Origin of the sequence: Billgrantia zhangzhouensis, assembly GCF_021404465.1 — a bacterium.
Taxonomy (GTDB): domain Bacteria; phylum Pseudomonadota; class Gammaproteobacteria; order Pseudomonadales; family Halomonadaceae; genus Halomonas; species Halomonas zhangzhouensis.
Map to the genome: position 1 here is coordinate 1 of NZ_JABFTT010000001.1, position 57,330 is coordinate 57,330.

Sequence of the window (57,330 nt, forward strand, 5' to 3'; positions counted from 1 at the left end):
GGCTGACCCGGGTGGGTTGCTGCCGGCGCCGTCCGCCCCACTGGGTCAGGGCGTCCTCGCGCTCGGTGGCGGCCTGGCGGTGGAAGCGGATGACCTGGGGGGCCACCGGGGTGCAGGTGTCGACGTCGTCGGTGATCACCAGGCGGTGGCCGGCGTGGCCGTCATCGCCGTGGGTATGCTCGAAGTAGTAGAACAGCCCTTCCTGTTCCATCAGCCGGTGGACGAAGTGGTAGTCGCTTTCGCGGTACTGCACGCAGTAGCTGCGCGCGGGGTAGTCCCGGCGCAGGTCGAAGCGCCAGCGGGCCGCGGCGATGGCGTGTGGCTCGAAGACGGCCTCGATCACCTCGACCACGCTCTTGTCCTGGAAGATACGGCTGTCGCGGCCGAGCCGGAGCAGGGCCAGCCAGGGCACCAGGGTGAGCTGGTAGTAGAACACGCCCCCGTCCTCGCCGAGCAGGGCCGCCGACTCGACCAGTCCCGACAGGGGCCGGTAGGTGCCGTCGGCCTGACGCACCGCGAGGTCGGCGGGCTGGGCGATCAGCCGCTTGAGTTCGAGGTCGCCGCGCTGGGAGACGCAGTCCAGGGTGTAGGCGAAGGGGCGCGAGAGGCGCTCTTCACCGACCAGGCGGTGGGGCACGAAGTCGGTGCCCGCCAGGCGCAGGGTCAACAGCCGCTCGTGCTGGGTCAGGGGGGTGTCGAAGGAGGCCAGGATGTCCTCCAGCCAACGGGGGTCCGCCATGTTCAACTCCTTCTGCGGTCGATCGCCGCCGGGGCCGGCGGGGCTTCATTGGGGGTCGGGGCCGGGGCACGGGGGAAATCGGAGAGATACGACATGCGTTAGCCCTCGTCCCGACGCTGGGTGCCCAGGGTCTCGCGGATGCCGTCGATGACGTGGTCTTCGCGGATCACATCGCGCAGCCACTCTTCCAGCGGCATGCGGCCCCAGCGCACGGCGCGTTCCACCAGGTAGGGCACGGGGCTGTGCGGTTCGCTGCCCTTGAAGAACTGGGCCACGCCATTGAGCATTTCGAAGGCTTCCTCGCGGCTCTGCGGCACGGTGCGCAATGCTGCCTGTGCGGAGCCGGAGGCAGCGGGCGCAGGCGACACGGTGGCGCCGGCTGGCAGGGCTTCGTCGGCGGGGTCGGACGTCTCCCGTTCGCTCTCTTCCCGATCCGGGCCGAGACTGACGCCGCGCTCGCCCAGCAACCGCTCGATCAGGCGCAGGCACTCCCCCAGCACGCTCTTGAGCTGGGTAAAGGGGGGAGCCTGGTCACCGAGGCGTTCGGTCAGGGCGCGGCCGAGGCCGTCCAGGACCTCCAGGCAGGCGGTGATCTCGCCGTGCCGGCGCAGGAAGCTCTCGCTGTCGGTCAGCACCACCGCGCGCTGGAAGATCTCGGCGTTGATCTTGCCTTCGGCCAGGGCGGCGTCCATGGCTTCCACGTCATTGCGCGCCAGGTTTTCGACCTGGCGCGATTCTTCATAACGGGCCAGGCCGTAGCCCGGGCCGTCGCCCTGGCCTTCCAACAGGGGAATGCCCCCGACCATGGCGGCCAGGGTGTCGTCCAGCCAGATCAGCCGTGCCAGACGCTCCTCCTCGCCCTCTTCCAGGGTCGGATGGAGCCCTTCCCAGTAGCGCTGGCACAGGGCCGTGATGAGTTCCAGGCCGTAGGTCATGCCGGCGAAGTCATGCCGGTGGGCCAGCCCTTCGCACAGCCACCCGGCCAGCATCAGATCCTTGCTCTGTTCGGCCAGCCCTTGCGCCGATAGGGCGATGACTTCGTTCCAGTCGGATTTCTTGAGGTCCGCCTGCCACTCGCCCTGGCTGAGATAGGCGGGGTCGGCGCGGCGCGCTTCCTTGATCTGGTCGATGAGCAGAGAAAAGCTCAGATCCTCTCCGGTACCATGCTCGCCGATCGGTGCGAGAAGCGTGTCGCGATCCCAGTCCTCGACCATCGTGTTTCCCCTTTCCTATGCCATTGCGTGTTCGATTGCCATGCAGCAAACGCCTGGAAGAACCCGGCCAGGGCCAGGCTCTCCCGGACATTCGCCGGGAAAGGCCATGGGGAGGGTCCCCATGGCCATGCACACTAAGAAAGCTCTGCCATTATTCAGCGCTTCCTTAACCGGCGTTTAGGAATAAACGCGGTTGCGCGTGCGGTCCCAGCCACCGGCGATGTTGCCGCCGCCCTGGCCGTCCTGGCGCTTCTGCTGGGTGTAGGTCACCTTGATACGCGCGAAGTTGAACTTGATCTCCTCGGAGGGCAGATCGTGCGCGTCCTGCTCGGTACCGGACTGGGAGAGGCTCGACATGCCTTCCATCTCGGTGGAGGAGACGATGACTTCTTCCATCTTCACTTCGAGGTAGCGCACCTGTTCGCCACCGGCGCGGTGAACCTGCAGGGTGACCTCCTTGATGTGCTGGCCACGGCAGCAGGCCTCGAACAGCTTCGGAGAAGCCTTGTCGATGAACTTCCTGACGGAAAACTCGCTGAGGTTGACGCGCTCGGCAGAGGCGCCACCGGCGGAGCTGGCCGTCGCGGAAGTGGCTTGGCTGGCACCGAAATCGAAGCTCAGCAGCTCGATCCAGTCCGTGTGGTTGGCGTCCAGGCTTTCACCCGGAATGCCATCGATCTTGAGATACGCATCAAATGCCATGATAGAACTTCCCTTTGCTTGCTATGGTTGAACATCAACCTCGTGACAAGGGGTTGATGTGCTTGGCCCGGGAGAGAAGGCGATTCCACTCCACGACTCGCCCGGGCCCTTTTTCAGGCACGCTACCGCCAGGAGGCATCTGGTGCCCCCAACGCGGTCCTGCCTGTGGCGCCAGCCGCTTCGGCGAAGCGACCGGCCACCTCCCTGGGGGCGCCACGAGCCCTCCCGCGGCTTTCCCCCCGGCGCCAGAGGCGCCCGTCCATGCGCTAGTTCAGCGCGCGGACTTCTATCTCCACCCGCCGATTCGGCGCCAGACAGCGAATCCGTTCGTCACGGCCCAGGGCGCTGTCGCACTCCACCAGGGGACGCTCGCTGCCGGCCCCCACGGCCTCGATCAGTTCCGGAGCCATGCCACGGCCGATCAGGTAGGTCCGTACCGTTTCCGCCCGTTCCAGCGAGAGCCGCTGGTTGGCCGTGGCCGAGCCGATCGGGTCGGCATGCCCGGTGACGGTGATGCGTCCGATATCGGCGGTGTTGGCCAGACGCTCGGCGATCCGGTTGAGCTGGTGCTGGCCGGCCCCTTGCAGACCGGCCAGATCGCCACGCCCGAAGGCGAACAGGGCGTCGGCCTCCAGGGTGATGGTCTCCAGGGTCCGGAAGGAGCGGTTCTGCAGGCTCTCGATATAGTTGCGGCTCGACGAGATCAAAAAGGCGTTGTCGTCGATGCGCGGCACGTCCGCGGCGTGAATCTGGTCGGCGTAGAAGTCGATCTGGCGGCTGGCGTAGCCGAGGTCGCGGGAGTCCCGCTCGCCCCGCCGGGCCGCCACGATGGCCGGGTACCAGTAGTCCGGCAGCCGCTGGCGCAGGAATTCGCCGTCGACCCGCTCCCGGGGCGTGCGCGACAGTTCGAGATAGGTGCCAAGCGTGGCGTTGCCGAAATCGGCCAGGGCCTGGGGTGAGTTGTCCTGGGGACGAGCGTGGGATTCGACGTTGTCGATTTCGATGACGCTGAGGCGACCGCCGTCTCCCGGGCGATACACGGGAATGGTCGGCAGCACGAACAGCGCCTGGCTGAGGTTGTCCGCCACCGGGGCGAGCATGTCATGCTCCAGCCGCCCGAAGTAGGTTTCACGCAGCGCAGGCTCCAGCGCCCGGCCCCGGTAGAGGCCGAAGCGCAGCGACCAGGGCACTCCCTGGGCGTGGCGGTCGGCGTAGTTGTGCGACACGTCGCGCAGGGTGTCCAGGGTCTCCCAGTGGGTATAGCTGTCGGGCCGCTGGGCATCCGCTTCCTGCGCCTGGACCAGCCGCTCGTCGATCCCGTCGAGTTCCCGGGCGTTGTTGTGGAAGGATACGCCCCAGGCGGCGCACAGCAGCGCGGCCACCGAGAGCGCCGCCCAGCACCAGCGCAGTTGGCGGCGGCGCACGAGGTTGGGCCCGCTGTACAGGCCCACCAGATGCTGGTCGGGCAGGATGACCCGGGAGAACAGCCCGGTCACGAACAGGCTCTTGCCATCCTGGTGGGCGTCAAGCCCGCGCCCGCCGGAAAGCCCGAAGCGGCGCTGGATCGTGCCCGCATATTCCCCCTGGGCGGGCTGGCCGTCCGCCAGGGCGCTGGTGAAGTAGAAGCCACGCAGCAGCGGGGACGATTGGTAGGGATTGGCCTGCAACAGCGAGCCGACGAAGCCGGAGAGAAGCGGGGAAAGCGCCTGCAGTTCCAGCGGGAACTCCAGCGCCGCCGGCGCTTCGCGGGTGCGGACCACGTCGCCTTCGATCAGCCGCTGCTCGCCGATGGCGCGGCAGCGCGCCACCAAGCGTGACAGGGCGCCGGAGAAGCGCGCTTTCCAGTCAGTCGTGGCGAAGTCCTGGTGCGGGAACGTCATGCCCAGGACCTCGTCGCGCTGGGCCGGGTCCAGTTGGGCGTGGAACTGCCGGAAGCCGGGAATCAGGTCGCTCTTGGTGAAGACCAGGTAGATCGGCAGTGCCATGCCCAGCAGTTCATGCGTTTCCTGAAGACGCTCGCGCAGGCGGCGGGCCAGGGCGTCACGCTCCGCGGCATCGCTGCCGATCAATTCATCGGCGCTCACCACCACGATCAGGCCGTTGAGCGGGCGGCGCGGACGATGACGCTGGAGCAGTTCCAGGAAGGCGCGCCACTTGCCCACTTCTTCATGGTCGCTGACATAGCGTCCGGCGGTGTCCAGCAACACCGCTTCGCTGCTGAAGAACCAGTCGCAGTGGCGCGTGCCGCCGACCCCGGCGACCCGGGCGCTTTCACGGTCGGCGAAGGGAAAGTCGAGCCCCGAGCGATACACCAGGGTGCTCTTGCCCACCGCTGGCTGGCCGATGACCAGATACCATGGCAGGCGGTAGAGCAGGTCTTGCCGGCGCCCCTTGCCGCCACGTCCTTTTTTCATGCGCTCCAGCGCATTGAGCAGCCGCTCGCGCAGCAGGCTGACTTCCTCGCGATCTTCCGGAGCGGCACCGAGCACGGCATCGTCGGCGCTCTGGATCAGCAGCGCTTCGACATCGTGCTTCTCTCCCGCTCCCCGGTGGTGCAGCAGCAGGTAGAGCGCCGAGCTCACCAGAAAGACCAGGATGCCCACCAGCAGGCTGTCCAGGGCCGAGAAGCCCCACCATACCCCCAGCCCCCAGATCACGAAGATCAGCAGGAAGAGGACGGTCAGCATCGCGTAAGGGCGATGTTTCACGAAGGTGTATTTCAATCGGTTCATCTACGCGAGCCCATCCATTCGGTCGTACTTTCCCCTCTCGTTCCCTTCGCCGGGAAAGCGCGTGATATAGGTCCCTATGTCGAGTTCCGCGGCGGGCGGCCTGATATGAGCCCATTGAGAATCGAACTGTTCGAATGCCTCCAGCACATCGCAGCGCGCCTCCTTCGGCGCCAGCCCCGCCAAGAGCCGAAAGAGCGCCTGTTCCGCTTGCGCAAAGCGCCACAGTTGGGGGCGCATGAAGTCATCCACGAGCAGGCTCGCCTTGGCTTGCGTTCGGCCATCGCGATCCAGCCAGTGCAGCCACAGGTCCGCCGCGGGGCGCTTGAGGGCACGCTCGGCGGGCAGCGGCATTACGGCGGGCAGCGTGTCGCCGCGCTGGAGGCGCTGCCGCAGCCCTTGCATGCGCAGGGCAAAGGCGTTGGCGATGAACTCGGGAAAACCCGGCGCCAGGGCCTGCGACAGGTCCAGGTAGCGCACGTCGTCCAGAAAACGCCGCAGCAGGCGCTGGTGAAGTCTTAGGTCGACCTCCCCCAGCCCGCGCAACGCCTCGATGGCGTGATGCAGGTCGTGCACCGTGGCGTCGCCGTGCACCGTGCGTTGCAGCAGGCCGCGCAATTGGCCCGCGAAGGTCTCGCTCAGGGTGTGCACGCCGATGCTGCCTTCGATGCCCGGCGCAACGCTCAGGCGCTGGAAGACCAGCAGTGGATAGCGCCGTCCGCTGGCATCGCAGGAGCTTTGCATTCCCCCCAGCAGCCACTGGCCATTGCTGGCACGGAAGTGAAAGAAGCAGGTCGGCAAGGCATCGAAGCGCTGCTGCCAGTCGGTATCGCGCTCGGCCATCCAGGCCAGTGCGCTCTGCAGCCAGCCGTCTAGCTCACGCACGTCCTTGTAGGCGGCGTTGTGCGCCACGAAATCGGCACTTCCCGGCACCTTGCCGAAATATCCGATCATGAAGCGGCCTCCCTCTCCTCACCGTGGCAAAAGCCCATGCGCAGCTCCTTCATTGCCTCAATGGGCCTCCACCGTTGGTATGCGAAGACTTCGCACCTGCTCGAGGTCGGTCAGCTTGACGCCGCCGAAATTGCGCACGACGATGCTGACCGGCCCCACGCTGGTGTACCAGGACAGGCGCTGGCGAACGCCGTCCAGGTCGGTGACTTGGGCGGAATCCACCAGCCGCAACAGCCCCCAACGCGACGGGTAATCGAAAACCGTGACCCGCTGGCCGCCATGGGTGACGACATCGAGACGCGCCCCGGCCTGGCGCGTATCTCCCGGCCAGGTGAAGCGCTGCCACGATTGCGGCCCCATGCGGTATACCTGCTCCTGGCCGTCCAGCATCAGGCGGATGGAGGTCAGGTTGGCAGACGGCTCGATCATGATTTCGAAGCCGTTCTCGATGTCGGCCAGGCTCTCGAGTACCCGCCCGACACGGGTCCCCTGGCTAATGGTGGAGGTGATGCGGGGATCGACCAGCGGCTCGCCATCACCGTTGAAGGCTTCGCCCAGGCTGCCCACTTCGTTCCGCTCGAAGTCGGTCAGGAGGCCGGTCTGGGGATCGACGAACAACCGCAGGTCGCGAACCGAAGCCTCGTTGCTGGATTCGCTCACCGGGAAGCGCCCCCCTACCATGCTGTTCCACGGAGTAGCGACCTGATCCCCCCAGGCGGCGGCCAGCTGACCGGCGATCGGGCTGTCCAGACTGGTCACGGCGAACTCCACCGGGTCGCGGAACAGGCGTTGCAGCGACTGCACCAGTTCGTCCCGGGAAGTGTCGATATTGGCCGCCACGTAATTGTGCAGCGCGGTGATTTCGTTGGGGCGTCCCTCCACGACGTCTTCCATCAGCTGCTTGGTGCGCTTGCCCACATCGCCACGCTCCAGGCGGTCGAAGCGAACCTTGAGCTGGCGCAGCAGCAGCAGATAGCGGTCCAGCCGGGAGGTATCGCCCTCGGCCTCGATGTCCGCGGAGAACAGCTGCCCCACGGGCTCGAAGTGGTTGGCCAGGATGCCATCGTGAATGGTTGGCATCTCGACCAGCGCCAGTGCCCGTTCACCGGCCTGACCGGCTTCACCGCCCAGCCATTCCCAGGCGTTTTGCCACCAGTTGCGCCCTTCGCCCTCTTCGTCCGCTTCGCCGCCGTTCTCCTCGGCCCGCCGCTGGCTGGCGTCCGGGTGGTCCCAGCGGGTGTTGGCGTCGACCTCTTGCAGCAGCACTTTGATCGGTGAGCGCTGGTAGTCGCTGAGTTGGGTGAGATGCTGCCGTGAATCGTCCAGTCCCGCGAAGCGGCGCACACCGACATCGGCCAGGAAGCGCTCCCAGGCGAAGATGTATTCGAGCTTGTAGCGCGCCAGTACCTCCTGGGCGAACTGGGCCTTGCCCTGCACTTCGTCCACCTCGGACTCTCCCTCCAGCACCCAGTCGCGCTCCACCTGCAGATCCGAGGCCAGGGTTTTGAGCAATTCCGGGAGCACGAACTCCTGCCAGACCCGCTGGGTAAAGAAGGCGGGCACGGCCTCGCCGGCGTACATCAGCGAACGGCTGGATTCGGGCAGGATGTCCGCCAGGGTGAGCGCCGGGTAGTTCGCTTCCGCGGCCAGGCGCAGCCGCAGGTATTCACGCGCCGCCGGCGAGGTCTCGACCAGGAAGGCCTGGAGATCGGCACGCGCCTGGGCGATCAGGTGCTCGTCGCGCTCCACGGCCGGTGCCCGCCCCGCTTCGAGATAAGCGGCGTAAAGGGCGACGTGGTCGCGAATCTGGCGCTCATGGCCCTGTGACCCGGCGGCGCTCCGCCAGGCGCGGGGCAGCGCCTCCCGCACGAACTCCACTTCCGGGTGGGCCTGGGGGTCGGTGAGAATCAGGTAGAGCTTCAAGGCGTCATAGGCTTCGACCAGTTGCGCCACCTGTGCCGGCTCGAGGCGGTTGAGAGCCGCCTCGGAGAAGGCGGGCCCGTCCTCTATCGCCGACAGGCCCGCTTGCCCGCCCTCTTCGCTCCCACGCAAGCTGTCACTCCAGGCATCGCGAGCGCCTTGTCGAAGTGCGTCCCGGGCGTTGCCACGAGCTCCCCAGTAGGCATCCCTGACCCCACCGGCCAGGCGGTAATCCGCCTCGCCACGTACCCGGCTCGCCAGGTCGCCGGGGGAGCGGGGCACGCTGCCCAGGGTCGGCCTCGAGGTCAACCGCTCCTGCATGCGTTCACCGGTGTCGCTCAGCAGCCCACTTCCTCGCCCGAAGGCATCGCCGGGACCGGGCTCGTCCTCGGCGTAGGCGCCGGGAGAGGTGTCGAGCCGGGTTTCCAGCCCCAGCGATGCCGCCAGATCGCCCACGGCTACCAGTTGATCGGCCAGCCCCGCGGCCACCGGTGAGAGCACCTGACGCTCGAGCGCCGCGAACCAGGCCTCTTCGAGGCCCGGCAGCAGCCTCCTGCCTATGCCGAGCCCGGCGTTCTCCCAGAAGGGCGCCCCGTTGCGAACCTCGCCCTGAAAGCGCTCCAGTTCGCCGCGCAGGATATCGAGCCGGTCGCCGTCACGGGCCTGCTCCGCCGTGTCGAGCCGCTGCTCGAGGGCGAGCAGCGATTCATGATTGTGCCAGTAGGCATGGCCCAGCACGCCCAGTCCTCCAAGGCCGGCCAGACCGGCCATGGCGATCAGCCAGGGCTTGAGTGCCTGACGCCGGCCGTGGCGGGAGTAGTGCTGGACCAGGTTGCGATCGGGAATCAAGACATCGCGAAACAGCCCCTGGATGAAATAGCTACGTTCGCCGCGATGCGTGGCGCGATCTTCCGCCGGCGCTTCGCCGGTCAGGGCGAAGGTGTCTTTCACCTGATCGTCGAGGATCGGCTGCAACCCCTCGCCACGCTGCAGGGCGCTGGTGAAATAGAGCCCCCGGGCCAGCGGGGCGCTGTCGGGGTTGTGGCGCAGATCGAAGGGTTCGAGGAAGTCGGCCAGGCGCTGTTCCATTTCGGCCACGTAGTCGGGGAAGCGCAGCAGCGCGCTGTCCGCCCGCGATCCTTCCTGAACCAGCCGGCGCTCCACATGGGCGCGCAGGGATGCCACCAACGGAGCGAAACGCTGGCGAAACGCTTGCCCCAGCCCTTTACCACGCACCTCGGCCACCGGGAAAGTGATGCCCCAGGGGCAGTGGCGCTTGTCGCCTTCCAGCCCGCCGAAGGCCTCGACGAAGCCCGGTACCAGATCCGCCTTGCTGAAGCACAGGTAGACGGGCGGCGTCGCGCCCAGGGCGTCGTGGTAGGTATCGATGCGCTCGATCAGCTGCTGCGCCAAGGCGTGGTTCTCGTCCCGGGGGGCGCTCAGCAAGGTGGGCAGGTCGACAACCACGATCAAGCCGTTGATGGGCGTGCGCTTGCGACGCTTGGTCAACAGCCGCAGGAAGTCGGCGAACTCCCGCGCCGGCTGTTCTTCGGCGATGTAGCGGCCGGCGGTGTCGATCATCACCGCCTCGCTGCCGAAGTACCAATCGCAATACTGGGTGCCGGACTCCGCCCCGAGCCCGGCCACGCTGGCGTTGAGGCCGGAGCGGGTCAGCAAGGAGGTCTTGCCGGAAGCCGAGTGCCCCACCACCAGATACCAGGGCAGCTCCGTCAGGGTTCCATTGCCGCCGTGGCGGGCCTTGAGCATTCCCAGGGCCGACTTGAGCCGTTCGCGCAGGACTTCGTAGTCACCGCTCTGCGACGCGGCGCTGGCCGCTTCACGATCGACTTCCAGTTGCACCAGTGTTTCCAGCTCACGCTCGGCGCGAGCCTTGAAGTATCTGCGCAGGACGATGGCCAGCAGCCACAGTGCACTGAGCAGGGCCACGGCAATCACCAGCCGCTGGGGCTCTCCCCCCAGGCGCGGAATCCACCATAGGCACAGCAGTACGCCGACCAGCCACAGCGCGAACGAAAGCAGCCAGAAACTCTTCAACAACCTCAGGACACGCCTCATGTCACGCCGCCCTCACGATGCTTCGAACAGCGATGACAGGCGCTCGACCAATGCGTCGGCGCGCGCCCCCAGGAGCCCATCGAGTACCAGGTAGACCACCCCGCAGAGCAGTGCGATCAGGGCGAGATAGACCCAAACGGGAACTTCGTAGCGCAGCAGTTGCCCGACCTGATCCGGTAGCTGCCAGCCGGGCGCCAGTTCCTCCGGTACCTTGCGGTAGCGGGCGATGTCCTGCCCCAGGGTGTTGGCGATGTAGCGCAGTTGATCGCGGCTCTCCAGGCGGTACTTGCCTTCGAAGCCCAGCGCCAGGCAAAGGTGGTAGACCTCCAGAACGTCGAGATTGCCCTTGACGTCGCTGCGCAGGGCCTCGAGGCGCTCGAAGAAACCCTCCCCCGCCAGATGCACGCCGAAATACTTGTACTGCAGCGGATGCAGCTCGATATGGCGCCGGATGTTGCTTTCCCCGGCGCCCAGCACGCTTTCGTCGAGGAAGGCGCACAACGCGTACTGGGCATCGCGGAACTGTTCCATGCTGTAGCCGGCGGCCAGGGCCCGGCCTTCCATGTCGCGGAAGAATTCCTCGATCCTTTCGAGAAAGGCCTCGACGCTCTGCGCCTCGCCGCCCCGGCGGATCATCAAGACCAGGGAGAAGAAGTCCTGGGCCAGGGTGCGCAAGCGTGCCTGGGCATCCTGTGCAACGTCGTGCTGCGATGTCGCCGCGTACTGGTTCATTTGAGCACCGCCATCAGTTCGATCTCTAGGTTGGTGAAACCGCTGGGGACATAGAAGGCAATGGCCTGGGCGGCCATCATCCGCTCGTACATCCGTCCTTGCGGTTCGAGCGCGAAGTAGTGGTTATCCAGTCTCACGGGGATGGCGACCGGTAGCCGTGTGGCGTGGACCAGCGACCCGCCGGGCATGGCGCTGTTGACCACGACTTCGATGTCTTCGGGAGAGCCGACCTTGAAGGCGCGGGGCACCAGCTCGATCAGCTTGGCGCCGGGCATGTCGGCATGCACGCACACATAGAAGTCGGCATCGACCAGGCGCGGATCGTGCAAGCGGCCGACGTAGTAGGAGGGTTTGGTCTGTTCCAGCGCGATCGGGATGTACTGGTTGGGAATCACCGTGTCGAGCAGTTCGCGGGCCATGGCATCGAGCTGAAACAGCGCCTGGGCCGGGTCCGAATGACGATAGGCGGGCAGATCGTCCAGCCGGTGCCCCATCGAGAAGGTCATCAGGCTGGCGACCAGATCGCTGAGAAAGGCGTGAAGGCGCTCGGGGTGCAGCCGCGGGTGATTGAGCAGATGCGCCAGTTGCGGATAGGTCCGGTTGACGGTGTACAGAAGCCAGAACAGGGTCACGTCGCTGGAGCCGAACTCCGCCACCTGGTCGGCACGCTCCCGGCGACGCCCGGACAGCGCTTCGTTCTTGGCCTGGAGCACGCCGAGCAGGCGCCGCCCCAGGGTCAGCAGCGTTTCGTTGGCGCTCAGGTGCAGGCAGGGCGGCACGAAGTCGCCGTCCACTGAAAAGCCTCCCGCGGCGTTGCGCTTGAGGCGCACCAGCGGACAATGGCTGGTGCCATCCAGATCGTCGCCTTCCAGCCGCAGCATCACGTTCAGCTCGAGCAGTGCGAGTTCGTTCTCGGTCTCTCCCTCGAGCAGGTCCGGCAGGTTCTCGAAGCGTTGACGGAAGCGCCGGTGCTGGCCCCGCAGGTTTTCGTCGTCCACCACGTTCGGCGCGTGGGGTTCCGTCAGGCGCAGCGCCGCATAGACCTTGCACTCGGCCATGCCTTCCAGTTCGCCGAGATCCCGCGCCGACGGCAGGGGGTCCTGCTGAGGCGCGTCGATCAGGGTGCCATCGGGGAAGACTACCTTGAGGCGGGTCAACTGCAGGCGTCCCTGGGCCAGGGCATCCTCGTCCACGGCCAGGGCCTGCACCCCCCAGTTGAAGGGGCCCGAGCGCTGGCTGGCCTCACCGAGCTGATGCTGGTGATACTCGTCCTGGTACTGAAAGTGCTGCGGTTGCAGGAACATGCCTTGCGACCACATCACCCGGTTATGCTTGCTCACTGCTCGCTTCCTTCATGTTCGCCTGTGTCGCGCCCCGGCACGTGGTATTCGTCATGGGCGCGGTCAGTCGTTGTTTGTCGAGGCGAGCAATCTGGCGCTGCGCCTCGTGGGTTCGATACGGTTCTCCACCAGATTCACCGTCACACCGCCGGGGGAGGTCAGGATGCCGTCCTTGCGCATGGCCGCGGCATCGAACACCAGGCGCCAGCGCTCGTCCGGTATCTGGCGGAAGAATGCCGCCACGGCGACGTAGGCGGTGGGCTGGGCCATGGGCGCGCTGTCCATGGCCTGGCCGCCCGGCAGAACGACGACTTCACGCTCGCTGATCAGCGCGTCTCCCAGCACCGCTCCGGCGTCGTGCCACAACTCCGCCGCCGCCGCGGCCGAGAAGGCGGTCAATGAGCTGAGTTGATAGATGCGCACGACCACGGACAACGAGGCGTCCTCGGCGTCCGGGTTGAGCCGTTCATCCCCTTCGAGGGCAACGGTGACGCGCTCGTCCCGGTTGAACAGGATGTCCCCCACGGCGCCGTCGAACTGGTTGCCGATGCGTCCACCGACCCCGCAGCCGCCCAGCAGGCTGGCTATCGCCAGCAGCAGAGCCACCCCGGCCCAGAGCCACCTTGAATTCCGTTCCCCGTGTTTCATTTTTTCTTTTCCTCGGACTTACCTTCAGGTCAGGCGATAGGTGAAGTCGCCGTGCTCGTCGATGCCGACCACGATGCCGGCGATGGAAGCGTTTTCAGCCATGCGCTCCAGTACGCTCTCGGCCAGCCGAGGCATCAGGGAGCCGGTCAACAGGTGGTCGATACTGCGGGCACCGCTATCGGTCTGGGTACAGCGCTCGGCGATATGCGCGGCCAGGGGCGCCTCGAAGGTGAGGCAAGCTCCGTGGTTGGCCTGGAAGCGTTGGCGCAACCGCTCCAGCTTGAGGCCGACGATGCGTTCGAGCACTTCACCCTGCACCGGGTAGTAGGGCACGACCTTGAGGCGGCCCAGGAAGGCGGGCTTGAAGACCGCGTTGAGGGTATCGCGCATCTCCTCGACCAGGAGCTGCGGCTCCGGACACGTTTCCGCTCCCAGGCAACGCTCCATGATCCAGTCGGTGCCGACGTTGGAGGTCAGCAGGATCACGCAGTTGCGGAAGTCGATCTCGCGCCCCTCGCCATCTTCCATGACGCCCTTGTCGAAAACCTGGAAGAACAGTTCGAGCACGTCCGGATGGGCTTTCTCGACTTCATCCAGCAGCACGACGCTATAGGGTTTGCGGCGCACCGCCTCGGTCAGCACGCCGCCTTCGCCATAGCCGACGTAGCCGGGCGGCGAGCCCTTGAGCGAGGAGACGGTATGCGCCTCCTGATACTCCGACATGTTGATGGTGACGAGATTGCGCTCCCCGCCGTACAGGATGTCGGCGAGGGCCAGGGCCGTCTCGGTTTTACCCACGCCGCTCGGGCCGAGCAGCAGGAAGACGCCAACCGGTTTGTCGGGGTCTTCGAGCTTGGCCCGGGACAGACTGATACGCTTGCCGATTTCCGCCAGCGCGTGGTCCTGGCCAATGACGCGCTCTCCGAGCAGCCGGGGCAGGCGGCGTACGGTGTCGATCTCGTCACGCTGCATCTTGCCCAGCGGAATGCCGGTCCAGGCGGCCACCACGGCGCCGATGGCGTTGCCATCGACGCAAGGGTGCACCAGCGGACGTTCGCCGGTGATCTCCCGCAGTTCCCGCCGAGCCGCCAGCAGCGCTTCCCGGGCGGCATCCCGCGCTGCATCATCGGCCGCCTCGTCGAGTTCCTTTTCGGCCGCGCGAAGGGTCGCCACGGCGTCACGCTGCCGTTGCCAGTCGGCTTCCAGGGCCGCGATGTGCTCGGCCAGCCCATCCAGCTCGGCATCGAGCTCCGCCAGGCGCGCCTCGTGCCCATCGTCGCCCCGCTCCCGCTCCCGCCGCAGAACCTGGCGCTCAGCCTCCATGTCGAGCGCGCGCTGCCGCGCATCGTCCAGCTCAGCGGGCGCCACCGCCTGCCCCAAGGCAACACGGGCGCAAGCGGTATCGAGCACGCTGACCGCCTTGTCCGGCAGTTGGCGGCCGGTGATGTAGCGATGAGACAGGCGCACCGCCTGTACCACTGCCTCGTCGAGTATCTCGACGCCATGGTGATCGCGCATGCGGTCGGCCAGACCGCGCAGCATGTCGATGGCGACCGGTTCGCTGGGCTCGTCGACCTTGACCACCTGGAAACGACGCGCCAGGGCGGCATCCTTCTCGAAGTACTTCTTGTACTCGGCCCAGGTCGTCGCGGCGATGGTGCGCAGTTCACCACGGGCAAGGGCAGGCTTGAGCAGGTTGGCCGCGTCGTTCTGGCCGGCCTGGCCGCCGCTGCCGATCAGGGTATGGGCCTCGTCGATGAACAGGATGATCGGATGCAGGCTTCGCTTGACCTCGTCGATCACGTTCTTGAGGCGTTGTTCGAACTCTCCCTTCACTCCCGCTCCCGCCTGCAACAACCCCAGGTCGAGGGTGCGCAGTTCGACATTGGCCAGGGCCTCGGGCACGCTGCCGGCCACGATCTTCAGCGCCAGGGCTTCGACCACGGCGGTTTTGCCCACGCCGGCCTCGCCGGTGAGGATGGGGTTGTTCTGTCGCCTGCGGGTCAGAATGTCGATCATTTGGCGAACTTCGGCGTCACGCCCCAGCACGGGATCGATACGCCGTTCACGAGCGCTGGCGGTCAGGTCGATGGTGTACTGGTCCAGGGCCGGTGTCTTGCCGCCTCGCCGCCCGGGCGGGCTCTCGCCCACGCCCGGCGCTTCGCCCTGGCCACCTTCCTGTTCCGGACTGGCCGCCAGCAGAGCGTCGAAGTTGAGACGCAGGTCGTCCACTTCCAGCCGCTCCAGTTCCGGCGCGCTTTCCATCACCACCCGGCGCAATTCCTGCTCGCTCAGCAGTGCCAGCAGCAGGTGCCCGCTGCGGATTCGCGTGGCCTGCTGTTCGATGGAGGCGATGACCCAGGCACGCTCGATCAGCCGGGTGATATGCGGCGAGAGCATGGGGGTACGCGTACAGCCGGTCTTGAAGGTCTCCAATGCCAGGTCCAGTTGGTTGGCCAGGCGGTCCAGGGCCAGCTCGTAGTGCCGGGCGAGGCGCAACACGTCGTTGTCGTCGGAGTCGAGCAGTTTGAGCAGCAGGTGCTCGACATCGACTTCGTATTGACGTTTGGCAAGACACAGCCCGGCCGCCTCCTCCATGGCGTTTCGGCTGACGTCATTGAGCTTGGCAAACAGTGTCTTGAGGCTCACGTAGTGGCTCCATTGAAAGGAATTGGGAAAATCGCATGGCCATTGCGGGCGTGAGCGCGGGTTCCCAGCCATCCCAGGCGCCCCAACGCGACACCGTCCGCGCCTCCCAGCCGCGCCGCCGATATCTGCCCCGCTTCGAGTTCGAGTTCGAGTTCGAAATCCAGCTCGACGCCGAGATAGAAACGCGTCAGTTCCACCAGCCGGGCGTGATCCGGCTGGCCAGGCAAAAAGCGTTGGTAGTTCGCACGCGACAGTGGCCCCAGCACGATCCTGGCGCAGGATTGGTAATCCCAGACTCGGGTGCCCGCCACCGCCGTCTCGCCCAGGCACGCATTGCGCGCTCCCAGCCGGGTATGCTCCCGTTCCGGGATGGCCAGCCAGCGGCCACTGAAGGGGCGTACCCGGCAGTCCACGCCGAAGATGGAGCCGAGCAAGGCTTGCAGGTTGAGGATATTGCGTGGCCGCTGGGAGAGGATGCCGGCGAAGTAGCCGAGCAGTTCCCGGGGCAGGTCGGCGTCATGCTCCCGTTCGGCATGACGCCGGGTTAGAAGCTGGGTCGACCGCTCGCTGAGCCCGACAAGGGCATGCAATTGGCGCTCGAAATCCGCCTCGCCCTTTCGCTCATACTCGATGAAGAAGCGATACTTCTGCCAGGCTTGGTAGAAGAGCGCCGTCATGCGGTGGGAGAACAGGTCGAGAAACGCATGGGCCGCGTCATCGCGCAACTGGATGTGGCGGTCGATCAGCGTTTCGGTATACGGGCGCGGCAAGACGCCGGAAGGCCCGACCAAGCCCATGAAGGTGACCTGAATTTCGGTCAACGGCTGATCCAGCGGCGACAGACGCTTCGGATTCTCGAAGACCAGATCGCTGATTTCGCTGGCCGGAAATTCCAGCGACAGCTTGGTGCGAAAGCGCAGCGGGTCCTCGTGGGGACGTGACTCGGGGTCGAGACGGCCCAAGTGGCTATAATGCAGCCGGAACAAGCGCACGAGCTGGAAGAAGCCGAACCTGTAGGGCTCAGCCCGCGCGCGGTCTATCAGACCAGGGGCTGAGTGCCGGTTCTGGGTGGCCATGTTACCACTTCCTTCTCGCGTTGACGGCTACGCAGGGTCAACTGGGTGAAGCTGTTGACCGAGCAGTATTGGCCGAAGAAATGATCCAGCACCATGCCAAACAGGTAGATACCGCTGCCGGTAAACTGCTGTTCGTCCAGTTCCAGGGTGATGCCCATGCCCCTCACGAATGCGGGACGGGGGTGGCCAATGCGCGTCATGGTCGGGGCGCTTTCAATGGCGGTGATGCCATTGATCTGGCGCCGTGAGGCTTCGGTATTGCGGTAATTGTAGAGCGACAGCATTTCCAGCAATGCTTCGCGCCCACGCGACACCAATGAGAGGTGGTTCAACGACAGATGCGAGATCAGCCGCCATATCACGCCTTTGCCAAGCGGTGGGCGTAGCGCGACGGTAGGCTTGCGCAGACAGCGAATCGCCTTGACGACCTGCTCGCGCGGCAGAGTGAAATCCCCCTGTGGATGACCGAAACTCAACTGTTGCGGCAGATCACGGTTGCTACAGGCCAGTTTCAGGCTGAGCACGTCGCTGGAGGTTTCCACTCGCGTCAGTTCCCGATCGACCAGCCGCAACTGCATTTCGGTGCCATGGTCACGGCGCCGCTCGGAGGGCACCCGCCTGGCGATCCAGTAGCTGCTGTCGCCCTGGATATCCTGGCCGTGCGGCGAGAAGAAAGGATGGCAAACGGTGACTTCGTCCCGGGCCGCCTTCTTCCTGATGCGCGTCACTTGCTCGATCGAGAGGACCTCGACCCCGTATGGGTGGCGCACATCGGCCACCACAGGATATTCATGCTGGGTATGGGTGAGCTTGATCGGCTCCCCTTGCCGGCGAAACAGGTTGATAACGGGCGTGCAGCCCAGGCGGAAGTGATTGCGTCCCAGATTCTGCGCCAAACGTGACAGGCGCTCTCCCTGCGCATAATCGGAAAACAGGAAGTGCAGTTGGAAATGGCCGCCCGCCGCGTCCGACAAGGCCCGCTCCAGTCCCTGCACTTCGAAGAACATGAATTTTTCGGGAAAGACGAAGTATTCATGCAGTAGCCGGTACCCCAGGAAGGAGCGCTCGGAATAGTCGATCAGCCCTTCTTCGGGCGCAAAGCCGACAGGGCGGAGAGCCTCGAGGGGCAAGCCGATCTCGCGGCGTCGTCCCCCTTCCTCGAAGCTCAGGCTGAGACGCGCCAGGTTGTTGAACAGCAATTCATGCAAGGGATGCATCAGCGTGCCTTCTCCATCCAGGAAAAAGCACAACTTGTCGATGCCCAGGGGGCCAACGGCCTGATCGGCCAGGGTGCCCAGGGAGAGATCGAGACGCGCGACGCCATCGCGGTCCCGGCCATTGAAGGCGGAACGCTCCAACTGCGTGAATCGCGCCTGCTCGACACGCAGCGGCCAAACCGTCACCTCATAGCAGGTGCGAAAGCGGCAGGCGGTTCCTCCCACCATCCGGGAAAGCAGTTCGGTGTGCCGCGGAACCCGGTAGCGCGAGTCCAGTGTCGAGCGCTCGCCCAGGTCGAACTGGGCGATCGACAAGGATGGCGTGGGCCTCAGGTAGTGGGGGTACAGAACGTCCAGAAAGGACTCGACGATTTCCGGCAGGTCATCGTCCAGCTTCTTGTGCACCCGGGCCGACAGGAAAGCGAAGGCTTCGATGAGCCGTTCGGTATGCGGATCGGCGCAGTCATCCTCCTCGAGCTGCAGGCGGGCGGCGACTTTCGGGTATTCACGCGCGAACTCCTGGCCCAGAAAACGCAGGTGCGAGAGTTCCTTCTCGTAGTAGGGCAGCAGTTCGTCGAGCATCATGTCAGGTTCTGTACTTTGTAGCGTTGGGTTTCAGCCTGAAGCACCGCATCGAAAGCCACATGCTGCGAGGCATCCATCACCACCAGCAGGGCATCGACACGGAAGCGCAGCAATCGGTCCTGCCGGTCCTGATCGAACAGCCGAACCCGCACGTTGCGAAAGCGCCCATCATTGGCCTCGATGGCCCTTTCCAACTGCCGCTGAATGAGCTGGCGATCCTCGCTGTTGTGCAGGCCCCGCCCGAGAAAGTCGGGGAGGCCGTACTCCAGCAACGAGCCACTCAGCGATGGGTATGGCGCCAATCGGGTGGCCAATAGCTCCTGGCGCGTGTTCACCAGGGCTTCCAGGTCACGCACGATCGATGCCTTGTACTCTTCCAGCGTGTGCCACTGCCGGTCCTCGGCTTCCGCGCCGCGATGCGGTTCGTCATCGAGCAGACGGTGCCAGAGCGCCGGCACGATCATCCTTGCGCCTGTCGTTTGCACGGTTCACCTCGTCGCCAATAGCGGACCCATGGTCCTCAACTCCGGGTGGATTGCGGCAGTTCGGCCACCAGACGCAGGGATGCGGTCAACTCGTCGAGCTGGTAATGCGGGCGCAGGAACGTGACCGCCTTGTAGACGCCCGGCTTGCCGGGCACCTCGGCCACTTCCACGCGGGCTTCCCGCAGCGGGAACTGGGCCTTGGCTTCTTGGCTGGCGTTGTCGTCGAGGAGCACGTACTGCGAGAGCCAGTCGTTGAGGTAGCGTTCGACGCTGGTTCGCGAAGCGAAGCTGCCAACCTTGTCGCGCATGATCGCCTTCATGTAATGGGCGATGCGCGAGGTGGCGAAGATGTATTGCAACTGCGCGGACAGGCGTGCGTTGGCGTTGGCCACGTCGGTGTTGTACTGCTTCTGCTTCTGTGCCGACTGCACTCCGAAGAAGGCGGCGTAGTCGGTTCCCTTGCAGTGCACCAGGGGGATGAAACCGAGATCCGACAGTTCCTTCTCGCGCCGGTCGGTGATGGCGATCTCGGTCGGACACTTGAGCGCGACTTCGCCATCGTCGGTCTGGAAGGTATGGGTCGGCAAGTCCTCCACCAGGCCTCCCCCCTCAACCCCTCGTATCGCCACGCACCAGCCGTAATTGGCGAAGGCGCTCGTCACCCGCGCGCCGAGGGCGTAGGCGGCGTTCATCCAGAGATACTTGTTGTGCTCGCGTCCGTCGACATTCTCGACGAAGTTGAATTCCTCGACCGGGTCGGTATCCGGACCGTATGGCAGACGCCCCAGAACGTGCGGCAGCGTCAGGCCCACATAGCGCGCGTCCTCCGAATTGCGGAACGACTTCCACTTGGCATATTCGACCGTATCGAAAATCTTCGAAAGATCGCGCGGACCGCTCATTTCGGTGAAGGAGTCCCAGCCGAACAGCTCGGGGGAGGAGGCCGAGATGAAAGGGGCATGGGCCGCCGCCGCCACGTGGGATATCTCTTCGAGCAGGTAGATGTCCTGGGGGCTTCGCGAGAACTCGAAATCACCGATCAGCATGCCGAAGGGAGCGCCGCCAAACGTGCCGTACTCTTCCTCGTAGACCTTCTTGAACAGCGCGCTCTGATCGAATTCGGGAGCGGACTTCATGTCGCGGACCAGGTCCTTCTTGGTCGCGTTGAGCACCTGAATCTTCATGTTGCTGCCGGTCTCGGTCTGATCGACCAGATACTTGAGACCGCGCCAGGAGGACTCGAGCTGCTGGAACTCGCTGGCATGCATGATTTCGTTCATCTGCTCGGAGAGCATGGCGTCGATTTCAGCGATGCGCGCGTCGAGTACCGCGATCAGGTCCTTGCTGGGCAGCACCTCGCCCTCCAGCACCTGGGCCACCAGTTCCTCGATCAGGTCCCGGGCCCGGTTGCGCTCGTCTTCCGAGCGCGCCACCCGGCTCTGCGAGATGATGCTGTCCAGCAACGACGCCTGGGGCGCGAAGACGGCCTGCTCGGTCTCTTGTGCGACCGACGCTTGTGGTTCCGGTTGTTTCTCTGACATGTCGTGACTCCACCGTTACTTGTCGTCGTCTTCGCGAACCGCCTGCTCACGGCCGAACTCTTCCCCCAGGGCCTTGAGCTTCTCGCTGTTCTGCAACACGTCCATCAGCAGTTCCTCGAGCTTGTCGTTCCCCCCCATCTTGTTGCGCAGGTCCGCCAGCTTGTTGCGCACCTCCAGCAGCTTGCGCAGCGGCTCGACCTGCTTGACCACGTTCTGGGGCTCGAAGTCCTCCAGGGAGTTGAAATTCAGCTCGACGGGCAGTTGGGTTCCATCCTTGGACAAGGTGTTGTCGACCCGGTAGGCCAGGCGCGGCTTGAACCCCTTGAGGACGCCATTGAAGTTGTCCCGGTCGACGGCGACGAACTTGCGATCCTTGAGCTTGGGCGGCGGACTCAGGGGATTTCCGGAGTAGTCCCCGATCACCCCGACGACGAACGGCAGTTCTTTCTGCTCTTGGCTGTCGCCGATCTCGACGTCGTAGGTGATGTGAACCCGCGGCGCACGAATTCGTCCCAGCTTGTGTTGTGTGCTATCCCTCTCCGCCATGGCGTCGATTCCTCATACGTGGATATGATTGCTTTCGCTTCAGTGCCGACAACCTCAAATCGCGTCGATCGCCTTCAACAGACGCTCCTTGACGGCATCTTCCATGTTCCTGACATCCGCCTCGTCGACCAGCTCCTCGAAGGTGCCGTTACCGGCGATCTCGGTGCTCTTCAGCACCAGCCCCTCGTCCGGCAGACGAGAGGACACGAGCGACCCGATGACACAGAACGGCATGTCGCCGAAGTCCGCCAGCTTCTCGAAGCTGACGGGAAAACGCAGTCCCAGCAGCAGGCGTCCCAGGCCCGGCGCGCGATTGATGCAATAAAACAGCATCAGGTAGTGCACGACGAAGCGAAACAGCTCCGCCGTGCTGCGGTTGGGGTCGCGGATGACCTGCCGGAAGCGTTGGAGTTCGAACCCTTTGAAACCCAGCACCCAGCGCACGGGACTGGTAATACGCACCGGCTGCTCCCGCCCCGCCAGCGTCATGTCGTATTCATAGGGGTATAGCTGGGGCGTGGAACTGAGGATCTCCAGCGGTACGTCCAGCTCTTGAATCAACCGGAAGGGCTCGGCGCTGGCCGTCGCCTCGAACAGCGACTTGAACTCCTTGAAGGCATGCTGGGCCTCGCGCCCGCTACCGCGCGGCGCACCCTGCAGGTACTCGCCGAACACCAGTTGCGGACGAATCAGCAGCGCCAGGGTGGCGAGATAATCCGTCGCCTGCTCATGCAGCAGGTCGCCGACGATCCGCGTCTTCTTGCGCTGCTCGATGAACGATTCGATATCGAACTCTCGTTGCATATCCCGCCGCCCTCCTCGCCATCCCTGTCCAAGCCAAAAGAGACCCGCCTAGCGCAGAGGCTCGGCACGCCAGAGTTCGTAGGAATCCGCCCTGTCCGAGAGCTCCCTGACTCCCGCCCAGCCCAGGCGCTGCCCTTCCTCCTCGACACGCAGCACCATGGGACCGGACGGCCCCTCGATGTGGTAGTGGGTATCCGTTCCGCTGGACACGAGACGCCAGTCCCCCCACCAGGTGGAAGTGGAGTCGCCCCCTATCGCATCGACGTGGGTCTGCTGGAGGAAGTACTGGCCCGGCTGGCCGGTCTCGGGATCACGATGAAGGGTCAGGTCCGCGCGTATGACGCGGCAGTCGGCGCAAGGCAACGTGCCCACGAAGCGTTCAATGGAGTCGAACGATGCTTCATCCCCACCCTTGGACATCGAGGCGCACCCGCTCAGTACCATGGCGAGCCAAATAATCATCCCACCATGCCGAGCACGCAGCGCCCACTCTGCATGATGGGAAATTGACCGCTTTTTCCAATGATCGAGACATGACATAAGCGTGCCGCCGTTAAGCCAATAGTTAGTGCAAGCAACCCTTGTGAGATCGCTCGACGAGCACAAGAATCTAACCAAGGTGCCCTTAAAAGCACTCGCCGTTACGCAACATGGTTCGGCAAGATATTTGAAGCGATGGCATCATGTGGCAGCCTGCCAGCGGCCCAGCCAACACGCTGCCAAATCAACGAGGCGATTACTATGCCAGGCACTCAGGTACGCAGGCGCATTCGCACTGCCCAAATTTCCTAAACCTTCCAGTCTCTTCGCTACGTGCGCATTTCGTCAGCCAAATGCGACGAATCACCACCCAAGCATTCGAAACTTTTCTGATATGTAACACTGAGTTTCGATAAGTAATTTCGCACAGCTCATTTTACCAAGAAGGTCGCTCCCGGTGACACCGTAAACGAACACTGCGGGCGTAAGCAAAAGCTGAATTACATGTAAGCAATATCTTACAAAGCAGAGGGGAGAGCGGCATCTTCACTCACCGAGCCGGACACTAATGGGATATACCCCCGCTGGAAAAATCCTTTTCTGGAGCCTGTCATCATCACGATAGCAGCGCCGGAACGGTGCGGATTGTCCAAACCATGTCAGCATAAAGCGACATGCCCTATCGGCAATGTCTTACAAGCCGTGTAGGAAATTAGCTACAGGAATATAGGGCAAGCAAATACGCCAATTGCCTCGGTCGGCGAGTCGAGGAGGGACTTGCGGGCATGAAAACGCCAACTGCAACGGCTGACAGAATTCGGCCGGGCAATGCCCGGCCGGTAGAGGGGACTGGCGAGGTGGGTCAAGCAAGGCGGGCGCGAATCGACGCCTCGATGCCGGCCGCATCCAGGCCGCATTCGGTCAACAGCTCGGCGGGCTTGCCGTGCTCGACGAAGGCGTCGGGCAGGCCCAGGTTGAGCAGGGCGACCTGTACGCCTGCGGCGGCGAGCAGCTCGTTCACACCGCTGCCGGCGCCACCGGCCACCACGTTTTCCTCGAGGGTGACCAGCAGCTCATGCTCGGCCGCAGCCGCGATGATCGCCTCGCGGTCCAGCGGCTTCACCGAGCGCATGTTGAGGTGCGTAGCGTCGAGGGCCTCGGCCACCTTGGCGGCGGGGCCGTTGAGACTGCCGAAGGCCAGCAGAGCGACCCGCTTACCCGGCTCGGCGCCACTCTCGCGTCGCCGCTCGGCCTTGCCGACCTCCAGCGGCTCGAGGTGACGAGGCACTTCGACCCCCGGCCCACTACCGCGGGGATAGCGCACCGCGGCGGGACCCGGGTAGTGATAGGCGGCGCTGAGCATGGCACGGCATTCCGCCTCGTCGGCCGGCGCCAGGATCACCATGCCCGGTACACAGCGCAGGTAGGAAAGATCCATGCTGCCATGGTGAGTGGGGCCATCCTCGCCCACCAGGCCGGCGCGGTCGATGGCGAAGGTGACGTCGAGCTCCTGTACCGCCACGTCGTGGATCAGCTGATCGTAGCCGCGCTGCAGGAAGGTGGAGTAGATCGCCACTACCGGCTTCATCGACTCGCAGGCCATGCCGGCCGCCAGCGTCACCGCATGCTGTTCGGCGATGGCCACGTCGTAGTAGCGCTCGGGATACGCCTTGGAGAAGCGGATCAGGTCGGAGCCTTCGCGCATCGCCGGGGTGATGCCGATCAGCCGCTCGTCCACGGCAGCCATGTCGCACAGCCACTCGCCGAAGACGTTGCAATACTTGGGGGGCTTCTTCTTGGCCGGTGCGGACTGGCTCGGCGGCGCATCGCCGTTCTTTTCCGGCTCACTTTTTTCCAGCTTCGTGATGGCGTGGTAGCCGATGGGGTCGGCCTCGGCGGGGAGGAAACCACGCCCCTTGCGAGTCTTCACGTGGAGGAATTGTGGGCCCTCGAGGTCGCGAATGTTGCGCAGGGTCTGGATCAGTGTGGGCAGGTCGTGGCCGTCGAGCGGACCGATGTAGTTGAAGCCCATCTCCTCGAACAGCGTAGCCGGGCTGACCATGCCCTTCATGTGCTCTTCGGTGCGCCGCGCCAGTTCCAACGCGCCCGGCAGGCGGGAGAGCACTCGCTTGCCCTCTTCGCGGAAGGTGAGATAAGGCTTGCTCGACAGGATGCCTGCCAGATAGCTGGCGATCCCTCCGACGTTCTCGGAGATCGACATCTCATTGTCGTTGAGTACCACCAGCAGGTTGGCATCCAGATGGCCGGCATGGGCCAACGCCTCGAAGGCCATACCGGCGGTCAGCGCGCCGTCGCCGATCACCGCGCAGACTCGGCGCCTGTCGCCACGGGTCGCGCTGGCCAGGGCCATGCCCAGTGCCGCCGAGATCGAGGTGCTGGAATGTCCCACACCAAAGGTGTCGTAAGGCGACTCGGCACGCCGCGGGAAGGCGGCCAGGCCGCCGTACTGGCGAATGCTGGGCATTGCCTCGCGCCGGCCGGTGAGGATCTTGTGCGGATAGGCCTGGTGGCCGACATCCCACACCAATCGGTCGTGGGGCGTCTCCAGCGCATGGTGCAGCGCCACGGTGAGCTCCACCACGCCCAGGCCGGCGCCGAAATGGCCACCGCTACGGCCCACGCTATAGAGCAGATAAGCGCGCAGCTCGTCGGCCACCTGTAGCAGTTGGGCGTTCGTCATGGCCCGCAGTGCCGCCGGCGTGTCCAGCGAATCGAGCAGCGGAGTCAGCGGGCGCTCGACAGGAATTACATCGTAGAGCTTCATGTGCGATTCGGTCGTCCTGGCTGTCATGCCGTGTGGCTAGTGGTCGCGCTCGATCATGTATCGGGCCAGCTGTGCCAGCGGTTTGCCCGCCTCGCCCAGTACCGCCAGGGCCAGCAGGGCCTCGTCGGTAAGCTCGCTGGCCTTGCGCTGGGCCCCTTCGAGGCCCAGTAGCGCCGGATAGGTCGACTTGTCGCGCGCGGCGTCGGCGCCCGAAGTCTTGCCCAAGGTCCGGGTATCGCCGATGACGTCGAGAACATCGTCGTGAATCTGAAAGGCCAGGCCGAGCGCTGCAGCGTAGCGATCCAGCGCCTCGACGCGGGGGTCGTGTTCGGCCACGGCGGTCAAGGCCCCCATGCGCACGGCGGCACGGATCAGCGCGCCGGTCTTGTGCCCGTGCATAGTGGCCAAGGCTTCCACGTCAGGGTGGCCGCCAACGGCGGCCAAGTCCAGCGCCTGGCCGCCAACCATGCCGTCGCGCCCGGCGGCGGTGGCCAGCGTCAGCATCAGGGCCGGCAGGCGTGGATGGGCGGCACGGGCGAGCACTTCGAAGGCCAGTGTCTGCAGCGCGTCGCCGGCGAGTATCGCCGTGGCTTCATCGAAGGCGCGATGCACCGTGGGCTGGCCGCGGCGCAGATCGTCGTCGTCCATGGCCGGCAGGTCGTCGTGCACCAGCGAATAGGCATGGATCAGCTCGATGGCTGCCGCCGGGGCGTCGAGCGCCTCGTCGCTCGCGCCCAACGCGCGCCCGGCAAGATAGACCAGCAGCGGACGCAAGCGCTTGCCGCCTACCAGCAGCCCGTGGCGCATGGCCGCCTCCAGCCTCGGCGCCGGCGGCTGGCGTGTCTCGAACAATCTGGCCAGGCAAGCATCGACGCGCGCCCGGTTGGCGGCCAGTTGGGCCGCGAGCGAGTCAGCGTTCACTCTCGTCCTCTCCCGTCGGGGTGTCGAAGGGGGCGAAATCGATGTTGCCATCGGGACGTTCGATCAGGGTGCGTACTCGCAGCTCGGCTTCGTCCAGGCGACGCTGGGCATCACGGGTCAGGCGGACGCCTTGCTCGAAGGCGGCAAGTGAGCCCTCCAGCGACAGGTCACCGGATTCCAACTGCTCCACCAACCGCTCCAGTCTCTCCACGGTGGCGGCGAAGTCGGTCTCGGCATCTTCGCTCGCCGTCTCGCCTGCCACCTGCTCGTCACGTTCGGCCATGACACCTCTAGCTCGTCGCCGCTGTTTTCAGGAGGCACAGTATACACGCACTGTCCTATACGCACTGCCCCAGGGATCGTCTGCCTGCGCCGTGCAACGTGCAGCTCGCTCATCTTCGCGACGCAGCCTTTTCATCTTCGCGCGTAGCGGTTGTGTTAACATGAGCGCCCTGTTTCCCGCACGCGCCGCACCTAGAAGGGGTTGATTCGACCATGGCCAAAACGTCCCTGGACAAGAGCAAGATCAAGATCCTGCTGCTCGAGGGCGTCCACCAGAGCGCGGTGGACAATTTCCTGAATGCCGGTTACACCAACATCGAGCATCTGCCCACCTCGCTCGACGAAGCCACGCTGATCGAGAAGATCCGCGACGTGCACTTCCTCGGCATTCGCTCGCGTACGCAGCTCAACGAGCGCGTGTTCGCCGCCGCCGAGAAGCTCAACGCCGTGGGCTGTTTCTGCATCGGTACCAATCAGGTCGATCTCAACGCGGCGCTCGCGCGCGGTATTCCGGTATTCAATGCGCCCTACTCCAACACCCGCTCGGTAGCCGAACTGGTACTGGCCGAGGCGATCATGCTGCTGCGCGGCATCCCCGAGAAGAATGCCCGCGCCCACCAGGGCGGCTGGCTCAAGAGCGCCAAGGCCTCCCACGAAGCCCGCGGCAAGACCCTGGGCATCGTCGGCTACGGCAACATCGGCGCCCAGCTCTCGGTACTGGCCGAGTCGCTCGGCTTCAACGTCATCTTCTACGACGTGGTGACCAAGCTCGGCATGGGCAACGCCAACCAGGTGGCCAGCCTCGAGGAGCTGCTGGCACGCTCCGACGTGGTCAGCCTGCACGTGCCGGAACTGCCCTCCACCAAGTGGATGATCACCAAGGACCAGCTCGCGCTGATGAAGCCCAGCGGTATCCTGATCAACGCCTCCCGCGGCAGCGTAGTGGTGATCGAGGATCTGGCTGAAGCGCTTCGGGCCGGCCGTCTCTACGGCGCTGCCATCGATGTCTTCCCGGTGGAGCCCAAGGGCAACGACGAGGAGTTCGTCAGCCCGCTGCGCGGCCTGCCCAACGTGATCCTCACCCCGCACATCGGCGGCTCCACCCTCGAGGCCCAGGAGAACATCGGCATCGAGGTTTCCGAGAAGATGATCACCTACTCGGACAACGGCACCACCGTCACCTCGGTCAACTTCCCCGAAGTGGCGCTGCCCGCTCACCCAGACAAGCATCGCGTGCTGCACATCCACGACAACGTGCCGGGGGTGCTCTCCGAAATCAACCGGGTGCTGTCCGAGAACGACATCAACATTTCCGGCCAATACCTGCAGACCAATGAGAAGGTTGGCTACGTGGTCATCGACGTGGACAAGGCCTACGGCCCCCAGGCACTCGAGGCGCTGCGCCAGGTCGAGCACACGCTGCGTGTACGGGTACTCTACTCCGAGACCAACTTCGAGGAGTGACCACCGGCCGTTCCAAGCCGCCGCGCCCAGGCGCGGCGGCTCTCCTTACAGGCTCTGAATGTCGATGACGTATCCGATGATCGGGTAGCCGGCCTGCTTGGCGGCCTTCTCGGCCTCGAGCTGGGCTTCCAGTTTGGAGATGCTGGTGGAGCGATGCTCGAAAACGGTATCGGCTTCCAGCTTGCGCGTCCTTACCGCGAGCCGGACCAGGTGTCCGGTCTTGTAGGACTGGGCAGACTTCCCGGCCGCCTCCGTGCCGGCATCCTTCTTCTTGCCACGACTTTTTTGCTCGTCCTTTTTATCGCCCAGCAGATCGCGCGCCGGCGACGGCTCGTGGCCGGGCTTCATGAAGGCATCGATCTCGCGCTTGATGCTCCGCTCGAACTCGCTCAGTTCGTCGCTCATTTATCCTCCGATGACAGATGTTCGCGCCCCGTTTGGAACATATCAGAACCTCTTCTCATGATTTACTAACCCAGGTTATGCCTACAGACATCGCCACGCCTCGGTGTTGTCGATGGGATGTCAGTCGATGTGATGTCAAGAGTGCGGCAAGTTGGCCTCGGTGAGCGCCTGTAGATAGCGGGCAGGACCACCGCGACGTTCCAGCAACCGTAGGCCCGCCCACAGGCTCACCTGGTTCGCCGTCAGCACTATTCGGTCGGCCTCACACTGCATCGCCTCGACCAGCTCAAGGGTATTGATTGCCGTATCGGGTACCAGCAGGGGGTTGCGCGAGGCCCCATGCTCGTTGGCGAAGTCGCGTACCGTCGTGACGATGTCGAGCCGGTTGGAGTCGGCCGCGTAGGGACAGTTCAGCGCCCGCAGATTGTCCACCTTCACATCGCTGTCATGCAGGAACTGCACCAGCTGTTCGGTAACCTCCGGTGGGTAGGGACTCAGCAGGTCGACCCGGCGCTGATCGAGCGCGGCCAGGGCATCGCGAAACGCCATGGCGGTACTGGTGACGGGCACACCGAGCCATTGCGAAAGCTCGCGGGACTGGGCAATGGCCCACTCCAGCCCACCGATGAAGCTGCCGCTGGTGCAGGCCCAGACGACCGCCCGGGCCCCGACGTCCCTGACCAGTGACTCACCCACCGCAGCAAGGCGATCAGTGGCGCCAAGCGCCATCAGGGCGGTGTGTTCATGGTGGCCGTCGCTGAGGACCTTGCCAACGGCGATATTCGGCAACTCATCGGCGTCAGGTTTGCTCCGCTGGTCCAAACCGTACCATTCGTAATCGGGCGGCCCATCCTCGGGTAACAGGATACCCAGACACTGTGCATCTTTCATCGATACCTCTCGGTCGATCATGCCTGACATGATAGGAGCGACAGGGATACTATCCCCACTCCCGGCCGATCACTTGCGTACAGGACTTGCATTCGGGACTTGCATGCAGAAAAGGGGGGTGACACACGGCCGCGCGACACCTTACAACAAGATGCCAGATATGACGCCCCGGTTCACGCCCGTCCCGTATGATGGCTCGTTCAGGCACAGCAGAGCCTCGCTTCTCCCCTGCCGGTTCGACGCGGAAGCCATTGCTGTGCTAATGATTATGCTTCGAAGCGCGCTCGCGCATTCCATTTGCCAAGGAAGACCGCATGCCAACTGCCGCCGCCTACCTGATCGTAGTGCTGGTGTGGGCCACCACGCCACTGGCCATCAAGTGGAGCGCCGAGGCGGGAGCGCCCGTGGGCAGCGTGCTGTTGCGCATGGCACTCGCCTTTCTGGCGGGGCTCGTGGTGCTGATGGCAATGCGCCGTGGCCTGCGCAGGGACAAGCATGCCATGAAGAGCTACGCAGCGGCGATTCCCGGGGTGTTTGGTGCCATGGCATTGAGCTATCACGCTTCGATGACGCTGCCCTCCGGCATGATGTCGGTGATATTCGGCATGGCACCGCTGATCTCGGGGCTGATCCTGCAACTGCTGCCCGGCGCCGTGAAGCTGCGCCGCTGGCACTGGTTCGGTTGTACGCTCGGCGTGCTGGGCCTGGCCGTGGTGTTCGCCGACAGCTTGGTACTGGGTAATGACCAGTTGCCGGCCCTGCTGATGATGCTGCTCGCCGTGACTCTGTTCAGCGCCAGTGGCATCGCCGTGCAGCGTGTGGCCGCTGGTCTCGGCCCACTGGAGCAGACCCTGGGTGCCCTGGCTTTGAGCCTGCCGTGCTTCCTCGTGCTGTGGCTGGCCAGCGGCGAGCCCTTGGCGGTACCGCTCAGCTCACGTGGCCTGTGGTCGGTCATCTACCTGGCGCTGTTCGGTTCGCTGCTGGGCTTCCTTTGTTACTTCCTGATTCTGTCACGCCTCGCGGCAGCTACCGTGGCATTGGTCACGCTGATCACACCGGTGCTGGCCCTGGGCCTGGGCATGACCTTCAATCAGGAACAGCCATCGTCCTCGATGCTGGCGGGAGCGGTCCTGATCCTGGTAGCGCTCGGCGCCTACCTGTTCGGCGACAGATTGACGCGGCTGAAGGCCAAGCGTGAGCAGGAACGATCCTGAAGCCGAGTGTTCGACCCGTATGGCCCAGTAGCGCCTCTTCCCATACCTAACCTAAAAGCAGGTCTGCATTACCTCTACCACCTCGAGCCGCTCATCGACACGACAGAGCCGCCGCCACTTGTCGAAGGTCAGGCAGGGGTGGGAGACGCCAAAAGCCACGATGTCGCCCACTCGCACCCGCCCGTTCATGCTTCGCTCTCGCTAGGCGGACTCCGGGCAGCGTGGCATACCGCCTTTGGTCGCAGGGGTGACGAATTGCGCGCGCGACAGGCTAGGCTGGTGGCGGGCACGTTTCTACAGGATACGACAATGAATATGACCGTCGACGAACGCCCGGTGATTCGTCGCGACCAGCGCGGCGTTGCCACTCTCACGTTGAACCGCCCCCGCCAGTTCAATGCACTGTCGGAAGAAGTGCTCAAGGCACTGGGTGGCGAACTCTCGCGCCTGGCCAACGAGGACTCGGTGCGCTGCGTGGTGATCGCCGCCGAAGGGCGCGCCTTCTGCGCCGGGCATGATCTGAAGGAGATGCGTGCCAATCCCGACAAGGCCTATTACCAGGAGCTGTTCGCCCGCTGCGGCGAGGTCATGCAGCGCATCGTCCAGCTGCCGGTACCGGTAATCGCCCGAGTCCAGGGATTGGCCACCGCCGCTGGCTGCCAGTTGGTCGCCAGCTGCGACCTGGCGGTGGCAGCGCGTTCGGCCCGCTTCGCGGTGTCGGGCATCAACGTGGGGCTGTTCTGTTCAACCCCGGCGGTGGCGCTGTCGCGCAACATCGGCCGCAAACGCGCCATGGAAATGCTCTTCACCGGCCAGTTCATCGATGCCGATCAGGCACTCGACTGGGGGTTGGTCAATCGCGTAGCCGACGACGAGGCTCTGGACGAAGTGCTCGATGAGCTCACCGCTAGCCTCTGCGCCAAGAGCGCGGTGGCGCTGCGCACCGGCAAGACGCTATTCCAGCGCCAACTGCAACTGCCGCTGAACGAAGCCTATGCCCTGGCCGGCGAAACCATGGCCTGCAACATGATGGCCGAGGACGTGGCCGAAGGCATCGATGCCTTTATCGAGAAGCGGGAGCCACATTGGCGACATCGCTAGCCTCTCCACCCTGTGCAAGACCTGCCATGCGCGAGCAGAGTGGAAGGCATTTCCGCAATCGAGACAAGCCGGCGTCGAACGGGTATCCTGTTGCTGGCCTTCGCGAAAGGCCGTCAGGTCAAAGCAGAGGAATGACGCAGGTGAGTGAAGTCAAACGCAGAACGGCGGGGCGCCCGCCCGGCCCCGGCAAGAGCGCCAGCGGCCATAGTCAATCGCTGGTACGCGGGCTCAACCTGCTCGAGCGGCTGGCCGCCACACCGGGTGGCCTGGCGCTGTCCGAACTGGCCGAGATGGTCGATCTGGCACCCTCCACTACCCATCGCCTGCTGCAGGCGCTGCAGGGGCAGGGCTTCATCACTCAGGATGCGGAGCTTGGCGTGTGGAAGATCGACGTCAAGACCTTCCGCATCGGCAACAGTTTTCTCGAGGCGCGCGACTTCGTCGCCACTAGCCGCCCCTTCCTGCGTCGCCTGACCGCCGAGACCGGCGAGACCGCCAACCTGGGCATTCGCGACGGCGCCACTGCGGTATTCCTGGCCCAGAGCGAATCGTCGCAGATGATGCGCATGATCACCCGGCTCGGCTCGCGCGCACCGCTGCACGCGTCGGGAGTGGGCAAGGCGCTGATGGCCTGGCTGCCCGACGACGAGTTCGAGCGAGTGCTGGCCGAGCGCGGCCTCACGCGGGTCACCCGCAATACCTTGCACACTCCCGAGGCGCTACGTGCCAATCTGGCCGAGGTGCGGCGCCAGGGCTTTGCCTGCGACCGCGAGGAGCACGCCATCGGCCTGCACTGCGTCGCCGCCTGCCTGCACGACGAACACGGCACGCCGCTGGCGGCCATTTCGGTATCGGGCCCGGTAGCACGCATTCCCGAAGCGCGGCTGCCGGAGCTGGGCGCACTGGTGCGGGAGACTGCCGCCGAGATTACCGCCCGAATCGGCGGGCGCGTGCCCAGCCCTGCCAAGGCAGAGGCCACCGCAAGGGCTTGAAGCGACCCGAAACGTTATTGCCCGATCCGCTCCAACTGACGCTCCAGCTTGCGCATCACGTTGAGCAGGTCGCGATACTCACCGGCGGTGAGGGTTGCGACCAGCTCCGCCTCCCAGGCCTGGGCCTCGGGAATCAGCTTGGCCAGTAGCGTCTGGCCGGCGGCGGTGAGGTGGAGATCCTGCTGGCGCTGATCCTCGGGAGCGGGCGTGCGGCTGATCAGCCCTCGCTCCTCCAGCGACTGGATCGCCCGCGAGACGCGGGCCTTGTCCATGTTGGTGTAGGCGCAGATCTTCTTCGCCGTCAGCTCGTCGCAGTGACTGAGCCAGGCCAGCACCCGCCACTGAGCGATATTCAACTGGTAGCGCTCTTCGTAGAGTTCGGCCAATGCCTGGCTGATACGATCGGCCAGGCTGTTGAGCCGATAGGGCAGGAACTGATTGAGATCCAGCTCCTGCTTGGTTGACGGTTCGACCAGACTTCCCTCGCCCTCCCTGGCGAGCCCCGCCCGGTTCTCTTCCATGTTCATCAGGAACTCCTCACCCTGCGCTTGGCAGCGATTAATAGAGCAATTGCGGCAGGAACAGCACGATACCCGGGAACACCAGCACCAGCAACGCGCGCGCCATTCCCGCCACCCAGAACGGCGTCACCCCACGGAAGATCGTCCCCGTGCTCACGTCCGGCAGCACCGCCCGCAGCACGAACACGTTCATCCCCACCGGCGGCGTGATCAGACTGATCTCGATCACGATCACCACCAGAATGCCGAACCACACCAGGTCGAAGCCGAGCCCCGCCACCACCGGGAAGAACACCGGTACGGTGAGCAGCAGCATCGACATGCTCTCGAACACGCAGCCAAGCAGCACGTAGATGGCCAGTATCACCAGAATCACCAGGAACGGGGCGATGTCGAGTCCGTTGACGAACGCCAGCAGGTCGCTGGGCAGCCCGGCGCGGTTGATGAAGTTGGCAAATATCAGTGCGGTGAGCACCACGGCGAACAGCATGGCGGTGGTGCGCACGGTGTCCATCAGCACGTTCATCAGCACCTGGGGGGTCAGCGCCCGGCGCCACAGGGCGATGAGGAAGGCGCCCATGGCGCCGATGCCTGCCGCCTCGGTGGGGGTGAACACGCCGAGGTAGATGCCGCCGATCACCAGCACGAACAGCGCCAGGGTGCTGCCGACGCTCTTGAGCGCCGTCAGGCGTTCGGGCCATGCTACTTTCTCGCCGGCGGGGCCGGCCGCGGGGTCGCGCCACAGCACCCACTTGACCGCCAGCAGGTAGAGGAGGATGCCCAGGATGCCGGGAATGAAGCCGGCGGCGAACAGTTCGCGGATGCTGGTCTCGGTGAGGATGCCGTAGATCACCAGCATCACGCTGGGCGGGATGAGGATGCCGAGCGTGCCGCCGGCGGCGATGGAGGCCGAGGCGAGGGTGTCCTTGTAGCCGTACTTGCGCATCTGCGGCATGGCCACCCGGCCCATGGTGGCGGCGGTGGCCAGGCTCGAGCCACAGATGGCGCTGAAGCCGCCGCAGGCGACGATGGTGGCCATGGCCTGGCCGCCCTTGCGGTGGCCGAGAAAGCCGTTGGAGGCGCGGAACAGGGCGTCCGACAGCCCGGCATGCGAGACCAGGTTGCCCATCAGGATGAACAGCGGGATCACCGACAGGCCGTAGTCCATGGCGGTGTCCACCACCCGCCGCGCGGCCATGGCCTCGGCGGCGTTCCAGTTGCCGGTGAGAAAGTAGAAGCCGGCGAAGCCGACGATGCCCATGGCAAACGCCAGCGGCACGCGCAGGAATGCCAGCAGCAGCAGGGCGGCAAAGCCGTACAGCGCTTCAGTCATGGTGGCCTCCTGGCTGGGTCGGCGGGCTGAGCGGGCCGCCGCGCTCGAGTACGCCCACCCCTTCGAGCAGGTAGAACAGCGCGCGTAACAGGGTCAGCACGGCCGAGGCGGCGAGCATGATCGCCATCAGGTAGATGAGATAGCCGTTGGGAATGCGCAGGAACTCGGTGACGTCGCCCCATTGCATGGCGCGCTCGCCCAGAGCCCACACCCGCCGCGCCATGACCCACAGCGCGCCGCTGACGATCAGGTTGACCAGCACTTGGCGGATCCAGATCAGGCGCGTGGGAAACACGCTGTCGAGCAGGTCGACGCTGACGTGCTCCTCGCGCCAGCACACCACCGGCAGCGACAGGAACACCAGCGCGGCCAGCATCAATTGGGTCAGCTCGACGGTGCCCAGGATCGGCGAGTTGAAGAAGTAGCGTCCGGTCACGTCCGCCGTGGTCAGCAGCATCATGGCGAAGAGGGTGGCACCGGCCACCCCCTCCAGCGTCAGCTGCATGACACGGCCGACCCGCAGCCAGAACGTCGACGTGGTCGGCATGGTCAAGCCTCCAGGGGTCACAGCGAATTACGGTTGAACGACGCGATCGGCGATACCTTCGTCTTCGGCGGCCAGGGCGAGCTGCTCGCGGAAGTGCGCCAGTGCCGCTTCGGTATCGATTCCGCGCCCTTCTACAGCGGTATTCCACTCGGCAATCAGCTCATCGGTCACCTCGCGCAGATGCTCGATGTCTTCCTCCGAGGCCTCGGTGAAGGTATTGCCCTGCTCCTTGGCGAAAGCCACGCCGCGCTCGTCCATGGCGTCCATCATATAGCCGAACAGCCGCGAGAGGCCTTCGCCGGAAACGGCTTCGATCGCCTCACGATCCTCGGCGGAGACCTGGTCCCAGAACATCGGGTTCATGACGATGGCGAAGCTGCCACGATAGAAGCCGCCATCCACCGTCAGAGTATGCGGCAGTACCTCGGCCACACGGAAACTGCGCAGCCCTTCGAGCGTCAGCATGGCGCCCTGGATGACCCCCTGAGAAGCCCCTTCATAAACGCTGGTAGGCGGCATCGCCACACCGGAGACATTCATGGCACTGGCCAGATTGCTCATCACGCCACCACCGACCCGCATGCGCATGCCGGAGAGCTGGTCGAGGGAGTCCACCTGGTCGCGAGTGAAGATCTGGCCCGGACCATGCACGCCCATGGCCATCACGTCGACGCCATTATGCTCGTCGGCTGCCGCCAGGTACTCCTGGTAGGTGCGCCAGTATGCCGCCGAGGCCGCCTCGGAAGAGAAGGCCCCGAAGGTGGGGAATTCCGGCAGTTGGGTCAGCTCGAAGCGTCCCGACATGTGGCCATGGAAGATCCAACTAGCGTCGGCGATGCCATCGGCGACGATTTCCATCTGTGCCGCCGGTGGGCCCATGTCGTGGACCACTTCGACGGTCACGCGACCTTCGGTCGCCTCCTCGATCCACGCCTTCCAGGTGGGCCAGACGATGGTGTTGATGCCGTGATTGGGGCCACCCCAGGTGCTGACGGTGATGGTAGTCTGCGCCAGCACCGGCGCGGCGAAGCTGAAACCGAGCGCCGCCACGGCGCCCATCATGAGGCGGTTGGTCATTTTCATTGTGAGCTCCTGGGTCGTCACGGGAGGCGTGCTTGCGCCACGCTGCGTATTCAATCGCTTGTCGTTGCGCCGTTGCGTTTTTATATCGCTGTATCGCTGGCTGGGCGCTTGTTCTATGCAGGAGGGTAAGGAGCGCATCACCCCAGCGTACTTTGCGCCTACACCTTGCCGCCAGATACTCTCCCCTGCAACTAATTTGAGACAGTCTAGCATTAGACTTAGGTCGCAAAACCATCGAAAATTCCTGATATAAAACAATTTTTCCTCAAGCCTTGGTGCATACCCTGTGCTTCTGGCCTGCGACTTGCTGGACATATAGTTTCAATAGCAACTATGCTCGCTGCATTCAGCACATCGAACGCGGCCAACAGCGGCCCCCTTGACGTCGCCCACCGTGACGCTCGACGACACCGGAGGAACCATGAGCAAGAAATTCGCTTCCCACGCCGATACCGAAGAGAAGCAGGTCAGCTTCACCAAACTGGCTGAGGGCCTCTATGCCTATACCGCCGAGGGCGACCCCAACACCGGCGTGGTGATCGGCGACGACAGCGTGATGGTGATCGATACCCAGGCCACGCCGATCATGGCCCAGGACGTGATCCGCCGTATCCGCGAGGTCACCGACCTGCCGATCAAACACGTGGTGATGACCCATTACCACGCTGTACGCGTGCTCGGCGCCTCGGCCTACGATGCCGAGAACATCTATGCCAGCCAGAACACCTATGACCTGATCGTCGAGCGCGGCCAGCAGGACTACGAGTCCGAGGTCGGCCGCTTCCCGCGCCTGTTCAAGGGCGTCGACTCGGTGCCCGGCCTGACCTGGCCCAACATCGTGTTCCAGCAGGAGCTAACGGTATTCATGGGCAAGCGCGAGGTACGCATCATTCACCTCGGTCGCGGCCACACCAAGGGCGACACCGTGGTCTGGCTGCCGGAGGAGAAGGTGATGTTCTCCGGCGATCTGGTCGAGTATGGCGCCACCCCCTACACCGGCGACGCTTACCACGAGGACTGGCCTTCCACTCTCGATCGCCTGCAGGCGATGGCCCCCCAGAAGCTGGTACCGGGCCGCGGCGAGGCACTCACCACACCCGAGCAGTGCCAAGAGGCGATCCAGGGCACCCGCGACTTCCTCGCCGATATGTACGAGAGCGTCAAGGCGGGCAAGGCCGCCGGCAAGTCGCTCTCCGAGTGTTACGCCGAGACCTACGCCAAGCTCAAGCCGAAGTATGGCCACTGGGTGATCTTCGACCACTGCCTGCCGTTCGACATCACCCGCTGCTATGACGAGGCTGGCGGCGAATACCCCGACCCGCGCATCTGGACCGCCGAGCGCGACACGGCCATGTGGCACTCGCTTCAGGAAGTCGTAGAGAACCAGTAACGCGCTGTTTTCAAAATAATCCTGGCGCGTGGTGCCGGGGCAGGTCGCAGCGTTCTGACGCTGGCCTGCCCTGCAGCCGTCGCAGTCGGAGGAAGCATGCCCACTACTTACAACAATCCCGTCTACCCGTACCGGCGCCCGCCCGAGCTTGACCGCGAGAGCGTCCGCCACTGCCCGGTGGTCATCGTCGGCGCCGGCCCCACCGGCCTGGCCATGGCCATCGACCTGGCCCAGCAGGGCATCGCCAGCGTGGTGCTCGATGACAACAACACCGTCAGCGTCGGCTCGCGGGCGATCTGCTTCGCCAAGCGCACCCTGGAGATCCTCGACCGCCTCGGCTGTGCCCAGCCGATGGTCGACAAGGGCGTGACCTGGCAGCGCGGTCGCGTGTTCTTCCAGCATCGCGAAGTCTATGATTTCGACCTGCTGCCGGAAGAGGGCCACCGCATGCCGGCCTTCATCAACCTGCAGCAGTACTACTTCGAGGAGTATCTGGTCGATCGCGCCGACGCGCTCGCCGAGCTGATCGACCTGCGCTGGAAGCACAAGGTCACCGAGGTCGACAGCCGCCCCGAGCGCAGCGAGGTCCTGGTCAGCACCGAGGACGGCGACTACCGCCTCTCCTGCGACTACCTGCTGGTGGCCGACGGTGCCAACAGCAAGATCCGCGACATGCTGGGCCTGGAGAGCAAGGGCCAGATCTTCCAGGATCGTTTCCTGATCGCCGACGTGATCATGAAGGCGGACTTCCCCACCGAGCGCTGGTTCTGGTTCGACCCGCCCTTCCATCCCAACCAGTCGGTGCTGCTGCACCGCCAGCCGGACAACGTCTGGCGCATCGACTTCCAGTTGGGCTGGGACGCCGACCCGGAAGAGGAGAAGAAGGAGGAGAACATCCGTCCGCGGGTGCAAGCGATGCTCGGCGCGGACGTGGAATTCGAGCTGGAGTGGGCCAGCGTCTACACCTTTCGCTGCCGCAAGATGGACGACTACATCCACCAGCGCGTGTTCTTCATGGGTGACGCCGCCCATCAGGTCTCGCCATTCGGCGCCCGCGGCGCCAACGGCGCGCTGCAGAGCACCGAGAACCTGGCCTGGAAGCTGGCTCGCGTGCTCAAGGGCCAGGCCCCCGGAGCACTGCTCGCCACCTATAACGACGAACGCCAGCACGGCGCCGCCGAGAACATTCTCAACTCGACCCGCGCCACCGACTTCATCACGCCCAAGAGCCGCGTCAGCCGGCTGTTTCGCGACAGCGTGCTGGAGCTGGCCGAGCATTACCCCTTCGCCCGGCGCCTGGTCAACAGCGGCCGCCTCTCCATGCCGTGCCACTACGACGACTCGCCGCTCAACGGCCCCGAGACCGAGGGCCTGCCCCTCGTGCTGCGCCCCGGCAGCCCGGCCAAGGATGCCCCGATCGGTCTGGCCGGGCGGCGCACCTGGCTGCTCAACCAGTTGGGAGAGCGTTTCACGCTGCTGCTCGACGGCCGCGTCGACAGCGCCCAGGCCGAGGCGCTCAGGACCGAACTCGAGCCTCTGCTTACACGCCAGGCCGATCTCGATCTGCTGGTCGTCGGACCGGCGCCGCATGCCCTGGCCGAGCTGCCGCGCAGCCGCCAGATCGAGGACGTGGAGGCTCTGGTCGGTGAACGCTACGGCCTGACTGGCGGTGTCGCCTACCTGATCCGCCCCGACCAGCACGTCAGCGCCCGCTGGCGCCAAGTCAGTACCGCCGAGGTCGAGGCGGCGCTCGATCGCGCGCTGGGCCGTCACCTTGATGCCGAGGAGGAGCGCCATGCCACGGCTTGATCTCAACCCCAACTTTACCGATCCGGACGCCTTTTATGCCGCGCTGACCGAACTGCACCGCGAGCGCAGCGAGGCCGAGAGCGAATGTATCAACGCCCGGCTGATCCTGCTGCTGGCCAACCATATCGGCGACCAGCAGGTGCTCGAGGAGGCTCTGGCCATCGCCGGCCAAGCCGTGGCATCGCCCTCGGAAGCGCACGCCGGCGAGTAATCGCCGGCAGCACCCGATGACACGCCGAAGACAACGAGTCATCAACAGGACGTTGATGTTGATAGAGAGGAGCCCCGACATGACGACCCAAACGCTCGAGTACCAGAGCGGCTTTCGCAACCACTTCGCCAGCGAGGCGCTGCCCGGCGCCTTGCCGGTGGGCCAGAACTCACCCCAGAAGTGTACCTACGGCCTATACGCCGAACAGCTGACCGGCTCGGCCTTCACCGCGCCGCGCCATGAGAACCTGCGCAGCTGGCTCTACCGCATCCGCCCCTCGGTAGTGCAGAGCGCCTATACGCCGCTGGAGAATGGTCGGGTGGCCACCTCGCCGCTGGCCAGGCCCGCCGCCGATCCCAACCAGATGCGCTGGGATCCGCTGCCGATTCCTGCCGAGCCCACCGACTTCGTCGACGGCCTGCTGACGATTGCCGTCAACGGCGATGCCGGCACCCAGTCCGGCTGCGGCGTTCACGTCTACGCCTTCAACCGCGACATGACCGAGCGCTTCTTCTACGACGCCGACGGCGAGCTCTTGATCGTGCCTCAGCAGGGCACCCTGCGCCTGCGTACCGAGCTCGGCGAACTCGAGGTCAAGGGCGGCGAGATCGCAGTGATTCCCCGTGGCATGAAGTTCCAGGTACGCCTGGCCGAGGGAAGCGACGCCGCCCGCGGCTACGTCTGCGAGAACTACGGCAGCCCCCTGGAGCTGCCTGGCCTCGGTCCCATCGGCGCCAACGGCCTGGCCAACCCACGCGACTTCGAGAGCCCCGTGGCCGCTTTTGAAGACGTAGAGGGCGACTTCGAGCTGGTGGCCAAGTTCTCGGGCCGCTTCTGGGTGACCAAGCTCGGCCATTCGCCACTCGACGTGGTGGCCTGGCACGGCAACTACGCGCCCTACAAGTATGACCTCGCGCGCTTCAACACCATCAACACGGTGAGCTTCGACCACCCCGATCCCTCGATCTTCACCGTGCTGACCTCAGCCTCCGACACCCCGGGCATGGCCAACATCGACTTCGTGATCTTCCCGCCGCGCTGGATGGTGGCCGAGAATACCTTCCGCCCGCCCTACTTCCATCGCAACCTGATGAGCGAGTTCATGGGGCTGATCCATGGCGAGTACGACGCCAAGGCCGAAGGCTTCCTGCCCGGCGGCGCCAGCCTGCACAACTGCATGTCGCCCCACGGCCCCGACGCCGACACCTTCGAGAAGGCCTCCAACGCCGAGCTGACACCGCAACGCCTGGATGCGACCCTGGCCTTCATGTTCGAGAGCCGCTACGTCTACCACCCGACCGAAGCGGCGCTCAACGCGGATATCCGCCAGCGCGACTACGTCGACGTGTGGTCGACGCTGCGCTCGCACTTCGATCCCAAGCAGCCCTGAAGGCTCGAGAAACGAAACGCTGAACCGGACGGGGCCGACGAGCCCCGCCCCTGACGAAAGGATTGCGCCAAGATGAAACTCGCCACTTTGAAAAACGGCCGCGACGGCGAACTGCTGGTGGTCTCCCGCGACCTGACCCGCGCCGTTTCCGCCACCGACATCGCCGCCACCCTGCAGCAGGCCATCGAGGACTGGGACGCCGTCAGCCCCAGGCTGGAGGCGCGCTACGCCGAACTCAACGACGGCAGCGCCGCCGGCGCCTTCCCTCTGGACCAGAGCAAGCTGCACTCGCCGCTGCCGCGCAGCTATCACTGGGCCGACGGCTCCGCCTACCTCAACCACGTCAAGCTGGTGCGCCAGGCGCGCAACGCCGAGATGCCGGAAACCTTCTGGACCGACCCGCTGATGTACCAGGGCGGCGGCGACAAGTTCCTCGCCCCCACCGAGGACATCGAGGCAGTCAGCGAGGAGCACGGCATCGATTTCGAGGGCGAGATCGCGGTGATTACCGACGACGTGCCCATGGCGGTCACGCCGGAACAGGCCGCCAGCCACATCAAGCTGATCATGCTGGTCAACGACGTCAGCCTGCGTGGGCTGATCCCGGGCGAGCTGGCCAAGGGCTTCGGCTTCTTCCAGGCCAAGCCGGCCTCGAGCTTCTCGCCGATCTGCGTTACCCCCGACGAGTTGGGCGACGCCTGGCAGGACGGCAAGGTCCACCTGCCGCTGACCGTGCATCTCAACGGCGAGAAGTTCGGCGAGCCGGAAGCCGGCCCGGACATGATCTTCAGCTTCCCGCAACTGGTCGCGCATGCGGCCAAGACCCGCTACCTGGGCGCCGGCGCCATCGTCGGCTCGGGTACCGTCTCCAACCCCGATCCCGATGGTGGCCCCGGCAAGCCGATCGCCGACGGCGGCGTGGGCTACAGCTGCCTGGCCGAGGTGCGCATGGTCGAGCAGATCCTGCATGGCGCGGCCAAGACGCCGTTCATGCGCTTCGGCGACCGGGTACGCATCGAGATGTTCGACCGCCAGGGCAACAGCATCTTCGGCGCCATCGACCAGCAGGTGGTGAAGTACCAGGCCAAGTAAGGAGTCACCCATGACGACGCTCTACGGTTACTTCCGCTCGTCGGCGGCGTATCGCGTACGCATCGCGCTCAACCTCAAGGGTCTGGCGTACGATCAGGTGCCGGTCAACCTGGTCAAGGGCGAACAGCGCTCCGAGAACAGTCTTGCCCGCAATCCTCAGGGGCTGGTGCCGGTACTCGAGACCGATGACGGCACCCAGCTGACCCAGTCGCTGGCGATCTGCGAATACCTGGAGGAACGTCACCCCGAGCCGCCGCTGCTACCGGCGGACGCCGAGGGTCGCGCCCGGGTGCGCTCGCTAGCCCAGATCGTCGCCTGTGAGATCCACCCGCTCAACAACCTCAAGGTGCTCAAGTACTTGGTGCACGAGCTGAAGCTGGACGACGACGCCAAGCTGGCCTGGTATCGCCACTGGATCGCCGAAGGATTCACCGCGCTGGAGGCGAGACTGGCGAACGAGCCCGCTACCGGGGAGTTCTGCCACGGCGACAGCCCGACCCTGGCGGATCTCTGCCTGGTGCCGCAGGTGTTCAACGCTGAGCGCTTCGAGTGCGATCTCTCCGCATATCCAACGCTCCGGCGCATCACCGAGCGCTGCCGCGCGATGGACGCCTTCACCAAGGCCGCCCCGGGCGAGCAGCCGGATGCGGGTTGAGCACAGCCGCGCTATTTAGGCTATATTAAGCAAGCTAACGACTGGCGGGCGCCGTCCCTCCCTGTTCTAACCTGGAGCGGGAGAAGCGGCGCCCGTCGGTCGTTGTCTTTCGCTCCCGAGCGCCCTTCGAGACGCCCTTCGAGAATGAGGTCAATGTGCTGAGGCTGAAATCTCCTGCCACGGTGATTACCCTGGCGGCCCTGACTGCGCTGGGCCCGCTGGCCACCGACATGTATCTGCCGGCCATGCCGGCCATGGCCGAAGCCCTCGACACCGGCCCCGACCAGGTGCAACTGACTCTGAGTCTGTACATGGCAGGCTTCGCCGCCGCCCAACTGTTCTGCGGCCCGTTCTCCGACCGCTTCGGGCGCAAGCCGGTGATGGTGTTCGGCTTCAGCCTGTTCCTGCTGGCGAGCCTGCTGTGCGCCTTCGCGCCCAGCATCGAATGGCTGCTGGCCGGGCGCTTCCTGCAGGCATTGGGCGGCGCCACCGGTCCGGTGCTGGGCCGTGCCGCGGTACGCGACATCTATGGCCCCCTCGAGGCCGGGCGCATCCTCTCTTACATGGCCAGCACCATGTCGCTGGCGCCGGCCCTGGCGCCCATCGTCGGCGCCGGGCTACTGCTGTTCTTCGGCTGGGAATCGGTATTCGTGCTGTTGGCGCTCTACGCCGCCGTAATGCTGCCGCTGTTAATCCTGGCGCTGCCGGAGCCGCTGCCACCGGAGCGACGACAGTCGATTCACCCTGCGGCCATCTTCGGCAACTTCCGCATGCTGCTCGGCCAGCGCATCTTCATGGGCTATACCCTGACCAACTCGGCGGCGTTCTCGGGCCTGTTCGCCTATCTCTCGGGCTCTTCGTTCGTGCTAATCGAATTCCTTGAGGTTTCGCCCTTCCAGTATGGCCTGTTCTTCACCCTGATCGTGGCCGGCTTCTTCACCGGTACCCTGCTCAGCGGCCGCTACAGCCATCGGCTGGGGCGCGAGCGCCTGGTCGGTCTGGCCAGTCTGACCTGTGCGCTAGGCGGCAGCCTGATGGCGATGCTGGCCCTGTCCGGGATATTCGCCGCTTGGGCCGTGGTTGGTCCGCATGTGCTGTTCATGATCGGCATGGGCGTGTTGATGCCGCAATCCATGACCGGCGCCCTGGCGCCCAACCCACACTGTGCCGGCTCGGCGTCGTCGCTGTTCGGCTTCCTGCAGATGACCATCGCCGCACTGGTAGGCGGCGCGGTCGGCCAACTGCACGACGGGACCTCACGCACCATGGCGGTGGTCGTGGCACTGGGTGGCCTGTTGGCCGTGGCGAGCTTCCTGGGATTGGTCCGACCCGCCGAACGGGCCATGGCCCAACAGGCACAAGGAGCCAAGCATTGAATGCCACGGCTGCACCGCCCCGCCTCGTCATTCTGCTGCTGGCATTGGCCGGCTTCGCCAGCATGGCCTCGATGCGCGTTACCGACGCCATGCTGCCGGCATTGTCGCAGGCCTTCGCTCGGCCGGTGGCCGATGTGGCGCAGAACATTACCCTGTTCGCCATCGCCTACGGCGTGATGCAGCTCGCCTACGGTCCGCTGGGCGACCGCCACGGCACTCTGCGGGTGATCGGCCTGGCCACCCTGGCCTGTGCCGTGGGCGCGTTGGGCTCGGCGCTGGCCGAGTCGCTGCCCATGTTGCTGCTGTTCCGCACCCTGAATGGCGCCACCGCAGCGGCGATCATCCCGCTCTCTATGGCCTGGGTGGGCGACAACGTGCCCTATGAGCAGCGCCAGGTCACTCTGGCTCACATGCTTTCCGGTGCGGTGTTGGGGCTGATCTCGGGGCAGGTGGCGGGCGGTTTCCTGGCCGACACGCTGGGTTGGCAGGCGGCGTTCATGCTGCTCACGCTGCTGTTCCTCGGCGCCGGCGGGCTGCTGCTCACGACCCTGCACCGCCAGCCGCAGCTGTCGCCACCCAAGGCCGACCAGGGGCGCATCGCCTTCTTCTCGCGCATCCGCGAGGTGCTGCTGATTTCCCGCGCCCGGCGCATCCTGGCGCTGGTGTTCCTGGAGGGCATCGCTGCTTTCGGCGCGCTGGCCTTCGTTGCCAGTCATCTCTATACCAGGCTTGACGTCTCGCTGACCCAGGCGGGGCTGATGGTGGCGCTGTTCGGCGTGGGCGGGCTGATCTTCGCCGCCCTGGCGCGACCCCTGGTGGCCCGGCTGGGCGAGCCGGGCCTGGCGGCGGGCGGCGGCGTGCTGATGGGGCTAGGCTTCATCGGGCTGGCACTGGCTTCGCTGCCAACTCTGGCTACCGCCAGTGCCTTCGCCGCGGGGCTCGGCTTCTACATGATGCACAGCACGCTGCAGATCAATGCCACACAGATGGCACCCGCCATGCGCGGCACCGCCATGGCGGTATTCGCCGGCTGCCTGTTCCTTGGCCAGTCAGTGGGCGTCAGCCTCGGCGGGCTAGTGCTGCGCCTGGCCGACAGCCTGTGGCTGCTGGCCGGTGCCGGGCTGTGGCTGCTGGCCCTGGGGCTGGCCTTCGCCTGGTTGCTGCGGCAGTGGCACGGCGAGCGGGCCACTGCCGCCATAGCCTCATAGCCCGCCGTTGATCAAATCGCCGCGAAAGCCGGCGACCCAGCGCATGGCCTCCTCCAGCTCACCGGCATGGAAGAGGCGCGCTTCGGTATTGGGGAATAGCTTGCCGGCCAGCTTGGTGGTCGTCTCGATCCAGCGCTTGTCGGCGATCACTGCGGCACGCTTGAAGCGGTGGTACTCGCCAAGCTTGCTCATGGCGTAGGCCAAGTCGCGCAGCAGGGCGCCGGCCGTCATATGGTCGAAGTCGGTCATGTCCGCCAGCACGCCGATATGCTCGTTGTACTCGAGCTTCGACTCGATGGCAGGGATCAATACGTCGTAGTCCGCGCTGTGCAGCGTACCCGAAATACGGAACGCCGCCACGTACTCGGGGGCCGGTAGAATCTCTATCATCGTCTCTCCCTCCTTCATGTCTGCCCGGTTGCGTCCTTGCCTTATTCATACGGCAGCATGGACCTGCGCGGGTTCCCGTGCACGCCGGTTTCTCAACGCAGCGTTCGGCGCGTCGGCGAAGCGGTGACGGCACTGCTGGGGCAGGAAGCCACGGCATGATTCGTCTTTGCGTTAGCTAGCGGCCTCCACGCCGCGCTTCCTCGAGGGCGGCCATGACCCGCTCGATATCGCCTACGCGGTGGGCCAGCGCCAAGGCCAGTTGGGCCAGAAAGAGCCGCTCCTGAGCCTCGGGCAGGGCATCCAGGGTCTCGGCCAGCGTTTCGTAGACTCGCTCCAGGTCGGCAAAGGGCAGTGTGGTATGGGTCATGTCATTCTTCTCCCAAGGCAGTGGCGAAGGCGAGCTCGAAACCGGTAGGGTCGAGGCGCTTCCAGCGCGCCGCCACGTGGCGGTCGGGGCGCACCAAGTAGGCGCTGCCGGCCTCGGCGCCATAGGCGGCAAACAAGCCACCGTCGCTATCCACCAGTGCGCCCTCGGCTCCCGGCTCGCGGGCCACGCACAGCAGCTCGACGGCCTGGCCCCGGGCTTGCAGCGCGGCCAGCCGCTCATCTAGCGCGGTGTCAACGTCGCCATCCCTACTGAAGTGCAACAGGGTAAAGCCGCTGCCCAGATGATCGAGCAGGTAGTCATCCTCGCCCAGTCGGCGGTTAGGCAACGGTGCGCCGGGGATCGGCCCGACGTCGAAGCCGGCATCGTCGCGCAAGGTCAGCGGGCTCTCGGCGTAGCTGTAGGGCGTGACCTGGCGCGGGTTGGCGAAGCCGCTGGTATAGTCGTTATGTAGCGCCAACGCCAGGGCAGCGTCGCGCATCAGCCGGTAGCCCCGGCTCGGCGGCGTCATGAAGCGGGTGCTCTTGCCGGCATTGGCGAAGACATCCAGCGTGGCGCCGCGGCGCTCCGGGCTGTAGCTGTCGAGCAGTCGATTCGGCGCCAGCCCCTTGAGCACCCAGGCCAGCTTCCAGCCGGCGTTGGCGGCGTCGGCCAGTCCGTTGTTGAGGCCGCGCACGCCGAAGATCGGCACCAAGTGGGCGCTGTCGCCGATGAACAGCACCCTTCCGTGTCGATAATCATCCAATGCCAGGGTGTAGGCCTTGTAGAGGCTCCACCATTCGAGCTCCCAGTCGTCACCCTCGCCCAGCACCTCGCATACGATCAGGCCCACCCGCTCGCGGATACTCGTCTCTGCCACCGCTTGGCCCGGATCTTCCTCGGGGCCGAGCTGGTAATCGATACGCCAGATGTCGTCGGGCTGCTTGTGCACCAGGAGGGTGGTATCGGGCAGGGCGCGGGAGTGAAAGAAGGCGCGCCGCTCGGTGGGAAAGTCGGAGCGCAAGCGAATGTCGGCGATCACGTAGCGGCCCTCGTAGGCCTCGCCGTGCAGCGCCAGGCCGAACGCCTTGCGCACCACGCTACGCGCGCCGTCGGCGGCCAGCAGGTAGTCGCACTCGAGGCAATAATCTCCCTCCGGGGTGGACACTTCGAGGGTCACGCCACTCTCATTCTGGACCACACCGGTCACCACGCTCTGCCAGCGCAGCTCGACAAGCTCGCTCTCGATGGCCTTGTCGATCAGAAACTGCTCGATGTACTGCTGCTGCAGGTTGATCATCGGCAGGAAGCGCTCCTGCTCGGAGTGGGGCATCTCGAAGCGGAAGATCTCGCGGTCGCGAAAGTAGGTGCGGCCCTGGGTCCAGCCCAGGCCCTTCGCCACGAAAGGGGCGTCGACGCCAAGCTGCTGCAGGATCTCCAGGCTGTGACGGGAGATGCAGATCGCCCGCGAGCCGTCGTTGACGGTGGCCTTGTCGTCGAGCACCACGCTCTCGATGCCGTGGCGCGCCAGCTCCAGGGCGGCGGTGACGCCCACCGGACCGGCACCGACGATGGCCACCCGATGACGCACCGCCCGGCCATCCAGCTCAGGAGGACGAACGAAGGGAAAGTGGGGATAATCGAAATAGAGCGAGTCGGTCTCGGCGCGTCCGGCGGGTCGCATGGCGGCTCCAATTGGCGTTGTGTCTAGCGACAGACTACCCCGGGAGCGACCCGGCCGGTGTCCCGTAAAAGCCGGGACAGTACGCGGCGAGAGGCAGCGACGAATGAGCGAAACCAGCAACGAGCAAATCACCGGCTGGCCGGGGCTGATGCCGGCCATGGCCGAGTGCGTGGCGCGACTGGGCGAGGCAGGCTTCGACGAGGCGTTGCTGGCCCTGCTGCGCCAGGCGGTGGGCATCGAGCAGTGCATGGTGTTCGCCTTCGATGGTCGCGACGATGTCGACTGTCTGTTGGCGGCCAACCGGCGCTCACCGCGGGTGGCCGGCCGCCTGGCGGAGCTCTACACCGGCGGCCTGTTCCGCCAGGATCCCAACTACCAGCGCCTGCACCAGTTGATGGCTGACGAGGGCGAGAAGACCGACACCGAAATCACGCCGATGCAGGCTGACGCCATGCCGGAAGCCTATCGCAGCCACCTGTTCGCCTTCCCCGACCTGGTCGACAAGGTCTCGCTGACCCTGCCCGGCGAACAGAGTGTCTATTATCTCAATCTCTACCGTGGCAGTGAGGCCGGCCCCTTCGCGCCCCACGACCTGGCGCGACTGGATGCCCTGGCGCCGCTGCTGGCCAGCCTGATGCGCCGCCACTACGCCCAGGCCAGGCCCGTCTCGTCGCAGCGGGCGAGTCCCGAGGAGTCGGCTATCCTCGCTCCGCTCTCCGAGCGCGAGCGCCAGCTCTGTCTTTATCTACTGCGCGGCCATACCCTCAAGACCGCCGCCGCCGAACTCGATATCGCCCTCTCCACTGCTGAAACCTACCGCAAGCGTGCCTACGCCAAGCTCGGCGTGCCCTCCAAGGCGCGGCTGGTGGCATTGTGTCGGCGGCGGTGAATACGCAGTTACAGATTCCGTCATCTTGAGCAGTTAGGATAGGCTTGACCTCGATTCGAGCCCTGCCCTGACTGGAGACAGCATGCCACCGCCCCTGCCACACGACGTTCCCTTCCGCGAGGCCTTTCGCGTCTGGCTGCGCATCGCCCTGCTCAGCTTTGGCGGCCCGGCCGGGCAGATCGCGGTGATGCATCGCATCCTGGTCGAGGAGAAACGCTGGATCGGCGAGCATCGCTTCCTGCACGCGCTCAACTATTGCATGCTGCTGCCGGGGCCTGAGGCGCAGCAGCTGGCGATCTATATCGGCTGGCTGATGCACCGCACCAAAGGCGGGCTAGTGGCCGGCACGCTGTTCGTGCTGCCCGGTTTCATTGCCCCTCCTGGCGCTCAGCTACCTGTATGCCGCGCTGGGTAATATGGGCATGGTGAAGGGGCTGTTCTTCGGGTTGAAAGCGGCGGTGCTGGCCATCGTCATCAACGCAGTGGTGTGCATTGGCAAGCGCGCGTTGCGCAACAATGTGATGCTGGGCATTGCCGCGGCCGTATTCCTGGCGACCTTCTTTCTCGACATCACCTTTCCGCTGATCATCCTGGGCGCGGCGCTGATCGGTTTCGTCGGCGGCAAGGCCGGCTCCCCGCTGTTTCGTGTCGGTGGCGGACATGGGCCAGAGGGTGCGAGCGGCCTGGCCGACGGCGACTCCCTGCTGGGCGCCGAATTACCCGACCACGCGCAGCCCAACCGTGCCTGGTCGCTCAGGATATCGGCTATCTGCCTGACGCTGTGGCTGACGCCGGTGGTCCGCTGCTGCTGACGCTCGGGCCGGATAAGGTTTTCAGCCAGATCGCCACCTTCTTCAGCCAGATGGCGGTGGTGACCTTCGGCGGTGCCTATGCGGCTGAGCTACGTGGCCCAGGCCGCGGTGCAGAACTACGGCTGGCTGGCCCCGGGAGAGATGCTCGACGGCCTGGGCATGGCCGAGACAACGCCTGGCCCGCTGATCCAGGTGGTTCAATTCGTCGGCTTCATGGGTGCCTTCCGCGAAGCCGCCCCCCTCGACCCGTGGCTGGCCGTCACCCTGGCGGCAATCCTCACCACCTGGGTCACCTTCGTGCTCTGCTTTCTGTGGATCTTTATCGGTGCCCCCTACGTGGAGCGCCTGCGCGACAACGCCGCGCTGAGCGGCGCCATGACCGCCATCACCGCTGCCGTCGTGGGCGTAGTACTCAACCTGGCGGTGTGGTTCGGCCTACACGTGGCCGCCCTGGTGCTGTCGGTGGCAGCCCTGCTGGCGATCTTCCGCTTCGGCGTAGGCATGCTCAAGGTGCTGGGCGCCTGTGCCCTGGCCCGGCGTGCTGCTGTCGCTGTGGTGATCGCCGACTGGCGACGTCAAGCCGTCTCGACCAGCCGCTCGAAGGCCGCGGCGTTGGGGCAGAAGGCACGGCACTCGTCGATCCCGGCATCGCGGCGCATGGCGCCCCAGCAGTGGCCGGCCACCGGGCAGGCGTTGCAGTTGCCGCGCAGGCTCGGGTAGCTGGCATGCTCGGCGACGCTGGCCTGCTCGAGGCCGAAGCGCTGCAGCATGGGCGGCATCAGGGTGTCGGCCGGCACGAAGGCGCGAAAGCCGCCACTGTCGAGGTGGCGTGCCATCTCACGTTCGAAGGCGGGTTCCAGCGGCATTTCGAGGTCCCGCAGCATCTCACTGTAGACCTGTGGTGATTCCGCCTCGATCTCGCGTACCAGCCGCCGGGTGGAGGCGCGATAACTGCCTTCGCAGAGACGGTTCCACCATGTGTTCTTGACTGCCTGGGACATGCTGTTCTCCCCTAATGTGCGTTTGTCCCAGTATCGGCCCACGAACGCTCGGCAACATTGACCAAGGTCAAAATAGTTTCATTTGAAACTTAAATCGTGCCGACCATGACGCAGCGAGCACGGCCGGGCCGTGCTCGCATGCGTGGAGAATATGAGCGAGGGAAAGATCGCAGGTTACGCCTCGGGATCGGTCACCTCATCGGCGGAGAGCCCCTCCTCGCCTTGGGCGGCATCCAGTTGCTCGAAAAAGTAGGCGTGGGCGGCCTCACCGTCGACTCCCTTGGCGCCGGCCGCTTCCATCCAGGCTCCCGGCAGGTCGGCGGCCATCTCCTGGAAACGTTCGATCTCCTCGGCCGGCAGCTCGATGAAGGTGTTGCCCTGCTGCTCGGCGAACTCGATGCCGCGCACGTCGACCACGTCCATCATGTAGCCGAACAGCCGCGAAAGCTTCTCGCCGGAAACGTTCTGGATCGCCTCGCGATCCTCGTCGGAGAGCGACGCCCAGGTATCCGGATTGATCACCAGCGAGAAGCTGCCGCGATAGAAGCCACCCGGCATCTGCACCGTATAGGGCAGCACCTCGGCCAGGCGGAAGCTCTTGAGGCCCTCGAGTGTGAGCATGGCCCCGTCGACTACGCCCTGGGTCGCCGCTTCGTAGGTACTGGCTGGCGGCAGCGCCACGCCAGTGAGCGCCAGCGCATTGGAGATGTCCCCCATCACGCCGCCGCCGATACGCACGCGCTTGCCGTTCAGATCTTCGAGGCTGTCGATCGATGCATTGAGGAACAGCGAGCCCGGTCCGTGCACGCCCACGCCGATCACCTCGACGCCGCGATGCTCGCCGGCCTCGGCGAAGTACTCGTTGTGGGTGCGCCAATAGGCTACCGAGGCGGCTTCCGAGGAGAAATCCTCGAAGGTCGGCAGCTCGGGCAGCTTGGTCAGCTCGAAGCGTCCCGGCATCAGGCCGTGGAACAGCCAGGTGACGTCGGCCACGCCATCGGCGATCAGCTCCATCTGGGCGTTGGGCGGTCCCATGTCGTGTACCACGTTGACGGTCACGCGCCCCTCAGTGGCGTCTTCCACCCACTTGCCCCAGGTCGGCCAGACGATGGAGTTGACGCCGTGGTTGGGGCCAGCCCAGGTGCTCACCGTCAGTTCGGTGGCCGCGGCGCCCTGAAAGGCGCCCAGGGAGAGTGCGGTCAGCGCGGTCAGTGTCGTGAGCTTGTGCATCTTCATTTTCATTGTCGTTCCTCATGAGTCCCGGTTGTCAGGGTTAGCGTACGTCTTGCGTGTTGTGGTTGTGTTGGGGATTAGAGGGCCAGCACCAGTTTCTTGCCCTTGGCACGTGAGCAACAGCTCATCAGCCGGTCCTGTCCAGCACGCTCGGCGGCGGTGAGAACCTTGTCGCGATGATCAATCTCGCCCTCCACCACCTCGACCTGGCAGGAGCCGCACAGGCCCTCTTCGCAGTCGCTGGGCACGTCGAGGCCGGCGGCACGCAGGGCCTGCAGCAGGGTGCGATCCGCGGCCACCTCGACGGTAAGCTCGGAGTCGGTGAGTTCGACCTCGAAGGCATGCTCGTGCTCCGGGTCCAGCAGCGCGCCTTCGGCAGTGAAGTGCTCCATGCGCAGGCTGCCTTCCGGCCAATGGTTGGTGCCGGCCTCGAGTGCCGCGAGCAGGCGCTCGGGGCCGCAGGCATAGAGCAACGTGCCTGCGCGGGGCTCGGCGAGCAGGCCGGCGAGATCGAGCCGTTCACCCTCCTCCTTGCGGTAGAGATGCAGCGCTTCGCCATGGTCACGTTCGAGGCGTTCGACAAAGGCCATGCTGGAGCGCGAGCGACCGGCATAGTGCAGTTCAAAGGGCTTGCCCAACCGCTTGAGGCGATCGGCCATGGCGATGATCGGCGTGATGCCGATGCCGCCGGCGATGAGCACGTGGCGATCGGCCGTCTCGTCGAGGTGGAAGTGGTTCTTGGGCCCCCGCAGCCGCAGGGGCATGCCCGGTTTCAGGTGCTCGTGGATCCAGGCCGAGCCGCCACGCCCGGCCTCCTCGCGCAGCACGGCGATCTGCAACCAGTAGGGATCCTCCACCTCGCCGCACAGCGAATACTTGCGCACATAGTCGCCCACGATCAGGTCGACGTGGGAGCCGGGGCTCCACTCCGGCACGCGACGCCCATGTGGATCCTCCAGGGCGATCTGCAATACGCCTTCGGCCGCCGTATGCACCTTGGCAACCACCATTTCCCGGGCGATGTCCTGACGCGAAGGCGCCCCGACAGGGAAGTCGCGCTGGGCGTCGCGCACCGCCGGGTCGCGGCGCTCTGGATTCTGCGCCGGGTCCCAGCGCACCCACAGCGCCTCGGGACCACGGAAGGAGGTATTGGGCAGAAAGGTGAACTCCTGCTCCTCGAGTTCCAGGTGCGGCAGGCGCCGGGTGAACTCCTCGAGGAAGATACGCATCTCCATGCGTCCCAGGTTCTTGCCCATGCACTGGTGGCTGCCGTAGCCGAATGTGAGGTGGTCGACGGCGTTGTCGCGGTAGATGTCGAGCTCGTCGGGGTTCTCGAAGTGGGCCGGATCATGATTGCCCGAAGCGGTGACCATCAGGATCTTGCCGCCCTCGGGGATGATCACGCCGTCCAACGATACCTCGCGGGTGGCAATCCGCCGCCAGGCCACCACCGAGCCGGAGTGGCGTAGACACTCCTCGGCCGCGGCGGGAATCAGCGCCGGGTTGTCGCACAGATCGGCCCACACCACGGGGCGCGACAGCAGTTGGCGGAAAGCGTTGGCAGTGGCCAGCGCCGTGGTCTCGTGGGCGGCGACGATGATCGCCATCATCATCGAGTGCAAATAGTTGTCGGTGACGACATCCGGCTTGTGCCGGTTCTTCTCGATCATGTCGTACATCCAGCCGTGCCCCTCCGACCGGGCCTGCATCTTTCTCAACACCTCGCCGGAGTACTGCCAGAACTTGCCGACGCCCTCGGCCACCTCGACCTGCTGCTCCGGCGAGGGGCGCCCCCAAGTATTGAGCGTATGAGCGACGGAGAAGCGCCGCAGTTGCTCCATGTCCTCCTCGGGCACGCCGAGGAAGTGCAGCGCCACGGTGAGCGGCACCTCCCAGAACATCTCGGCGACCAGGTCGGCACGGCCGCGGTCGATGATGGCATCGAGCTTCTCGCGCACCAGACGGCGCACCATCGGTGCATGGGCCTCCAGCGCCTCGGGCGTGAAGGCCTCCAACAGCTCGCGGCGCCGCGCCATGTGAGCCGGCTCATCCTCGTTCACCAGGGTACGGTTCATGCCGTAGTCGTAGCGCTTGAGCACCGCCAGGGCCTCGTCGCTCGCCGGGGTGATCTTCTCCAGCGCGATCGACGGCGAAAAGGTGAGGTTGTCGCGGAAGATCGCCTTGATGTCGTCGTAGCGGCTTACGACCCAATAGCCGAGCCGGGGGCTGTAGAACACCGGTTCCTGCTCGCGGGACCAGCGCAGCGCCTCGGCGGGGTCGAGCTGGTAGGGGCGGCCGAAGGGATCGAAGGCCGCCGCCTGGGGCGACACAGGGCAACCGTTGGGCGCCATCGACGGTTCACTGGCGGCATGGAAAGGGCAGCCGCCCGCACCGGTAGCGTTCCGCTGTGTTGCTGATGTCATGATGCCTCCCGCGTGGCTGTCGCCTGGAATCGTTACTGTCATGCGTGGCTGAGCTTACTGCCGAGCCTATTTACTTTTATCGCACACTTGGTATCGTTTAACGACACACGAAAGAAAACATAGGCAGTTTGTCCGGGGACGTCAATCCCCGCCGGCTGCGCTACCCTGCTTTGCCACCATCAATTCGAGAGATGCCGTTCGATGGCCACTACCCTACAAACCCTGGATCGCGGCCTGTACGCGCTGGAGATCGTTGCTGAACACGCCGAAGGCATCAGCGTCGCCGAACTCGCCGAGCGGCTGGACGTGCACCGCGCCATCGCCTATCGCATCGCCACTACCCTGGAACAGCACGGGCTGGTGGCACGTACCAGCGAGGGCGCACTGCGCCTGGGCGCCGGCATCTCGCTGCTGGCCTCGCGCTTCGAGCCGCAACTGCGCGCCGTGGCCCAGCCGCTATTGCAAGCGTTGGCCAAAGCGACCCGAGCCACCGCCTTCGTGTCGGTGGCCCAGGGCGAAGAGTGCGTGGTGCTGCTGGTGGCGGAGCCGGAGGAGGGCCTGCTGCGGGTCGGCTACCGGGTCGGCAGCCGCCACCCGCTGTTGCTGGGAGCCGCGGGCATCGCCATTCTCGCCGGGAGAACCCCGCGAGACGATGACAGCGAGGCGGTGCGTCAGGCGCGCGCCGACGGCTACAGCCTGACCCGCGGCCAACTACAGCGCGGCGCAGTAGGCGTGGCCAGCCCCGTGGCTACGCCGCAGTTTCGCCCCGGCATCGAGGCCTGCGTGGGCGTAGTGGCGATGGACGACCTCGATACCGAGCGGGCGATACGCGAAGTGAAGGCTCATGCACGGCAGTTGGCCGAGCTGGTCGGCCGTTGAGCCTCATGCCGTCGCACCTCGTGAAGCGCACAGCCGGGAGCGTTACACTACGGCCATCCTTCACTGCCATCTTCGAGGCCCTCGATGAGTCGCCACTTGCTCTCCGTCGATTCCCTGACCCGCGAAAGCGTCGACCACCTGATGCGCGTCGCCGCCCGCATGGAGCCCATCGCCCAACGTCGCCAGGTCACCCGGGTGCTGGAGGGCGCCGTGCTCGGCAACCTGTTCTTCGAGGCCAGCACCCGCACCCGGGTCAGCTTCCATGCCGCCTTCTGTCGCTTGGGCGGCAGCGTGTGCGACACCACCGGCTTCACCTTCTCCTCCATGGCCAAGGGCGAGTCGCTCTACGACACCAGCCGGGTGATGAGCGGTTACTGCGACGCCATCGTCATGCGCCACCCTGACCAGGGCTCAGTGGCGGAGTTCGCCGCCGCCACGCACGTGCCGGTGATCAACGGCGGTGACGGCCCCGGTGAACACCCCAGCCAGGCGCTGCTCGACTTCTATACCATCGACAAGGAATTCACCCGGCTGGGCAAGCAGCTCGCCGGCGCCCACGTACTGCTCACCGGCGACCTCAAGTACGGCCGTACCGTGCACTCGCTGATCAAGCTGTTGTCGCTCTACGATCCCATGCGCATCACGCTGGTGGCCCCGCCGGGGCTGGAGATGCCCGATTACCTCATCGATCTGGTCGCCTCCCGCGGCCACCGCGTCGAACAGCGCACCAGCCTGGCCGACGACTATGCCAACGTGGACGTGGTCTACACCACCCGCATCCAGAAGGAGCGCTTCACCGCCGAGATGAGCGAGGACTTCAGCCTGTCGCGTAACTTCACCGTCGATCGCGCCTTCATGGACAAGCGCTGCGGCCGCGACACCATCGTCATGCATCCGTTGCCCCGCGACAGCCGCCCGGATGCCAACGACCTCGACGTGGATCTCAACGGCGACCCGCGCCTGGCGATCTTCCGCCAGACCGACAATGGCATTCCGGTACGTATGGCGATCTTCGCCACCCTGTTGCAGGTGGAAGAGCTGATCGAGAAAGACCTGCGCCCGGTGCGCTGGTTCGTGCCCGAACGTGTGGGAGTCGACGATCCCTCACTGTAACGGTGCAGCCAACGCTCGGCCTCGCTATGCTGAGGGCGATAGAAGAAGTGTGTGCGAAGCTGACCCGGCGGCCACCGGCCGCCACCCCATGACGACATGGCTCGAATGAGCTGCAATCTCGAATAACAAGTCGAATGACGACGGCGTTGCCATCCAAGGCAACCGGATAAAGGAGATGTGACGCATGACCCTGGAACGAGCGTACATATTGCTGGCGGTGTTCTATAGCCTGCTGGTGGCGATCGGTGCCATTGCCCTGCTGGTGGGCGGCGGCCCGATCTGGGGCGTGGCGACCCTGGCACTCGGTGCCCTGGTGGCGGCCGGCCTGTGGGGCCATACCCTGGGCAAGCCGGTGATGAACCCGCGCATGTGGCGCCCGTTGGCGGGTATCCTCGCAGCCGCCTTCGTGGTGCAGCTGTTCGCCGTGTTCGCGCTGCATCCTCCCGGCGCCGAGCTGACCTGGCTGCTGACCGGGGGCATCTTTTCCGTGCTGCCGGCCATCATGCTGTTCCAATACGGCAAGCGGGACCAGGAGGTGTGGGCCACGCCCGAGGAGCGCGAAGGAGGCAAGATGCTTGACGAACTGCTGACCCGGCAGCGCGAACTGGTGCTGGAAAAACAGGAGGCTGACCGCCAGGCCACGGTCAAGCTGACCAAGGCAGGCAACGCCTATCGCGCCAGCGTCACCCGCGGCTACGGTGGCCAGGTGGAGCGCTTCGAGGAGAGCTTCACCTGCCCCGCCACGCTGGCCTTCTTCGTGCTCAAGTACACCTGCATCTCGGTGAACGACATCGCCGCGCAGTACGACGAGGAACGGGTGCTGACCACCTGAGCCTACTGCCACACACAGCTTGGTGCTTCACCAGCCGGATCCTTGCCGAGGGGGCCGGCTGGCCTTCATGCCTTTCGGCCACGCATTGTCCTCTTGCCCGTCGGCCCTCCATTCATGTGCGTTTCGGATAGCCACACGTGCTCTGCAGCCATGGCGCTGCTTATCATCCGTGTCAACACTGAAACTGACGAAAGCCGTCGGCCCGTGCCGGCTGCTCCGTCACCCGAGACTAGACCAACGGACAATAATAACGGCGGAGTACACGATGGCAGAGGCAATCATCGAGACCCGGGGCCTCACCAAGAACTTCCGGGGCTTTACGGCAGTCAGCGATATCTCCATCCGGATCGAACCCGGCACCATCCATGCCTTGATCGGCGCCAACGGTGCGGGCAAGACCACTTGTTTCAACCTGCTGACCAAGTTCCTCGAGCCCAGCGCCGGCAGCATCTTCTACAAGGGGCGTGACATCACGCATCTCAAGCCGGATCAAGTGGCCAGACTGGGCATGGTCCGCTCGTTTCAGATATCCGCCGTATTCGGCCACCTCAGTGCGTTGGAGAACGTCAAGCTGGCGCTGCAACGCCAGCGCGGCGAGTCCTA

51 protein-coding genes and 1 pseudogene (1 of these 52 only partly in view) are annotated in these 57,330 nt (G+C 65.2%); 20 read left to right on the forward strand and 32 right to left on the reverse strand.

All coding sequences use genetic code 11. The features are described 5' to 3' along the window. The 20 genes from HOP51_RS00005 to HOP51_RS00100 all read right to left on the reverse strand — a co-directional run. Nucleotides 1-739: type VI secretion system Vgr family protein (locus HOP51_RS00005; protein ID WP_234271896.1), on the reverse strand; the 739-nt coding region annotated here is incomplete at its 3' end. A 98-nt stretch (nt 740-837) separates the two neighbouring features. Continuing rightward, entirely contained in the window at nt 838-1,953 is a 1,116-nt protein-coding gene (gene tssA / locus HOP51_RS00010; RefSeq protein ID WP_234271898.1) for a type VI secretion system protein TssA, read from the reverse strand. A 177-nt stretch (nt 1,954-2,130) separates the two neighbouring features. Then, nucleotides 2,131-2,655, reverse strand: a complete 525-nt coding sequence (locus HOP51_RS00015) for an Hcp family type VI secretion system effector (RefSeq protein WP_234271899.1) — start codon at nt 2,653-2,655, stop codon at nt 2,131-2,133. Between the two features lie 266 nt (nt 2,656-2,921). Further along, nucleotides 2,922-5,387, reverse strand: coding sequence for a type VI secretion system membrane subunit TssM (tssM, locus tag HOP51_RS00020; RefSeq protein ID WP_234271900.1), 2,466 nt, complete (start codon nt 5,385-5,387; stop codon nt 2,922-2,924). Beyond that, nucleotides 5,388-6,338 (reverse strand): type VI secretion system-associated protein TagF, encoded by a 951-nt coding sequence (gene tagF, locus HOP51_RS00025; RefSeq protein ID WP_234271902.1) that lies wholly within the window; start codon nt 6,336-6,338, stop codon nt 5,388-5,390. Nucleotides 6,339-6,395: 57 nt separating this feature from the next. Then, complete coding sequence (locus tag HOP51_RS00030) at nt 6,396-10,334, reverse strand: type VI secretion protein IcmF/TssM N-terminal domain-containing protein (RefSeq protein WP_234271903.1); 3,939 nt, start codon at nt 10,332-10,334, stop codon at nt 6,396-6,398. 12 nt (nt 10,335-10,346) lie between these two features. Beyond that, nucleotides 10,347-11,066 (reverse strand): type IVB secretion system protein IcmH/DotU, encoded by a 720-nt coding sequence (gene icmH, locus HOP51_RS00035; RefSeq protein ID WP_234271904.1) that lies wholly within the window; start codon nt 11,064-11,066, stop codon nt 10,347-10,349. Beyond that, the gene (tssK, locus tag HOP51_RS00040; RefSeq protein ID WP_234271906.1) at nt 11,063-12,406 is read right to left on the reverse strand and encodes a type VI secretion system baseplate subunit TssK; all 1,344 of its coding nucleotides are present in this window, start codon (nt 12,404-12,406) and stop codon (nt 11,063-11,065) included. The genes icmH and tssK overlap by 4 nt, the downstream gene beginning before the upstream one ends. Before the next feature lie 63 nt (nt 12,407-12,469). Continuing rightward, nucleotides 12,470-13,054, reverse strand: coding sequence for a type VI secretion system lipoprotein TssJ (tssJ, locus tag HOP51_RS00045; protein ID WP_234271907.1), 585 nt, complete (start codon nt 13,052-13,054; stop codon nt 12,470-12,472). Between the two features lie 24 nt (nt 13,055-13,078). After that, complete coding sequence (gene tssH, locus HOP51_RS00050) at nt 13,079-15,703, reverse strand: type VI secretion system ATPase TssH (RefSeq protein WP_234271908.1); 2,625 nt, start codon at nt 15,701-15,703, stop codon at nt 13,079-13,081. After that, a complete protein-coding gene (gene tssG / locus HOP51_RS00055; RefSeq protein ID WP_234271909.1) occupies nt 15,700-16,779 on the reverse strand; it encodes a type VI secretion system baseplate subunit TssG in 1,080 nt (359 codons plus the stop codon). Before tssG ends, tssH begins: the two co-directional genes overlap by 4 nt. Further along, a complete protein-coding gene (gene tssF, locus HOP51_RS00060; protein WP_234271910.1) occupies nt 16,743-18,581 on the reverse strand; it encodes a type VI secretion system baseplate subunit TssF in 1,839 nt (612 codons plus the stop codon). Before tssF ends, tssG begins: the two co-directional genes overlap by 37 nt. Then, complete coding sequence (gene tssE / locus HOP51_RS00065; protein WP_234271911.1) at nt 18,578-19,066, reverse strand: type VI secretion system baseplate subunit TssE; 489 nt, start codon at nt 19,064-19,066, stop codon at nt 18,578-18,580. The genes tssF and tssE overlap by 4 nt, the downstream gene beginning before the upstream one ends. Before the next feature lie 35 nt (nt 19,067-19,101). Further along, nucleotides 19,102-20,607, reverse strand: coding sequence for a type VI secretion system contractile sheath large subunit (gene tssC, locus HOP51_RS00070; protein ID WP_234271912.1), 1,506 nt, complete (start codon nt 20,605-20,607; stop codon nt 19,102-19,104). Nucleotides 20,608-20,622: 15 nt separating this feature from the next. Continuing rightward, entirely contained in the window at nt 20,623-21,153 is a 531-nt protein-coding gene (gene tssB, locus HOP51_RS00075; RefSeq protein WP_234271913.1) for a type VI secretion system contractile sheath small subunit, read from the reverse strand. Between the two features lie 54 nt (nt 21,154-21,207). Next, the gene (locus HOP51_RS00080; RefSeq protein ID WP_234271914.1) at nt 21,208-21,957 is read right to left on the reverse strand and encodes a hypothetical protein; all 750 of its coding nucleotides are present in this window, start codon (nt 21,955-21,957) and stop codon (nt 21,208-21,210) included. A 48-nt stretch (nt 21,958-22,005) separates the two neighbouring features. Further along, nucleotides 22,006-22,377, reverse strand: coding sequence for a copper resistance protein NlpE N-terminal domain-containing protein (locus HOP51_RS00085; RefSeq protein WP_234271915.1), 372 nt, complete (start codon nt 22,375-22,377; stop codon nt 22,006-22,008). A 922-nt stretch (nt 22,378-23,299) separates the two neighbouring features. Further along, on the reverse strand, nt 23,300-25,222 hold the full coding sequence (gene dxs / locus HOP51_RS00090) for a 1-deoxy-D-xylulose-5-phosphate synthase (RefSeq protein WP_234271916.1): 1,923 nt from the start codon (nt 25,220-25,222) through the stop codon (nt 23,300-23,302). 36 nt (nt 25,223-25,258) lie between these two features. Beyond that, nucleotides 25,259-26,143, reverse strand: coding sequence for a (2E,6E)-farnesyl diphosphate synthase (gene ispA, locus HOP51_RS00095; RefSeq protein WP_234271917.1), 885 nt, complete (start codon nt 26,141-26,143; stop codon nt 25,259-25,261). After that, nucleotides 26,133-26,426, reverse strand: coding sequence for an exodeoxyribonuclease VII small subunit (locus HOP51_RS00100; protein WP_234271918.1), 294 nt, complete (start codon nt 26,424-26,426; stop codon nt 26,133-26,135). The genes ispA and HOP51_RS00100 overlap by 11 nt, the downstream gene beginning before the upstream one ends. A gap of 212 nt (nt 26,427-26,638) precedes the next feature. On the opposite strand from HOP51_RS00100, the gene serA reads away from it, so the two are divergent. After that, on the forward strand, nt 26,639-27,889 hold the full coding sequence (serA, locus tag HOP51_RS00105) for a phosphoglycerate dehydrogenase (protein ID WP_234271919.1): 1,251 nt from the start codon (nt 26,639-26,641) through the stop codon (nt 27,887-27,889). Between the two features lie 45 nt (nt 27,890-27,934). Here the strand turns inward: serA and HOP51_RS00110 are convergent, their stop codons facing one another. After that, a complete protein-coding gene (locus HOP51_RS00110; protein WP_234271920.1) occupies nt 27,935-28,294 on the reverse strand; it encodes a hypothetical protein in 360 nt (119 codons plus the stop codon). Between the two features lie 135 nt (nt 28,295-28,429). Next, the gene (locus HOP51_RS00115) at nt 28,430-29,185 is read right to left on the reverse strand and encodes an aspartate racemase/maleate isomerase family protein (RefSeq protein ID WP_234271921.1); all 756 of its coding nucleotides are present in this window, start codon (nt 29,183-29,185) and stop codon (nt 28,430-28,432) included. A 314-nt stretch (nt 29,186-29,499) separates the two neighbouring features. On the opposite strand from HOP51_RS00115, the gene HOP51_RS00120 reads away from it, so the two are divergent. Next, the gene (locus HOP51_RS00120; protein WP_234271922.1) at nt 29,500-30,399 is read left to right on the forward strand and encodes a DMT family transporter; all 900 of its coding nucleotides are present in this window, start codon (nt 29,500-29,502) and stop codon (nt 30,397-30,399) included. Between the two features lie 51 nt (nt 30,400-30,450). Here HOP51_RS00120 and HOP51_RS00125 read toward each other — a convergent pair. Continuing rightward, nucleotides 30,451-30,576 (reverse strand): annotated as a pseudogene (locus tag HOP51_RS00125) (amino acid deaminase); the annotation flags it as partial. 132 nt (nt 30,577-30,708) lie between these two features. Here HOP51_RS00125 and HOP51_RS00130 point away from each other — a divergent pair. Next, entirely contained in the window at nt 30,709-31,500 is a 792-nt protein-coding gene (locus tag HOP51_RS00130) for an enoyl-CoA hydratase (RefSeq protein ID WP_234271923.1), read from the forward strand. A gap of 140 nt (nt 31,501-31,640) precedes the next feature. After that, the gene (locus tag HOP51_RS00135) at nt 31,641-32,492 is read left to right on the forward strand and encodes an IclR family transcriptional regulator domain-containing protein (protein WP_234271924.1); all 852 of its coding nucleotides are present in this window, start codon (nt 31,641-31,643) and stop codon (nt 32,490-32,492) included. A 14-nt stretch (nt 32,493-32,506) separates the two neighbouring features. Here the strand turns inward: HOP51_RS00135 and HOP51_RS00140 are convergent, their stop codons facing one another. From HOP51_RS00140 to HOP51_RS00155, 4 genes are read right to left on the reverse strand one after another with little or no spacing between them, the layout of a single operon-like run. Beyond that, nucleotides 32,507-33,019, reverse strand: a complete 513-nt coding sequence (locus HOP51_RS00140) for a MarR family winged helix-turn-helix transcriptional regulator (RefSeq protein ID WP_234271925.1) — start codon at nt 33,017-33,019, stop codon at nt 32,507-32,509. A gap of 31 nt (nt 33,020-33,050) precedes the next feature. Then, complete coding sequence (locus HOP51_RS00145; protein WP_234271926.1) at nt 33,051-34,346, reverse strand: TRAP transporter large permease; 1,296 nt, start codon at nt 34,344-34,346, stop codon at nt 33,051-33,053. Beyond that, the gene (locus tag HOP51_RS00150; RefSeq protein WP_234271927.1) at nt 34,339-34,893 is read right to left on the reverse strand and encodes a TRAP transporter small permease; all 555 of its coding nucleotides are present in this window, start codon (nt 34,891-34,893) and stop codon (nt 34,339-34,341) included. Before HOP51_RS00150 ends, HOP51_RS00145 begins: the two co-directional genes overlap by 8 nt. 27 nt (nt 34,894-34,920) lie before the next feature. After that, nucleotides 34,921-35,976 carry a TRAP transporter substrate-binding protein gene (locus HOP51_RS00155; RefSeq protein ID WP_234271928.1) on the reverse strand — a complete coding sequence of 352 codons (1,056 nt, stop codon included), beginning with the start codon at nt 35,974-35,976 and terminating at the stop codon, nt 34,921-34,923. Nucleotides 35,977-36,397: 421 nt separating this feature from the next. On the opposite strand from HOP51_RS00155, the gene HOP51_RS00160 reads away from it, so the two are divergent. The 8 genes from HOP51_RS00160 (at nt 36,398) to HOP51_RS00195 (ending at nt 45,107) form a co-directional block, all read left to right on the forward strand. Next, the gene (locus tag HOP51_RS00160) at nt 36,398-37,366 is read left to right on the forward strand and encodes an MBL fold metallo-hydrolase (RefSeq protein WP_234271929.1); all 969 of its coding nucleotides are present in this window, start codon (nt 36,398-36,400) and stop codon (nt 37,364-37,366) included. A 96-nt stretch (nt 37,367-37,462) separates the two neighbouring features. Continuing rightward, nucleotides 37,463-39,175 carry an FAD-dependent oxidoreductase gene (locus HOP51_RS00165; RefSeq protein WP_234271930.1) on the forward strand — a complete coding sequence of 571 codons (1,713 nt, stop codon included), beginning with the start codon at nt 37,463-37,465 and terminating at the stop codon, nt 39,173-39,175. Beyond that, nucleotides 39,162-39,386 (forward strand): DUF2783 domain-containing protein, encoded by a 225-nt coding sequence (locus HOP51_RS00170; protein ID WP_234271931.1) that lies wholly within the window; start codon nt 39,162-39,164, stop codon nt 39,384-39,386. Before HOP51_RS00165 ends, HOP51_RS00170 begins: the two co-directional genes overlap by 14 nt. A 79-nt stretch (nt 39,387-39,465) precedes the next feature. Beyond that, nucleotides 39,466-40,776, forward strand: coding sequence for a homogentisate 1,2-dioxygenase (gene hmgA / locus HOP51_RS00175; protein WP_234271932.1), 1,311 nt, complete (start codon nt 39,466-39,468; stop codon nt 40,774-40,776). 72 nt (nt 40,777-40,848) lie between these two features. Next, nucleotides 40,849-41,868, forward strand: coding sequence for a fumarylacetoacetate hydrolase family protein (locus HOP51_RS00180; RefSeq protein ID WP_234271933.1), 1,020 nt, complete (start codon nt 40,849-40,851; stop codon nt 41,866-41,868). A gap of 10 nt (nt 41,869-41,878) precedes the next feature. Continuing rightward, complete coding sequence (maiA, locus tag HOP51_RS00185) at nt 41,879-42,523, forward strand: maleylacetoacetate isomerase (RefSeq protein WP_234271934.1); 645 nt, start codon at nt 41,879-41,881, stop codon at nt 42,521-42,523. Between the two features lie 155 nt (nt 42,524-42,678). Beyond that, the gene (locus HOP51_RS00190; RefSeq protein WP_234271935.1) at nt 42,679-43,899 is read left to right on the forward strand and encodes a multidrug effflux MFS transporter; all 1,221 of its coding nucleotides are present in this window, start codon (nt 42,679-42,681) and stop codon (nt 43,897-43,899) included. Beyond that, nucleotides 43,896-45,107, forward strand: a complete 1,212-nt coding sequence (locus HOP51_RS00195; protein ID WP_234271936.1) for an MFS transporter — start codon at nt 43,896-43,898, stop codon at nt 45,105-45,107. The genes HOP51_RS00190 and HOP51_RS00195 overlap by 4 nt, the downstream gene beginning before the upstream one ends. Here the strand turns inward: HOP51_RS00195 and HOP51_RS00200 are convergent. From HOP51_RS00200 to HOP51_RS00210, 3 genes are all read right to left on the reverse strand, one after another. Further along, the gene (locus tag HOP51_RS00200; RefSeq protein ID WP_234271937.1) at nt 45,102-45,497 is read right to left on the reverse strand and encodes a SpoIIAA family protein; all 396 of its coding nucleotides are present in this window, start codon (nt 45,495-45,497) and stop codon (nt 45,102-45,104) included. The two genes, HOP51_RS00195 and HOP51_RS00200, sit on opposite strands and share 6 nt — an antisense overlap. A 175-nt stretch (nt 45,498-45,672) precedes the next feature. Continuing rightward, the gene (locus HOP51_RS00205; RefSeq protein ID WP_234271938.1) at nt 45,673-45,864 is read right to left on the reverse strand and encodes a DUF2783 domain-containing protein; all 192 of its coding nucleotides are present in this window, start codon (nt 45,862-45,864) and stop codon (nt 45,673-45,675) included. Nucleotide 45,865: 1 nt separating this feature from the next. Continuing rightward, nucleotides 45,866-47,545 carry an FAD-dependent monooxygenase gene (locus HOP51_RS00210; protein WP_234271939.1) on the reverse strand — a complete coding sequence of 560 codons (1,680 nt, stop codon included), beginning with the start codon at nt 47,543-47,545 and terminating at the stop codon, nt 45,866-45,868. A gap of 103 nt (nt 47,546-47,648) precedes the next feature. On the opposite strand from HOP51_RS00210, the gene HOP51_RS00215 reads away from it, so the two are divergent. From HOP51_RS00215 to HOP51_RS21130, 4 genes are all read left to right on the forward strand, one after another. Further along, on the forward strand, nt 47,649-48,434 hold the full coding sequence (locus HOP51_RS00215; RefSeq protein WP_234271940.1) for a helix-turn-helix transcriptional regulator: 786 nt from the start codon (nt 47,649-47,651) through the stop codon (nt 48,432-48,434). A gap of 82 nt (nt 48,435-48,516) precedes the next feature. Beyond that, nucleotides 48,517-48,849 (forward strand): chromate transporter, encoded by a 333-nt coding sequence (locus tag HOP51_RS21120; protein WP_234271941.1) that lies wholly within the window; start codon nt 48,517-48,519, stop codon nt 48,847-48,849. A gap of 1 nt (nt 48,850) precedes the next feature. Continuing rightward, nucleotides 48,851-49,246: a hypothetical protein gene (locus HOP51_RS21125; RefSeq protein WP_338073026.1), complete on the forward strand. Its 396-nt coding sequence runs from the start codon at nt 48,851-48,853 to the stop codon at nt 49,244-49,246. 78 nt (nt 49,247-49,324) lie between these two features. After that, nucleotides 49,325-49,966, forward strand: coding sequence for a chromate transporter (locus HOP51_RS21130; RefSeq protein WP_234271943.1), 642 nt, complete (start codon nt 49,325-49,327; stop codon nt 49,964-49,966). 455 nt (nt 49,967-50,421) lie between these two features. Here HOP51_RS21130 and HOP51_RS00235 read toward each other — a convergent pair whose 3' ends face one another. After that, nucleotides 50,422-51,477 (reverse strand): TRAP transporter substrate-binding protein, encoded by a 1,056-nt coding sequence (locus tag HOP51_RS00235; protein ID WP_407061766.1) that lies wholly within the window; start codon nt 51,475-51,477, stop codon nt 50,422-50,424. Between the two features lie 80 nt (nt 51,478-51,557). Further along, nucleotides 51,558-53,903, reverse strand: coding sequence for a cytochrome P450/oxidoreductase (locus HOP51_RS00240; protein WP_234271945.1), 2,346 nt, complete (start codon nt 53,901-53,903; stop codon nt 51,558-51,560). A 201-nt stretch (nt 53,904-54,104) separates the two neighbouring features. On the opposite strand from HOP51_RS00240, the gene HOP51_RS00245 reads away from it, so the two are divergent. The 4 genes from HOP51_RS00245 to HOP51_RS00260 form a co-directional block, all read left to right on the forward strand. Next, the gene (locus HOP51_RS00245) at nt 54,105-54,782 is read left to right on the forward strand and encodes an IclR family transcriptional regulator (RefSeq protein WP_234271946.1); all 678 of its coding nucleotides are present in this window, start codon (nt 54,105-54,107) and stop codon (nt 54,780-54,782) included. A gap of 84 nt (nt 54,783-54,866) precedes the next feature. Next, nucleotides 54,867-55,895 (forward strand): aspartate carbamoyltransferase, encoded by a 1,029-nt coding sequence (locus tag HOP51_RS00250; RefSeq protein WP_234271947.1) that lies wholly within the window; start codon nt 54,867-54,869, stop codon nt 55,893-55,895. Between the two features lie 184 nt (nt 55,896-56,079). After that, nucleotides 56,080-56,727 carry a hypothetical protein gene (locus tag HOP51_RS00255; RefSeq protein WP_234271948.1) on the forward strand — a complete coding sequence of 216 codons (648 nt, stop codon included), beginning with the start codon at nt 56,080-56,082 and terminating at the stop codon, nt 56,725-56,727. Between the two features lie 265 nt (nt 56,728-56,992). After that, on the forward strand, nt 56,993-57,330 hold the start of the coding sequence (locus tag HOP51_RS00260; protein WP_234271949.1) for an ABC transporter ATP-binding protein. It continues 418 nt past the right edge of the window; only the first 338 of its 756 coding nucleotides appear in the window; the start codon lies at nt 56,993-56,995; its stop codon lies beyond the right edge, outside the window.

Bases quoted from the DNA above. Each gene is read 5' to 3' on its own strand.
- tssA (WP_234271898.1), bottom strand. From the start codon at position 1,953: ATGGTCGAGGACTGGGATCGCGACACGCTTCTCGCACCGATCGGCGAG.
- HOP51_RS00015 (WP_234271899.1), bottom strand. From the start codon at position 2,655: ATGGCATTTGATGCGTATCTCAAGATCGATGGCATTCCGGGTGAAAGC.
- tssM (WP_234271900.1), bottom strand. From the start codon at position 5,387: ATGAACCGATTGAAATACACCTTCGTGAAACATCGCCCTTACGCGATG.
- tagF (WP_234271902.1), bottom strand. From the start codon at position 6,338: ATGATCGGATATTTCGGCAAGGTGCCGGGAAGTGCCGATTTCGTGGCG.
- HOP51_RS00030 (WP_234271903.1), bottom strand. From the start codon at position 10,334: ATGAGGCGTGTCCTGAGGTTGTTGAAGAGTTTCTGGCTGCTTTCGTTC.
- icmH (WP_234271904.1), bottom strand. From the start codon at position 11,066: ATGAACCAGTACGCGGCGACATCGCAGCACGACGTTGCACAGGATGCC.
- tssJ (WP_234271907.1), bottom strand. From the start codon at position 13,054: ATGAAACACGGGGAACGGAATTCAAGGTGGCTCTGGGCCGGGGTGGCT.
- tssG (WP_234271909.1), bottom strand. From the start codon at position 16,779: ATGGCCACCCAGAACCGGCACTCAGCCCCTGGTCTGATAGACCGCGCG.
- tssF (WP_234271910.1), bottom strand. From the start codon at position 18,581: ATGATGCTCGACGAACTGCTGCCCTACTACGAGAAGGAACTCTCGCAC.
- tssC (WP_234271912.1), bottom strand. From the start codon at position 20,607: ATGTCAGAGAAACAACCGGAACCACAAGCGTCGGTCGCACAAGAGACC.
- tssB (WP_234271913.1), bottom strand. From the start codon at position 21,153: ATGGCGGAGAGGGATAGCACACAACACAAGCTGGGACGAATTCGTGCG.
- HOP51_RS00080 (WP_234271914.1), bottom strand. From the start codon at position 21,957: ATGCAACGAGAGTTCGATATCGAATCGTTCATCGAGCAGCGCAAGAAG.
- HOP51_RS00085 (WP_234271915.1), bottom strand. From the start codon at position 22,377: ATGTCCAAGGGTGGGGATGAAGCATCGTTCGACTCCATTGAACGCTTC.
- dxs (WP_234271916.1), bottom strand. From the start codon at position 25,222: ATGAAGCTCTACGATGTAATTCCTGTCGAGCGCCCGCTGACTCCGCTG.
- HOP51_RS00100 (WP_234271918.1), bottom strand. From the start codon at position 26,426: ATGGCCGAACGTGACGAGCAGGTGGCAGGCGAGACGGCGAGCGAAGAT.
- serA (WP_234271919.1), top strand. From the start codon at position 26,639: ATGGCCAAAACGTCCCTGGACAAGAGCAAGATCAAGATCCTGCTGCTC.
- HOP51_RS00110 (WP_234271920.1), bottom strand. From the start codon at position 28,294: ATGAGCGACGAACTGAGCGAGTTCGAGCGGAGCATCAAGCGCGAGATC.
- HOP51_RS00115 (WP_234271921.1), bottom strand. From the start codon at position 29,185: ATGAAAGATGCACAGTGTCTGGGTATCCTGTTACCCGAGGATGGGCCG.
- HOP51_RS00120 (WP_234271922.1), top strand. From the start codon at position 29,500: ATGCCAACTGCCGCCGCCTACCTGATCGTAGTGCTGGTGTGGGCCACC.
- HOP51_RS00130 (WP_234271923.1), top strand. From the start codon at position 30,709: ATGAATATGACCGTCGACGAACGCCCGGTGATTCGTCGCGACCAGCGC.
- HOP51_RS00140 (WP_234271925.1), bottom strand. From the start codon at position 33,019: ATGAACATGGAAGAGAACCGGGCGGGGCTCGCCAGGGAGGGCGAGGGA.
- HOP51_RS00145 (WP_234271926.1), bottom strand. From the start codon at position 34,346: ATGACTGAAGCGCTGTACGGCTTTGCCGCCCTGCTGCTGCTGGCATTC.
- HOP51_RS00150 (WP_234271927.1), bottom strand. From the start codon at position 34,893: ATGCCGACCACGTCGACGTTCTGGCTGCGGGTCGGCCGTGTCATGCAG.
- HOP51_RS00155 (WP_234271928.1), bottom strand. From the start codon at position 35,976: ATGAAAATGACCAACCGCCTCATGATGGGCGCCGTGGCGGCGCTCGGT.
- HOP51_RS00160 (WP_234271929.1), top strand. From the start codon at position 36,398: ATGAGCAAGAAATTCGCTTCCCACGCCGATACCGAAGAGAAGCAGGTC.
- HOP51_RS00165 (WP_234271930.1), top strand. From the start codon at position 37,463: ATGCCCACTACTTACAACAATCCCGTCTACCCGTACCGGCGCCCGCCC.
- HOP51_RS00170 (WP_234271931.1), top strand. From the start codon at position 39,162: ATGCCACGGCTTGATCTCAACCCCAACTTTACCGATCCGGACGCCTTT.
- hmgA (WP_234271932.1), top strand. From the start codon at position 39,466: ATGACGACCCAAACGCTCGAGTACCAGAGCGGCTTTCGCAACCACTTC.
- HOP51_RS00180 (WP_234271933.1), top strand. From the start codon at position 40,849: ATGAAACTCGCCACTTTGAAAAACGGCCGCGACGGCGAACTGCTGGTG.
- maiA (WP_234271934.1), top strand. From the start codon at position 41,879: ATGACGACGCTCTACGGTTACTTCCGCTCGTCGGCGGCGTATCGCGTA.
- HOP51_RS00200 (WP_234271937.1), bottom strand. From the start codon at position 45,497: ATGATAGAGATTCTACCGGCCCCCGAGTACGTGGCGGCGTTCCGTATT.
- HOP51_RS00205 (WP_234271938.1), bottom strand. From the start codon at position 45,864: ATGACCCATACCACACTGCCCTTTGCCGACCTGGAGCGAGTCTACGAA.
- HOP51_RS00210 (WP_234271939.1), bottom strand. From the start codon at position 47,545: ATGCGACCCGCCGGACGCGCCGAGACCGACTCGCTCTATTTCGATTAT.
- HOP51_RS00215 (WP_234271940.1), top strand. From the start codon at position 47,649: ATGAGCGAAACCAGCAACGAGCAAATCACCGGCTGGCCGGGGCTGATG.
- HOP51_RS21120 (WP_234271941.1), top strand. From the start codon at position 48,517: ATGCCACCGCCCCTGCCACACGACGTTCCCTTCCGCGAGGCCTTTCGC.
- HOP51_RS21125 (WP_338073026.1), top strand. From the start codon at position 48,851: ATGGGCATGGTGAAGGGGCTGTTCTTCGGGTTGAAAGCGGCGGTGCTG.
- HOP51_RS21130 (WP_234271943.1), top strand. From the start codon at position 49,325: ATGCGGCTGAGCTACGTGGCCCAGGCCGCGGTGCAGAACTACGGCTGG.
- HOP51_RS00235 (WP_407061766.1), bottom strand. From the start codon at position 51,477: ATGCACAAGCTCACGACACTGACCGCGCTGACCGCACTCTCCCTGGGC.
- HOP51_RS00240 (WP_234271945.1), bottom strand. From the start codon at position 53,903: ATGACATCAGCAACACAGCGGAACGCTACCGGTGCGGGCGGCTGCCCT.
- HOP51_RS00245 (WP_234271946.1), top strand. From the start codon at position 54,105: ATGGCCACTACCCTACAAACCCTGGATCGCGGCCTGTACGCGCTGGAG.
- HOP51_RS00250 (WP_234271947.1), top strand. From the start codon at position 54,867: ATGAGTCGCCACTTGCTCTCCGTCGATTCCCTGACCCGCGAAAGCGTC.
- HOP51_RS00255 (WP_234271948.1), top strand. From the start codon at position 56,080: ATGACCCTGGAACGAGCGTACATATTGCTGGCGGTGTTCTATAGCCTG.